62 protein-coding genes and 7 pseudogenes (1 of these 69 running past the window's edge) are annotated in these 55,325 nt (G+C 67.1%); 31 read left to right on the top strand and 38 right to left on the bottom strand.

What is annotated here, in order from left to right; genetic code table 11:
* Together E1294_RS14460 and E1294_RS14455 are read right to left on the bottom strand one after the other, a co-directional pair.
* Positions 1–120 carry the 5' portion of a hypothetical protein gene (locus E1294_RS14460; RefSeq protein WP_132508709.1) on the bottom strand. The gene continues 258 nt to the left of window position 1, outside the view, so 120 of the gene's 378 nt are visible here — the first part of the coding sequence; it begins with the start codon at positions 118–120; its stop codon lies off the left edge, out of view.
* Between the two features lie 129 nt (positions 121–249).
* Complete coding sequence (locus E1294_RS14455; RefSeq protein WP_132508707.1) at positions 250–606, bottom strand: tyrosine-type recombinase/integrase; 357 nt, start codon at positions 604–606, stop codon at positions 250–252.
* A gap of 237 nt (positions 607–843) precedes the next feature.
* Between E1294_RS14455 and E1294_RS14450 the strand changes: the two genes are divergently transcribed.
* Entirely contained in the window at positions 844–1,221 is a 378-nt protein-coding gene (locus E1294_RS14450; protein ID WP_132508705.1) for a transposase, read from the top strand.
* A gap of 81 nt (positions 1,222–1,302) precedes the next feature.
* On the opposite strand, the gene E1294_RS14445 is transcribed toward E1294_RS14450, so the two are convergent.
* Both E1294_RS14445 and E1294_RS54525 read right to left on the bottom strand, forming a co-directional pair.
* Positions 1,303–1,710, bottom strand: coding sequence for a hypothetical protein (locus E1294_RS14445; RefSeq protein ID WP_132508703.1), 408 nt, complete (start codon positions 1,708–1,710; stop codon positions 1,303–1,305).
* A 100-nt stretch (positions 1,711–1,810) separates the two neighbouring features.
* A complete protein-coding gene (locus E1294_RS54525; protein WP_220447195.1) occupies positions 1,811–1,984 on the bottom strand; it encodes a hypothetical protein in 174 nt (57 codons plus the stop codon).
* A gap of 266 nt (positions 1,985–2,250) precedes the next feature.
* Here E1294_RS54525 and E1294_RS14435 point away from each other — a divergent pair, with 266 nt between their 5' ends.
* On the top strand, positions 2,251–4,173 hold the full coding sequence (locus E1294_RS14435; protein WP_132508701.1) for a Xaa-Pro dipeptidyl-peptidase: 1,923 nt from the start codon (positions 2,251–2,253) through the stop codon (positions 4,171–4,173).
* A 380-nt stretch (positions 4,174–4,553) separates the two neighbouring features.
* On the opposite strand, the gene E1294_RS14430 is transcribed toward E1294_RS14435, so the two are convergent.
* The 3 genes from E1294_RS14430 to E1294_RS14415 all read right to left on the bottom strand — a co-directional run bounded on the left by E1294_RS14430 (position 4,554) and on the right by E1294_RS14415 (position 7,050).
* On the bottom strand, positions 4,554–5,573 hold the full coding sequence (locus tag E1294_RS14430; protein WP_132508699.1) for a site-specific integrase: 1,020 nt from the start codon (positions 5,571–5,573) through the stop codon (positions 4,554–4,556).
* A 534-nt stretch (positions 5,574–6,107) separates the two neighbouring features.
* Complete coding sequence (locus E1294_RS54520) at positions 6,108–6,386, bottom strand: hypothetical protein (protein WP_220447733.1); 279 nt, start codon at positions 6,384–6,386, stop codon at positions 6,108–6,110.
* Positions 6,387–6,465: 79 nt separating this feature from the next.
* A complete protein-coding gene (locus E1294_RS14415) occupies positions 6,466–7,050 on the bottom strand; it encodes a TetR/AcrR family transcriptional regulator (RefSeq protein ID WP_132508697.1) in 585 nt (194 codons plus the stop codon).
* A gap of 172 nt (positions 7,051–7,222) precedes the next feature.
* Here E1294_RS14415 and E1294_RS14410 point away from each other — a divergent pair, with 172 nt between their 5' ends.
* Entirely contained in the window at positions 7,223–8,011 is a 789-nt protein-coding gene (locus E1294_RS14410) for an SDR family NAD(P)-dependent oxidoreductase (RefSeq protein WP_132508731.1), read from the top strand.
* 899 nt (positions 8,012–8,910) lie between these two features.
* Here the strand turns inward: E1294_RS14410 and E1294_RS14405 are convergent.
* Positions 8,911–9,096 (bottom strand): winged helix-turn-helix transcriptional regulator, encoded by a 186-nt coding sequence (locus E1294_RS14405; protein WP_132508729.1) that lies wholly within the window; start codon positions 9,094–9,096, stop codon positions 8,911–8,913.
* Between E1294_RS14405 and E1294_RS54515 the strand changes: the two genes are divergently transcribed.
* Positions 9,090–9,470, top strand: a complete 381-nt coding sequence (locus E1294_RS54515) for a helix-turn-helix domain-containing protein (RefSeq protein ID WP_220447731.1) — start codon at positions 9,090–9,092, stop codon at positions 9,468–9,470. The genes E1294_RS14405 and E1294_RS54515 overlap by 7 nt on opposite strands.
* 237 nt (positions 9,471–9,707) lie before the next feature.
* Here the strand turns inward: E1294_RS54515 and E1294_RS14395 are convergent, their stop codons facing one another.
* Complete coding sequence (locus tag E1294_RS14395) at positions 9,708–9,974, bottom strand: hypothetical protein (RefSeq protein WP_132508695.1); 267 nt, start codon at positions 9,972–9,974, stop codon at positions 9,708–9,710.
* 549 nt (positions 9,975–10,523) lie between these two features.
* Here E1294_RS14395 and E1294_RS14390 point away from each other — a divergent pair.
* Complete coding sequence (locus E1294_RS14390; RefSeq protein WP_132508693.1) at positions 10,524–10,955, top strand: hypothetical protein; 432 nt, start codon at positions 10,524–10,526, stop codon at positions 10,953–10,955.
* A 130-nt stretch (positions 10,956–11,085) separates the two neighbouring features.
* Here the strand turns inward: E1294_RS14390 and E1294_RS58015 are convergent.
* Positions 11,086–11,266: pseudogene (locus E1294_RS58015) on the bottom strand (IS701 family transposase); the annotation flags it as partial.
* A gap of 571 nt (positions 11,267–11,837) precedes the next feature.
* Entirely contained in the window at positions 11,838–12,161 is a 324-nt protein-coding gene (locus E1294_RS14385; protein ID WP_132508691.1) for a sigma-70 family RNA polymerase sigma factor, read from the bottom strand.
* 564 nt (positions 12,162–12,725) lie between these two features.
* Here E1294_RS14385 and E1294_RS54100 point away from each other — a divergent pair.
* From E1294_RS54100 to E1294_RS14370, 3 genes are all read left to right on the top strand, one after another.
* Positions 12,726–13,493, top strand: coding sequence for a hypothetical protein (locus tag E1294_RS54100; RefSeq protein WP_181958497.1), 768 nt, complete (start codon positions 12,726–12,728; stop codon positions 13,491–13,493).
* 68 nt (positions 13,494–13,561) lie between these two features.
* On the top strand, positions 13,562–14,896 hold the full coding sequence (locus tag E1294_RS14375) for an MFS transporter (RefSeq protein ID WP_132508689.1): 1,335 nt from the start codon (positions 13,562–13,564) through the stop codon (positions 14,894–14,896).
* A 17-nt stretch (positions 14,897–14,913) separates the two neighbouring features.
* Entirely contained in the window at positions 14,914–15,951 is a 1,038-nt protein-coding gene (locus E1294_RS14370; RefSeq protein ID WP_132508687.1) for a lipocalin-like domain-containing protein, read from the top strand.
* A gap of 529 nt (positions 15,952–16,480) precedes the next feature.
* On the opposite strand, the gene E1294_RS14360 is transcribed toward E1294_RS14370, so the two are convergent.
* The 5 genes and pseudogenes from E1294_RS14360 to E1294_RS14340 all read right to left on the bottom strand — a co-directional run.
* Complete coding sequence (locus tag E1294_RS14360; RefSeq protein ID WP_132508685.1) at positions 16,481–17,299, bottom strand: class I SAM-dependent methyltransferase; 819 nt, start codon at positions 17,297–17,299, stop codon at positions 16,481–16,483.
* Positions 17,300–17,313: 14 nt separating this feature from the next.
* The gene (locus E1294_RS14355; protein ID WP_132508683.1) at positions 17,314–18,921 is read right to left on the bottom strand and encodes an ABC transporter permease; all 1,608 of its coding nucleotides are present in this window, start codon (positions 18,919–18,921) and stop codon (positions 17,314–17,316) included.
* The gene (locus E1294_RS14350) at positions 18,918–19,850 is read right to left on the bottom strand and encodes an ABC transporter ATP-binding protein (RefSeq protein ID WP_132508681.1); all 933 of its coding nucleotides are present in this window, start codon (positions 19,848–19,850) and stop codon (positions 18,918–18,920) included. Before E1294_RS14350 ends, E1294_RS14355 begins: the two co-directional genes overlap by 4 nt.
* Before the next feature lie 33 nt (positions 19,851–19,883).
* Positions 19,884–20,534: a TetR/AcrR family transcriptional regulator gene (locus E1294_RS14345; RefSeq protein ID WP_132508679.1), complete on the bottom strand. Its 651-nt coding sequence runs from the start codon at positions 20,532–20,534 to the stop codon at positions 19,884–19,886.
* 25 nt (positions 20,535–20,559) lie between these two features.
* Positions 20,560–21,203, bottom strand: a pseudogene (locus E1294_RS14340) (transposase family protein); the annotation flags it as partial.
* Between the two features lie 465 nt (positions 21,204–21,668).
* Here E1294_RS14340 and E1294_RS14335 point away from each other — a divergent pair.
* The 9 genes and pseudogenes from E1294_RS14335 (at position 21,669) to E1294_RS14290 (ending at position 27,092) form a co-directional block, all read left to right on the top strand.
* Positions 21,669–21,860, top strand: a complete 192-nt coding sequence (locus tag E1294_RS14335; protein ID WP_132508675.1) for a hypothetical protein — start codon at positions 21,669–21,671, stop codon at positions 21,858–21,860.
* Between the two features lie 191 nt (positions 21,861–22,051).
* Positions 22,052–22,285: a hypothetical protein gene (locus E1294_RS14330; protein WP_132508673.1), complete on the top strand. Its 234-nt coding sequence runs from the start codon at positions 22,052–22,054 to the stop codon at positions 22,283–22,285.
* Between the two features lie 1,283 nt (positions 22,286–23,568).
* The gene (locus tag E1294_RS14320; RefSeq protein WP_246083012.1) at positions 23,569–24,132 is read left to right on the top strand and encodes an aminopeptidase; all 564 of its coding nucleotides are present in this window, start codon (positions 23,569–23,571) and stop codon (positions 24,130–24,132) included.
* 56 nt (positions 24,133–24,188) lie between these two features.
* A pseudogene (locus E1294_RS14315) lies at positions 24,189–24,314 on the top strand (IS5/IS1182 family transposase); the annotation flags it as partial.
* Positions 24,300–24,435: pseudogene (locus E1294_RS58010) on the top strand (IS5/IS1182 family transposase); the annotation flags it as partial. The pseudogenes E1294_RS14315 and E1294_RS58010, both read left to right, overlap by 15 nt.
* Positions 24,436–24,524: 89 nt before the next feature.
* Positions 24,525–24,764, top strand: a complete 240-nt coding sequence (locus E1294_RS14310; RefSeq protein WP_132508669.1) for a hypothetical protein — start codon at positions 24,525–24,527, stop codon at positions 24,762–24,764.
* A 5-nt stretch (positions 24,765–24,769) separates the two neighbouring features.
* Positions 24,770–25,756 (top strand): serine hydrolase domain-containing protein, encoded by a 987-nt coding sequence (locus E1294_RS14305; protein ID WP_220447730.1) that lies wholly within the window; start codon positions 24,770–24,772, stop codon positions 25,754–25,756.
* Between the two features lie 359 nt (positions 25,757–26,115).
* Positions 26,116–26,640, top strand: coding sequence for a GNAT family N-acetyltransferase (locus E1294_RS14300; protein WP_220447729.1), 525 nt, complete (start codon positions 26,116–26,118; stop codon positions 26,638–26,640).
* Positions 26,641–26,897: 257 nt separating this feature from the next.
* Complete coding sequence (locus E1294_RS14290) at positions 26,898–27,092, top strand: hypothetical protein (protein WP_132508665.1); 195 nt, start codon at positions 26,898–26,900, stop codon at positions 27,090–27,092.
* A gap of 370 nt (positions 27,093–27,462) precedes the next feature.
* On the opposite strand, the gene E1294_RS14280 is transcribed toward E1294_RS14290, so the two are convergent.
* The gene (locus tag E1294_RS14280) at positions 27,463–28,080 is read right to left on the bottom strand and encodes a CocE/NonD family hydrolase (RefSeq protein WP_165977273.1); all 618 of its coding nucleotides are present in this window, start codon (positions 28,078–28,080) and stop codon (positions 27,463–27,465) included.
* A 68-nt stretch (positions 28,081–28,148) separates the two neighbouring features.
* Complete coding sequence (locus tag E1294_RS14275) at positions 28,149–28,631, bottom strand: DUF6653 family protein (protein ID WP_132508661.1); 483 nt, start codon at positions 28,629–28,631, stop codon at positions 28,149–28,151.
* Positions 28,632–28,810: 179 nt separating this feature from the next.
* Between E1294_RS14275 and E1294_RS14270 the strand changes: the two genes are divergently transcribed.
* Positions 28,811–29,389 carry a TetR/AcrR family transcriptional regulator gene (locus tag E1294_RS14270; protein WP_165977272.1) on the top strand — a complete coding sequence of 193 codons (579 nt, stop codon included), beginning with the start codon at positions 28,811–28,813 and terminating at the stop codon, positions 29,387–29,389.
* A gap of 64 nt (positions 29,390–29,453) precedes the next feature.
* On the opposite strand, the pseudogene E1294_RS58005 reads toward E1294_RS14270, so the two are convergent.
* Positions 29,454–29,615, bottom strand: a pseudogene (locus E1294_RS58005) (DUF427 domain-containing protein); the annotation flags it as partial.
* A 221-nt stretch (positions 29,616–29,836) separates the two neighbouring features.
* On the opposite strand from E1294_RS58005, the gene E1294_RS14260 reads away from it, so the two are divergent.
* Both E1294_RS14260 and E1294_RS54505 read left to right on the top strand, forming a co-directional pair.
* Positions 29,837–30,634 (top strand): recombinase family protein, encoded by a 798-nt coding sequence (locus tag E1294_RS14260; RefSeq protein ID WP_220447726.1) that lies wholly within the window; start codon positions 29,837–29,839, stop codon positions 30,632–30,634.
* Positions 30,635–30,679: 45 nt separating this feature from the next.
* Positions 30,680–30,940, top strand: coding sequence for a transposase (locus tag E1294_RS54505; protein ID WP_220447725.1), 261 nt, complete (start codon positions 30,680–30,682; stop codon positions 30,938–30,940).
* A 655-nt stretch (positions 30,941–31,595) separates the two neighbouring features.
* Here E1294_RS54505 and E1294_RS14250 read toward each other — a convergent pair.
* The 4 genes from E1294_RS14250 to E1294_RS14240 form a co-directional block, all read right to left on the bottom strand.
* The gene (locus tag E1294_RS14250) at positions 31,596–31,850 is read right to left on the bottom strand and encodes a hypothetical protein (RefSeq protein WP_132508657.1); all 255 of its coding nucleotides are present in this window, start codon (positions 31,848–31,850) and stop codon (positions 31,596–31,598) included.
* 70 nt (positions 31,851–31,920) lie between these two features.
* Positions 31,921–32,067 (bottom strand): hypothetical protein, encoded by a 147-nt coding sequence (locus tag E1294_RS52665; protein WP_165977271.1) that lies wholly within the window; start codon positions 32,065–32,067, stop codon positions 31,921–31,923.
* A 508-nt stretch (positions 32,068–32,575) separates the two neighbouring features.
* Positions 32,576–33,004, bottom strand: a complete 429-nt coding sequence (locus E1294_RS14245) for a hypothetical protein (RefSeq protein ID WP_132508655.1) — start codon at positions 33,002–33,004, stop codon at positions 32,576–32,578.
* 1,383 nt (positions 33,005–34,387) lie between these two features.
* Complete coding sequence (locus E1294_RS14240) at positions 34,388–35,770, bottom strand: adenylyl-sulfate kinase (RefSeq protein WP_132508653.1); 1,383 nt, start codon at positions 35,768–35,770, stop codon at positions 34,388–34,390.
* An 836-nt stretch (positions 35,771–36,606) separates the two neighbouring features.
* Between E1294_RS14240 and E1294_RS14235 the strand changes: the two genes are divergently transcribed.
* Positions 36,607–36,981 (top strand): MarR family transcriptional regulator, encoded by a 375-nt coding sequence (locus E1294_RS14235; protein ID WP_132508651.1) that lies wholly within the window; start codon positions 36,607–36,609, stop codon positions 36,979–36,981.
* A 10-nt stretch (positions 36,982–36,991) separates the two neighbouring features.
* Here the strand turns inward: E1294_RS14235 and E1294_RS14230 are convergent, their stop codons facing one another.
* From E1294_RS14230 to E1294_RS14225, 3 genes and pseudogenes are all read right to left on the bottom strand, one after another.
* A complete protein-coding gene (locus E1294_RS14230) occupies positions 36,992–37,255 on the bottom strand; it encodes an STAS domain-containing protein (protein ID WP_165977270.1) in 264 nt (87 codons plus the stop codon).
* A gap of 153 nt (positions 37,256–37,408) precedes the next feature.
* Positions 37,409–37,555: a hypothetical protein gene (locus tag E1294_RS52660; protein WP_165977267.1), complete on the bottom strand. Its 147-nt coding sequence runs from the start codon at positions 37,553–37,555 to the stop codon at positions 37,409–37,411.
* 590 nt (positions 37,556–38,145) lie between these two features.
* Positions 38,146–38,406: pseudogene (locus E1294_RS14225) on the bottom strand (winged helix-turn-helix transcriptional regulator); the annotation flags it as partial.
* Between the two features lie 70 nt (positions 38,407–38,476).
* On the opposite strand from E1294_RS14225, the gene E1294_RS14220 reads away from it, so the two are divergent.
* Together E1294_RS14220 and E1294_RS14215 are read left to right on the top strand one after the other, a co-directional pair.
* A complete protein-coding gene (locus tag E1294_RS14220; RefSeq protein WP_132508647.1) occupies positions 38,477–38,887 on the top strand; it encodes a RidA family protein in 411 nt (136 codons plus the stop codon).
* Between the two features lie 84 nt (positions 38,888–38,971).
* Entirely contained in the window at positions 38,972–39,943 is a 972-nt protein-coding gene (locus E1294_RS14215; protein ID WP_132508645.1) for an IS3 family transposase, read from the top strand.
* A 97-nt stretch (positions 39,944–40,040) separates the two neighbouring features.
* Here the strand turns inward: E1294_RS14215 and E1294_RS14210 are convergent, their stop codons facing one another.
* From E1294_RS14210 to sigJ, 3 genes are all read right to left on the bottom strand, one after another.
* Positions 40,041–40,781 (bottom strand): hypothetical protein, encoded by a 741-nt coding sequence (locus E1294_RS14210; RefSeq protein ID WP_132508642.1) that lies wholly within the window; start codon positions 40,779–40,781, stop codon positions 40,041–40,043.
* Positions 40,782–40,791: 10 nt separating this feature from the next.
* Complete coding sequence (locus E1294_RS14205) at positions 40,792–41,427, bottom strand: hypothetical protein (protein ID WP_132508640.1); 636 nt, start codon at positions 41,425–41,427, stop codon at positions 40,792–40,794.
* Between the two features lie 1,146 nt (positions 41,428–42,573).
* Positions 42,574–43,512 carry an RNA polymerase sigma factor SigJ gene (gene sigJ, locus E1294_RS14200; protein WP_132508638.1) on the bottom strand — a complete coding sequence of 313 codons (939 nt, stop codon included), beginning with the start codon at positions 43,510–43,512 and terminating at the stop codon, positions 42,574–42,576.
* 151 nt (positions 43,513–43,663) lie between these two features.
* Between sigJ and E1294_RS57735 the strand changes: the two are divergent.
* Positions 43,664–43,891: pseudogene (locus E1294_RS57735) on the top strand (VOC family protein); the annotation flags it as partial.
* 54 nt (positions 43,892–43,945) lie between these two features.
* Here E1294_RS57735 and E1294_RS14190 read toward each other — a convergent pair.
* Positions 43,946–44,362, bottom strand: coding sequence for a MarR family winged helix-turn-helix transcriptional regulator (locus E1294_RS14190; protein ID WP_220447724.1), 417 nt, complete (start codon positions 44,360–44,362; stop codon positions 43,946–43,948).
* Positions 44,363–44,630: 268 nt separating this feature from the next.
* On the opposite strand from E1294_RS14190, the gene E1294_RS14185 reads away from it, so the two are divergent.
* Positions 44,631–45,182 carry an alpha/beta hydrolase gene (locus tag E1294_RS14185; RefSeq protein WP_165977268.1) on the top strand — a complete coding sequence of 184 codons (552 nt, stop codon included), beginning with the start codon at positions 44,631–44,633 and terminating at the stop codon, positions 45,180–45,182.
* Positions 45,183–45,331: 149 nt separating this feature from the next.
* Positions 45,332–46,354, top strand: a complete 1,023-nt coding sequence (locus E1294_RS14180; protein WP_132508634.1) for a quinone oxidoreductase family protein — start codon at positions 45,332–45,334, stop codon at positions 46,352–46,354.
* Between the two features lie 400 nt (positions 46,355–46,754).
* Here E1294_RS14180 and E1294_RS14175 read toward each other — a convergent pair whose 3' ends face one another.
* On the bottom strand, positions 46,755–47,459 hold the full coding sequence (locus E1294_RS14175; protein ID WP_132508632.1) for a response regulator: 705 nt from the start codon (positions 47,457–47,459) through the stop codon (positions 46,755–46,757).
* Positions 47,456–48,655, bottom strand: coding sequence for a sensor histidine kinase (locus E1294_RS14170; RefSeq protein WP_132508630.1), 1,200 nt, complete (start codon positions 48,653–48,655; stop codon positions 47,456–47,458). The genes E1294_RS14175 and E1294_RS14170 overlap by 4 nt, the downstream gene beginning before the upstream one ends.
* Positions 48,656–49,015: 360 nt before the next feature.
* Between E1294_RS14170 and E1294_RS54500 the strand changes: the two genes are divergently transcribed.
* Positions 49,016–49,666, top strand: coding sequence for a hypothetical protein (locus E1294_RS54500; RefSeq protein ID WP_220447723.1), 651 nt, complete (start codon positions 49,016–49,018; stop codon positions 49,664–49,666).
* A gap of 245 nt (positions 49,667–49,911) precedes the next feature.
* Here the strand turns inward: E1294_RS54500 and E1294_RS14160 are convergent, their stop codons facing one another.
* The 4 genes from E1294_RS14160 to E1294_RS14145 all read right to left on the bottom strand — a co-directional run bounded on the left by E1294_RS14160 (position 49,912) and on the right by E1294_RS14145 (position 51,662).
* The gene (locus E1294_RS14160; RefSeq protein WP_246083011.1) at positions 49,912–50,187 is read right to left on the bottom strand and encodes an SDR family NAD(P)-dependent oxidoreductase; all 276 of its coding nucleotides are present in this window, start codon (positions 50,185–50,187) and stop codon (positions 49,912–49,914) included.
* 71 nt (positions 50,188–50,258) lie between these two features.
* Positions 50,259–50,687: a hypothetical protein gene (locus E1294_RS14155; RefSeq protein WP_132508628.1), complete on the bottom strand. Its 429-nt coding sequence runs from the start codon at positions 50,685–50,687 to the stop codon at positions 50,259–50,261.
* Positions 50,688–50,794: 107 nt separating this feature from the next.
* Complete coding sequence (locus tag E1294_RS14150) at positions 50,795–51,256, bottom strand: SRPBCC family protein (protein WP_132508626.1); 462 nt, start codon at positions 51,254–51,256, stop codon at positions 50,795–50,797.
* Positions 51,257–51,269: 13 nt separating this feature from the next.
* Positions 51,270–51,662 (bottom strand): VOC family protein, encoded by a 393-nt coding sequence (locus tag E1294_RS14145; RefSeq protein ID WP_132508624.1) that lies wholly within the window; start codon positions 51,660–51,662, stop codon positions 51,270–51,272.
* A 263-nt stretch (positions 51,663–51,925) separates the two neighbouring features.
* Here E1294_RS14145 and E1294_RS14140 point away from each other — a divergent pair, with 263 nt between their 5' ends.
* The 4 genes from E1294_RS14140 (at position 51,926) to E1294_RS14125 (ending at position 54,400) form a co-directional block, all read left to right on the top strand.
* On the top strand, positions 51,926–52,531 hold the full coding sequence (locus E1294_RS14140) for a TetR/AcrR family transcriptional regulator (protein ID WP_132508622.1): 606 nt from the start codon (positions 51,926–51,928) through the stop codon (positions 52,529–52,531).
* A 250-nt stretch (positions 52,532–52,781) separates the two neighbouring features.
* Positions 52,782–53,189 (top strand): hypothetical protein, encoded by a 408-nt coding sequence (locus E1294_RS14135; RefSeq protein WP_132508620.1) that lies wholly within the window; start codon positions 52,782–52,784, stop codon positions 53,187–53,189.
* Between the two features lie 204 nt (positions 53,190–53,393).
* Positions 53,394–53,783 (top strand): hypothetical protein, encoded by a 390-nt coding sequence (locus E1294_RS14130; protein WP_132508618.1) that lies wholly within the window; start codon positions 53,394–53,396, stop codon positions 53,781–53,783.
* 14 nt (positions 53,784–53,797) lie between these two features.
* Positions 53,798–54,400: a DUF7134 domain-containing protein gene (locus E1294_RS14125; RefSeq protein ID WP_132508616.1), complete on the top strand. Its 603-nt coding sequence runs from the start codon at positions 53,798–53,800 to the stop codon at positions 54,398–54,400.
* A gap of 69 nt (positions 54,401–54,469) precedes the next feature.
* Here E1294_RS14125 and E1294_RS14120 read toward each other — a convergent pair whose 3' ends face one another.
* Together E1294_RS14120 and E1294_RS14115 are read right to left on the bottom strand one after the other, a co-directional pair.
* Entirely contained in the window at positions 54,470–54,895 is a 426-nt protein-coding gene (locus E1294_RS14120; RefSeq protein ID WP_132508614.1) for a hypothetical protein, read from the bottom strand.
* Between the two features lie 164 nt (positions 54,896–55,059).
* A partial coding sequence (locus E1294_RS14115; RefSeq protein ID WP_132508612.1) for a cytochrome P450 occupies positions 55,060–55,325 on the bottom strand: 266 nt, incomplete at its 5' end.

Raw genomic sequence — 55,325 nt, 5'->3', positions numbered from 1 at the left:
CAGGCGCCATTGAGCGAACCTTCCTTCGGTCCACACCACTGGCTTGGGCCGTACGGCAGGCGGTAGCTCAACAGCGGCGGCGGGGTTGAAGTCCAGCAGCCGGTCCTGCTTGATCGCCACGTTAAGGGCGTGGCGCAATGTAGCGCGGATGCGATGCATCGTCGATGGCCCGACCGGACGCCGGTAGCGAACCCTGGCCTGGCGGGCCGGGTCACCGCTGCCCCGCTCGGTGGCGATGACCTCGTTGAACTACTCGATCGCGTCGAACATGCCCGCGATGTCGGAGACCCGCAGCCGATCTAGCCGGATGTCTCCGAGGTACGGGTTGAGGTAGAGGCGGACATGCGACTCGTAGGCGCGCCGGGTGGTGTCATCCAGGCCCCGCTTGCGCTTCATGAACTCCTGCAGCCATTCGACCACCGTGACCTGCCGGTTGAGGTCCTGATGCGTACGAACCTTACGCCGCACCTCTTCCATGTCGGGCAGCCTCTTGGTGTCCTTGAGCACCGACAGCATCAGTTCGGTGATCTGCCGTCGCACTCGCGCGTCATCATCGAGAGCCAGCAGGCCGCGGGCATGGTCGAGTTCGGCTTCGGCGTCCTCCATGGAGGCGAAGCCGCTTCTCCGGAGTGGACCACGCCGACGCCCGTCAGCGTGGGCGGGCAGCTCCAGCTGATAGGCCCACTTGCCGTGGGTGCTGCTCCAGCGCGCGCCATTGCCGCCGACCCGGCGCAGCTTCGGACATTTCTTGCCGAGCTTCTTGCCGCTCTGGGGACCTCCCCCCGCTTGGTGGACACGCTGATACTGGATCTTGCTTGATCCAGAGGAAGCGAGACACCGCCGATGGCGTTGAAGGACTACTCGGACGAGTTCAGGGCCGATGCCGTGGCCTTGTACGAGTCCACCGAGGGGGCGACCTACAAGGGCATCGCCGCCGACCTGGGCGTGAGCCGGGGCAGCCTGCGCGAGTGGGTGCTGCGGGCGCGCGAGAAGAACGGCGTCGCGCCGACGGCGGCCCGGGCCGCCGCTCGGTCTGCCGCGCCTGGCCCGTTGCCGGCCGAGGGCGATGACGCGGCCGCCGAGCGGATCCGGGAGCTGGAGGAGCGGGTCCGCCAGCTGGAGGCCAGCGAGCGGAAACTGGCTGCCCTGGAGAGCACCGCGCCCGGCATCCACATGGTGATCATCGACCTGAAGGGACCGGCACGGGCGACGTCAGCCTGATGGTCAGCACGTTCGCCGACCTCAGCGCTGCGGTGACGGCCGACGGCGCCGCGCACGGCCGTCGCCGTCCGGGGAGTGGGGCTAACTCGCGGGCTTGGCGCAGGCGGCCACGATGTAGCCCTTCTTGCCGTTGTAGCTGACGTACTCCCATCGGTTCCAGGTCCGGCCGCACATGGTGTACTTGCTGCCGGTCACCCCGTAGTCGCAGTTGTACACCTTGCCCTTGGGAATCCCGCCCACGGGGTTGCTGATCAAAACCGTGGACTCGTAGATCGTCAGGTTTTTCGGCGCCTTGCCGCGGCCGCCGAACCGGCAGTAAAAGCGAGCGGAGGTTGACGCGGTGGAGGTTGACGCGGTGGAGGTTGACGCGGTGGAGGTTGACGCGGTGGCCGCCTGCGACGAGGCCCCGGCGGGCCCGGCTGTCGTGCTCACACCGGCCGCCGCCACCACCGCCACGGCCATGGCGCCCAGCGTCTTCCGTACTCGCATGACAAAGCTCTCCACGACCAGATAGGGGACATGACTCCTTGGCTGTCCAAGCATGCCGAATCAACATCCGCCATGTCGTTAACTGACAGTCCACAGATGCTCAGCGATGCCTGCACTGCGGCGCGCGAGTCGACGCCCCGGCCGGGACCTCCAGCCGTCTGGCGATCGCCGCAGGCAGCTTCCGCACCCGCTCGGCCACCCGGACCTCGTTGGTGATGGCGCCGGCGACCAGGTCGGCGACCATGACGCGGCCGTAGACGCGCACCTCGTCCACCTCGCCCGGTCGTAACTCGGCCGTTGCTCCCGCCGCCTGGCCGCGGCCGAGCGTACCCGGTACGGGCCGGCCCCCGACCTGCCGCCGCCCTGGCCTTCGTCCATCGGCCAGTGACCGTTCGGTCCCGCTCCCGGGTTGACGTTGAAGACCTGGAGGGTGTTTGCTCCCCCGGGACGTGATCAACAGCCCCGGTTGCCGATCTTGCCGCCTCGCGAACTACTTGCCTGACTCCCTGACTTACCACTCAACTGCCTCGGAGGTCATGTATGTCATCATTACGCACAGCTTTGATCGCCGCCGCGCTCACCCTCGCGATCCCGATCCCGGCCCAGGCGACAGCCGGTCCGGCGATCACCATCGAGAACGGCCGTACGCAGCCGGTCTTCTCCTATGCGGACGCCGTCCGCGAGCACGTGTACGTCGAGTCGCCGGTCGACAGCGATCTCGACGGCAACCTTGACAAGGTGCGGGTGGACATCATCCGGCCGAAGGAGTCCGGGCCGGGGCTCAAGGTGCCGGTGGTCATCGACGAGAGCCCGTACTACGACAACTCGGGTCGCGGGAACGAGTCGGAGCACAAGGCCTACGACGCCGCCGGAAATGTCACGAAATTTCCGCTCTTCTATGACAACTTCTATGTGCCTCGCGGCTACGCCGTCCTGAACGTCGACATGCTCGGCACCACCCGGTCGGAGGGTTGCCCGGACATCGGCGGCAAAGCTGACGTGCTGGGCGGCAAGGCGGTCATCGACTGGCTGAACGGTCGTGCCAGGGCGTTCAGGGCCGACGGCAGCGCGGTCGTGGCGGACTGGACGACGGGCAAAGCCGCCATGATCGGCAAATCGTACGACGGCACCCTGGCCAACGCGGTCGCGGCAACCGGGGTGGAGGGTCTGGAGACGATCGTGCCCATCTCGGCGATCAGCTCCTGGTACAAGTACCAGCGTTCCAATGGCGTCGTCTACAACTACGACTACGCCGCCGGGCTGGCCAACCACGTCGACACCGACCCCGAGGCCAAGTGCCAGCAGGTACGCGACAGGATGGACGCCGAGGACGCCGACGACACCGGCGATTACAACGACTTCTGGTCCGAGCGCGACTACATCGGCGGCCTGCTCGGAGACGTCTCCAAGGTCAGGGCCAGCGTCTTCGTCGTGCACACGGTCAACGACCTCAACGTCAAGCCCGACAACTTCTCGACCTGGTGGAAGGCTCTGGCCGACAGGAGCGTGCCGCGCAAGATCTGGGTGGGCCAGACCGGACACGTGGACCCGTTCGACTTCGAGGGCCGCAGAGGGCTGTGGGTGGACACGCTGCACCGCTGGTTCGACCACTGGCTGCACGGCGTGCGCAACGGGATCACCGGCGAGCCCCGCGCCGATGTCGAGGTCAGCCCGAAGCAGTGGATCACCCAGTCTGACTGGCCGGCGCCGTCCGCGCTCAAGACGTCGCTCTACCCCGCCGCCGACGGCTCGCTCGGCTCCAAGCCCGCCGCGGCGAACAGTGCCGCGTCCTTCAAGGACGTCGCCATGAGCGAGACCGACATGGTGGCCGACGTGGGCACGGCGAACCCGGGGCGGGTGGCGTTCACCACCGGCGAGCTGTCGCAGGACCTGCGCCTGTCCGGCACTCCCACGGCCGACCTGCGGGTCAAGCTGGACAAGCCCACCTCCAACCTGACCGCGCTGCTGGTGGACTTCGGCGAGGACTCCCGCGTCGACTGGCGTACCAACGAGGGCATCACCGATCTCGCAGAGGAGGACTGTCACGGGGAGAGCACCGCAGCCGACGACGCCTGCTACCGCAAGGTCGTCACGAACGTGACCACCCGCCCGCTGGAGATCGTCGCCCGAGGCTGGATCGACGTGCAGAACCGCGACTCGCTCAGCCAGGCCACGCCGCTGCCGCCGGGCACCTACGGCACGGTCACGTGGCTGACGCTGCCGCAGGACTACACCTTCAAAAAGGGACACAGGATCGGCCTCGTGCTGGCCGGCACCGACTCCACCTACAGCGATGAGACCGGCACCGGCGCGAACGTCACCGTCGACCTGTCCAGGAGCAGCGTGAGCGTGCCTCTCATGCTGGGCACACCGCTGGTGGACGTCCCGAAGGACACGACGAAGTTCCGCGGTCCCGGGAAGCTCGACCTGCCCAAGCCGGACACCACGTTCCGGTTCTTCTAGATCGTCAGCGGAAAGGGGCAACCCTGCACCTGCCGGATCCTGGCCGCCGCCCTTCGCACGCGTGCGGCCAGGCCGGCACCGCCCTCTGCTTCCTGGCCGACCGCTCCCTTTCTCGCGGCTCGCGGCCATCCCCTTAGAGGGCGGAGCGTTACAAGCAAGTACATTGAGGCATGGCTTGACACAAACGCTGGTGACTTTTGATCCGTAGGTTCCGGGTTCGAGCCCCGGGCGCCCTACCACCCTTCACCCTTCTGACCGGGGCTTTTACTTTCTCCCCATCGCCGGAGGGGTTCCTCGAACCCTCATGGGAGACCGAGGGGAGACCGGCAGTTTCGGACGCCATCGCCCGCGGCACGATCGCCGCGCTCGCCTCGGCAGCCTCATGCGCCAGCTCCGGCAGCGGCGCCGTCCTCGTGCGTGAAGATCCGCCCGGTATCGGTCCACGCCGGACCCCACTCCAGACGTTCGGCGTTCTGCCGGACACGATGCTCTATCAGGACAGATACCGTACCGGTGTCGAGCGCGATCACACCGTCGCTCGCCTCCGTCTTCGGCTCACCCTCCTCGAACTCCCACCCGACCTGCACCAGCTGCTTGGCCACGGCCAGCGTGCGTTCCTCGACGTCGAAGTCCATCCACCGGGCACCGCATCCCTCACCACGGCGCAGCCCCCGAAAAGCGATGAGGTGGAACAAGGCGTACAACCGCTGCCGCACGGCGACGTCGAGGAAGGTGCCGAGCTGGATCGGCGTCCACACCATCACGGGCGAGGGCCGTAGCTCGAGGCTCTCCCAGACTCGTACGGCGCTGACCTTCCTGCCGCCCTTTTCCGCCCGTACGGCCTCCAGGCGTTCAGCGAATTTGGCGTTGAACGTCTCCACCCGCAGCTTGGTCGACACCAGAGCCCTTGGCCCCTTCACCTTGTCCAGCTTGACGACACCGGCATTGTTGACGCCGATGATCTCCTGCCGTACGGCATCGCTCAGCACGGTGCTCAGCGTGGCCCGAATCCGCTGCTTCGTGGCCGGCCCGGTGATCCTCTTGCCTCGCACCGAGGCCCGCACCGCCGGGTCTTCCGACGCCCGCGCCTCCAAGATCGTCTCGTTCTTCTCATCGATGCGGGTGAACACCTTCTGCAGGACTGACACCCACAACCGGTCCATGCGGACGTGGGCGAAAACCTCTTTCAGGTGCTCCTTGTAGTGCGAGCGATAGCTCCTGAGCGTCGTCTTGCGGATGTCTCCGGTCCGCTCGTGCTCGGCCATGCAGCTTTCGAAGAAGTCACCGAACAGCATGGAGCCAAGGCGTTGGCCGTCGTTGTGCCTGCGGCGCAACTCGTCGTGATCAGGCAGCGGCGCCTGCTTCCGGTGCGCCGCCTCGACCATGTCCAGGATCTCCATCCGAGCCTCGTGACCTTCCGGCCCGGACTCGGGGATGTCGAGCAGGCGCCCCGCCTTGTCGTAGAAGCGATCAGTTCGGCTTCGCTCTTGAACCCGCTCAGGCGCAGGTAGACACACTTCCCGTCGGGTCCGGCGGGCAGTTCTTCCTTGCCTGCCCAGGTGCCGTGGTTGGGGTTCCAGGAGCCGTCCTTGCGCCGCAGCTTGGGGCACTTCTGGCTCAGCTCCTTGTTGTTCTCATCCCGACATCTACAGCGTTTGAACCCATTGCCTCTTATCAGTACTCACCTCACACCGGTTTCGCGATACACGCCGCCCATCCTCTTGGCGTCGCGGTAGTCCTCCACGGTTACCCCGAGCTGGGCAGCCAGCTCTTCTACGGGTTTCTTGGGCTCGTTTCCTTGCCAGCGCAGCGCCCCCGTACAGGGCAGGCAGGTCGGCCTCGGAGCCGGAGGCGGTGAACACGACCTCGTGCGGCCGGGCCGAACAGGGCGGCCACCTGACCTCGGGCATGCTCCCGTGCCGCGCGGGGTCCGTTTACCGTAGGAGTGGCGGCTGGAGGGGTTGCCGAACAGGTCGCTCAGGTGCGCCCGCCATCGCCTCGCTCACTCGGGGGTCGACGGGGGTGGTGGCGTTGTAGTCGAGGTAGACCGGCCAGCCCCGAGGGCGGGACCGGGTGCCACGTCCGGCCGGGCATGCCGGTGCTACTGCCTCGACGGGCAGGTCGGCCAGCCACCACTCCAGCATGCCGTCGCTGAGCCGGATCGCCCGGCGGCCACGGTCGGTCAGCAGCCGCATCGCGTCGTAGGCGAGCACTCGCCGCAGCAGTACACGACGATCTCGACCTCGGCCGGCAGTTCGCTGATGAACCGTCGGCCAAAGCGGCCTGGACAGGTCAGACCACGCCCGCGGCGGCGTGGGTGCCATGCGTCATCATGAACGTGACGTGCTTCGCCATCGTCTCAGGTGGGATCGCGAAGTCGACGGCCACCCACCAGGACAGCACCGAGACCAGCGCACCTGCTCCGAACGCTGAGATCATCTGGTCGGGGACGGTGCCCGCGACCTCCCGGGTTAACTTCGCCAAGCGTGACAGGCTCCGCTCGGCGAGCAGTCGTTCAAGTATGGGCTTGAACGGTAGCGCCGCCTCGCCGTGGAACGCGAGCCGGTAGAACGTCGGCTCGCTGGCGACGTGGGCGAACAGAGCGGCGATGTGCTCGGGTGGTATTCCGTGCGCGGCCTGCTGGGCCGTCTCGTCGGGGTCGTCCTCCAGCGTGGCCGAGAGGGTCTCGAGCATTTCTTCGGCTCCACGACGGGCGAGGTCCTGCTTGTCGCGGTAGTGCTTGTAGAACGTGGTGCGGTTGACCATGGCGCGCCGGCAGATCTCATCCACCGTCAACTCATTGAACGGTTTGTTCGCCAGCAAAGCGAGAAGCGCCCCCCAGAGCAGCTTGCGAGTCCGCCGAACTCTGAGATCCATGACGTCCCTTCAACAAGTTGTTCAACAGTTCAGATCAGTTGGATGGATAAACAACAATATAGCCAATCTTGTCGCCAATCTCTATTTGATACAACGAGAAGAGGCCGATTAGCATGGGAATACGACGAAACATGTCGCCATCTCTAACATCGGGAGGGTATCCGTGGGAACCATGACCGGCCGGGTGGCCATCGTCACCGGGGGCGCGTCGGGGATCGGCGCGGCGGCGGTCCAGGGCTTCGTCCGACGTGGCGCGGCGGTGATCATCGCCGATCTCGACCCTGTCGGAGGCGAGGATCTCGCCTCCACTCTGCGATACGACGGCCACACGGCCGTGTTCATCGAAACCGACGTCTCGCGTGCCGACCATGTTGAGCGCATGATCGGGAAGGCCGTGAGCACTTTCGGGCGGCTCGACTATGCGGTCAACAACGCAGCCACGGGAGACCAAGGCTTCATCGCAGACGCCGACGTGGAGTCCTGGGAACGAGTCGTCGCAGTGAATCTGATCGGGACATTCCTCTGCATGAAGCGTGAGCTGCACTGGATGGCGAAGGCAGGCAACGGTGCCATCGTGAATGTCGCGTCCCTCGGTGGCCTGAAAGCATCGCCGACACGCTCCGCCTACGGCGCCTCCAAGGCGGCCATCATCCACCTGACGACCACGGCCGCGAACGAGTACGGCCAGGCTGGAATCCGCGTCAACGCTGTGTGTCCCGGGTGGACCAAGACGCCGGCCCTCTCTCTCAGTGCACGGTCCGGCGGGATCGGCGAAAAGCGAGCCGGCCTGCTGGACGCTCTCGTACCGCTCGGCCGGTATGCCTCTGCTGATGAGCAGGCAGAGGCCATCGTCTGGCTCTGCTCGGAGGCCGCATCGTTCGTCACCGGCCAGGCCATAGCCGTCGACGGAGGAGCGAGCGTGCAGCTCATGAGCGCGCCGGCGTTGCCGGGGCGGCACTGATCCCGGCTGTTCACACCCGTTGATCGGGAAACTGGTGTACGCCGCTTACGATCGTGTCCTTCGCACAGGCAGAGCGCTGGTCGGTATGCCGAGGGCCAGAGCGAGGTGGAACGCGGCTTCGTATCCGTGGATCTCGGTGTGCACGCCCCCGGCTACTTGGCCCACGGCGGTTGCGGCTGGCCGCCTGTGCAGAGGAGGATCATGGTTCAGCCTCTCGTCGCCGCTCTCCGATGCCCGTGGCACGGCTGGATGTGAACCGCGCGGGGTTTGATGGAGACCACGCCAACCACAAGACCTTCCACGGTCGCAGACCGGTCAACGGGAAGATCGGGCTGCCCGTGCCCATGGCGGTGAAACCGCCTGGTAAAGGCTACGCAGCACGGCGCGCAGGTCGTTGTAGTCCTGGCGAGATAGGTTGTGTGCGAGAGCTTGTGCTGCCTGTGCGGTGCAAAGCGCTCCACCCACGAGCGGCCGGAAAAGTCTACGACGATGCGCGGATGTTTCTTCAGCAGGCTGGAGACCTCCTGCACACCCCACGGAACGAAGGTGATATTAAGTGCCGCCAGGCGTTCGGTCGCTCACGGATCCAGGACAGGCGCCAGACCGTGGTTGTACGGCATCGCCTCGCATCCGATCCCCCGTGCCGTAGCGAACTGTTCAGGTCCACAGCCCGCTGCGGCACACCGGGCCTGGCTTGACCCTTCGCGGTGATCTGTCCTTGCCGGTCGGCACAGCTTCCTGGCCTTCGATATCGAGATTCGTACCTAAACCACCGCACGGAACTACGGAGAACGAGACCGGCCCAACTGCTCTCCCATAGGCGCACGATCGCCGGGGTTGGATCAAGGTTGCCTCGTTCGTCCGCCATTCGGGTGCTGGCCAGTCAGTTCACAGCCAGTTCAGGGATGGGGCATCCCAGATGCATCGGGATTGTCCACCATCTCACGCCTCTCACGCGTGATCCGTTCGCGCCCCCACTCGCCCAGCGGTTTGAGAGCGGTATTGAGGGTTTGCCCGAACTCGGTGAGTGAGTACTCCACCCGCGGTGGCACCTCGGCGTAGACCCTGCGGTTGACGAGTGTCAGCGGAGTCGTCGAGGGTGGCGGTCCGGGCGAGGATCGTGCTGGCGTGTGCGAGGTCGGGAATCAGTACTGCGCAGGTGGCACGGGATCTGGGCCTTGCGGAGAGCACGGTGCGCAAGTGGCGTGCGGCTTTTGCCCGGGGTGGGCTGGAGGCGCTGGCCGACGACGTGCGCACGGGGCGGCCCAAGGAGGAGCTGACGGTGTCGGAGGACCAGCGGGCGGTGCTCCAGCGGTGGGCGCGGGCCAAGTCCGCGCAGGTCATGGCGCTGCGTGCGAAGATCGTGCTGGGGTGTGCGGACGGCAAGGACAACAAGCAGATCGCTGCCGAGTTGCGGGTACATCCGGACACGGTGTCCAAATGGCGCCATCGGTTCTGAAACTACGACTGGATGGGTTGATCGACGAGCCCCGTCCGGGCCGCCCGCCGTCGATCAGCCTGGACCAGATGGAGCGGTCTGCCCTACCGCACGGCGGGTTCGGCGAGCGGTCTGGAGAAACGGATCTGGCGTAATCCCGACACCGCGCTCCAGGCCGACTCAGCTCTTCAGGCTGGTCAGAAGCTACGGACCCACAAGATGGGTCCGGGTAGATGGAGGCTGGCTGACCTTGGACTTTCAGGGTGAAACGATTTCATCGGGGTGGCGTGGCTGCCAGTCCGTAATGCCGAGGCGCCGGACGATCTCTTGGATTGGCTGTATCTCCTCATCGAAGAACGTTCCGTCGCCGTAGCTGTAATGCTCGGCTGCCAGAGCGTCGGCGATGCGGCGCAATGTCGCAGCGGCGATGTCGTCGCCCGCTATCGGAGTGCTGGATTCCGCTCGGTGAGTGGGTATCGCGGTGAGGGGCTCGCCCGCGAGCACGGACGGAAGCGATTCATTCATCTCGCGAGCGATTCCGACGGTCCATCCCGGCCATGCCGCGTCCAGCCAGGACAGCAGCCAGGCACGTCCTTTCGAGGAGTCCTTTCGGGCCCATCATCTCCCCCGCACGAGGAGACGGGCCGAAGCAACGGGTCAGCGTTGAGTGCCTTACTGGCGAACGACCACAGGAAGACTCCCAGCACCAGGATCCTCTGATCCGCGTCGGCGGCGAACCATCCCTCGATCATGATCTCGTCCTGGGGCCCCGGGTCAGGGCCATCGAGGTAGCGTCGAGCGTGCGTTGGCCCTTGCCCCACAAACGCCGGGACGCCCTCGGCGCCGCCGTGTCGCGAATGCCAGTAGGTCATACGGCCCTCTTCGATCCAGATGGCCTGCAAGATGCTGCTCACAGTAAGTAATGATGCTGCTCCTGCCCTGGCGGGAGACCGAGCGCCGTCAACAGTGGACTCTGTGGCAAAAGCCGTGGTCTCTGTGCTATTTACAGCGCTGAAACGGGGCCTGAAGACTTTGATCTCGTCTTCAGATTCCCTCGAGTCAGACAGGAATCCCGTGCGTGCCAAGCTCCGCCGTGTCACCGTCATCGGCCTCGCCGCCCTCACTTTCGCCGGGTTCGGCGGTTTCACCCCACCCGCCGCCCAGGCAGCCGCCAGGAAGACGATCACGTTCCACTGCGGCGCGGGCGGGTTCGTGGGGCAGATCAAGGTCAACTATCAGGGAACCTGGAACGGCCGGTCCGTCGTGACCTTCATGTGGTACCGGATCACCCCGGCCAACGAGCGGCGCAAGCACAACATCAAGGTCGTGGACTACGGCAAGCGAGGGTCCACCGGCCCGGTCGTGGATATCGACAACGGGCTGTCGTACGGCAATGATTGGAACCCTCTGCGCTACAGCGCTTACGAGCGGACGCGCGGCAAGGTCCGAATCGAGTTCGTTTTCGACCGTAAGGGTCCCGACCCCAGGTGCAAGCAGACGGTCTAGTACTACAGCCTGATTTCGTGATGTTTGAGCCAACGTCTCCAGTAGTGGCTTGCTCGAACGCGGGTTTGGTGGGCGCGGCGGCGTTGGGGTCAGGCCAGTGCAAAGGTCAGCGGTCGGGTGATGGTGGCGGTCAGGTGTGCCAGAAGACGGCGGATTTCTGCTGGTGAGGCAGACCACGCCGCTCGGGCTATTGGGGCGTGCGCGGCGGTGACGGCCAGGTAAGCGTGGAGCATGGCCAGGGTGATGTGGCCGTGTCAGGCGTCGTAGCGTCGGACCTGGTAGTGGTCCAGGCCAGTCTTGTTCTTGGCGCTCAAACTTCGACCTTAGGAAGCACCACCATGCCCGCCGATCGATCCGGCATCATCAGAGCACGTCTCGCTGGAGCGAAAGCCGCACGACCTGCGACTCCACCACGGCCACGACTGGCCGATCAACTGAGCGGAGGTTTCCGGTCTGCGCGGAGGTCGCTATGAAGGCATGGTCACGCTGGCAGGACTGGTTGATCCTGGCCGCCAGCCTCTACGCATTCTCTCGCCGCTCTGGAGCGAGGGCGAGAGAGGAGCCACCGGCACTCTACTCACCTTTGGGATCCTCATCGTCGGCACCTCCGTCGTCGCTCTCGCGAGACCGGCCATGGTGTGGGCGGAATGGGTAAATACCGTGTGGGGCGCCTTGATGCTCACCGCCCCGTGGGCGTGACGAGACCACCCCAACCTGGCGAGGCACCTACTAGAACATAAGGAGCAATCTACTCAAATTAAATGCCCTATTGGATGAACGCGCCGGACAGCTACGAACGGTCGTCTGCGTCTGGGATCCAGCGCGCCCGGATCTGTCAGGCGGTGTCCAGCGCGGCCCCGTCCTGCCACCTGGCCGTGCGTGTCAAAGGGCCTCGGACTGGTCGCGCACACCGGCGCCGCGGCGGCCCCGCCTGCCGGAGCGGCTATGGCCGCGGGCGATCGCGCTGATGCGCTCGGGGGTTACTCCCACCTGGCCGGCGATGTGGGTGTAACTCACCCCATCGCGCTCATGCAGCATGCGTACCGTCGTCTGCCGCTGCTCGCGCAGCCACCGCTGCAGCTCGGGGACGGCGGCGAGCGCCTCGGTCAGCCTCTTGACCCGCTCCACGCTGGCGGGCCCGTCGGCAAGATCCGCCAGGCATCGGAAAGGCTCGGGCAGTTCAGTTGGTTCAGGTACGGCGTTCATACCCTCGAAAATAGCGGGTACCCATCAAAAAATCTGCGCCTACCCACGCAAATTGATGGGTACCCATCAATGCGATGGTGAGCAGGTTGACAACTCAACAGAGGAGATCGAGATGACCGCCACCACCGAGCGCGTCGCCCAGGTCCAGATCTATCGCGGCTTCGAGACGATCGTCATCAACCTCGACACCTGCCAATACGGATACGAGGTCACCGCGACGCCTTCTACCGCACCTCCCACGGCGCGAACGTCGGCGATATCCACCGGCGGGTGTTCGTCGACAACGACAAGGGTCCCGGCCTCGACCAGGCCCGCGCCTACGCTAACGGCTACTACAGCCGGATGCGCGCCAAGAGGTGGGACAGGGTCCGGCCCCGCACGAAGTGACCAGCGAAGGGCCCGGCAGCAATGCCGGGCCTTCCCGCTTGGCGGTCGACACCTCGAGAGAGGCACACGGCATGATCTTGATCGAGCTTGAGCAGCACCGGCTGAGCCCGTGTCATGTTCCACCGCCCGTCTTGGGCCCGGCAATCGACCCGACTTGTCAGGGATTATATTGAATCTATGGCGCGTAAAAACTTCTCGCGGATCGCCGGTGTGGCCGGTCTTGGATTCGCGGTCCTGATCCTGTCCCTCAACGCCTTCCTGGCACCGGCGGGTCTACCCCTTCCCGGTGCTGAGATCGACGAGGTCATCGCCTTCTTCTCCACGCAGAAAGGGCTCATCGGCAGCACGTCGGCGCTGGCGCCCCTCACCTGGGTCACGGCGACCGTCTTCGGCGCGGGCGCTCTCATCGCCCTGTGGCGATCCGGCCGCGGACATGCCACGGCGTGGGCGCTGGTCGGGCTGGCCGGCATCCTCATGCAGAACCTCACGTTCACCGGCGTCATGGCCACCCGGCTCGCCCTCGCGTCGACCCCGGCGGGACACGACCAGGCCGTCTCCGGGCTCTGGGCACTGAACGAGGCGCTGTTCATCTTCAACGGCACCTTCCTGGCGCTCGCCCTGGTCGGCCTGTCCGCCGGAGGCCGGGTCGCCGAGGCGATTCCTGGCTGGCATGCCTGGATGGGGTACCTCGCCGCCGCGCTCCAGTTCGGCTCGGCCACTCTCAGTCCGCTGCTCATCGACGATCCCCAGAGTGTCGGCCTCCTCGGGCTTGCCGGCTGGCTGCTCTGGGCCGCCTGGATCGCCGTCTACGGCATCGTGCTGATCCGGCTGCCATCCGTCACTCAGCGCGGCGAGCCGCAGGGTTCGCCGACGGATCCCGGCGACAACCCGGCTGGCGGCGTGGCCGCGCACGCGTCCGCTCCGGCTCGTCGGCGGTCACGCTGAGCGCGGCCGGTGGGATGCCGTGGACGAGCACCTGGCGATGATGTCCGACTTCGCAACGGAGCACTGAGATGAGCAGAGCCGTACTCGCCACCGTCTGCCTGGCCTTCTTCATGACGATGCTGGACACCACCATCGTCAACATCGCGATCCCCGACTTGCAAGCCGGCCTCGGTGCCTCACTGGACCAGGCGTTGTGGGTGCTCAACGGCTACACGCTGGCCTTCGCCGGACTGCTGCTGACCTTCGGCCGGCTTGGCGACCGCTTCGGGCACCGTTCCGTGTTTCTCGCCGGCCTGGCGGTCTTCACCATCGCCTCGGGGCTGTGCGGGCTGGCGCAGGACCCCGCGCAGCTCATTGCGGTACGCGTGCTGCAGGGCGCCGGGGCGGCGCTGCTGATGCCACAGACGCTGTCGATCATCATGGCCGTCTTCCCGCCCGACCGGCGCGGCGCGGCCTTCGGCGTGTGGAGCGGCGTCGCCGGACTGGCCACCATCGCCGGCCCCGCTGTGGGCGGCGTGCTCGTCGACACCCTGACCTGGCGGTCGGTGTTCCTCATCAACCTGCCGCTCGGCGTGCTCGCGTTCGTGGCTGCCCGTATCGTCGTCCCACCGGGCGGCTCCCCCGGCCAGGGGCGGGCAGCGCTCGATCCGATCGGCGTGCTGCTGTCGGCGGGGCTGTCTGTGCTGGTGTTCGCACTCCTTGGAGGCGAGCCCTACCTGGCCGTTCTCGGCGGGCTCCTCCTCCTCGCCTTCCTGGCCCATCAGCGCTCGGCGCAGGACCGTACGCCCCTGTTGCCCTTCCGGCTCTTCCACGACCGCAACTTCGCGCTGATGAACGCCGTGCTGATGGCAGCCCTCTTCGCCACGGTCGGCCTGTTGATCGCCTACACCCTCTACCTGCAAGCGGTGCTCGAACTCTCACCGACGCAGGCGGGGCTGATGCTGGCACCGCCGTCGTTGGCTACCCTGATCATCTCGCCGCTCGCCGGCAGGCTCGCCGACCGGGTGAGCCCGCGGCTGATCTTCGGGCTCGGGCTGTCCCTCTTCGCCGCGGGGTTCGTGCTGCTGGCGCTGTTCAGCGACGGACGTACGAACGCCCTCGCGCTGCTCCCCGGGATGATCCTGTGCGGAGTGGGCGCGGGCGCGGTGTTCGCGCCCGCCAACACGCTGGCCATGCGGGAGGTCCCGCCGGAGCTCACCGGCGCGGCGTCCGGAGTGGTGAGCACCCTGCGCCAGGTCGGCACCGTGCTCGGCACGACCGTCGTCGGCGCGATCCTGCAAACCGAGACGAACCTGGTCCAAGTCCTGCCGGCCGCACTGTACACGGTGGTCGCCGTGCTTCTCGCCACGGCCGTGGCCGCCTGGTGGACCAGACGGCCGACGGTTCAGCACACCCCGATCTGAAAGGAACGGCAAGGAACATGCGCAGGAAACGCCTCACGGTCGCCCTCTGCCTGATCGCCATCGGGCTGGCCGGCCCGGTGACCCCGGCGTCGGCGACGCCCACGGCAAAGGTCTCCCAACCGGACCGGGGATTTCCGAAATTCGTCCAACTACCGGCGGACCAGGCGAACCACCCGTCGTCTCCCATCGAGTGGTGGTACGTCGTCGGGCACGTACAGGCAGGCGATCGACGCTTCGGCTATGAGGTCACCATCAACCGGTCGAGCGCCGGACCGGAGGTACACGCGGCCATCACCGACGAGAAGAACGGGGAGCACTACTCCACGGTTGAACGGTTCCCGGCGGAGAAGGTGAGCTTCTCGGCCTCCAAGCTCGACGTTCGTACGCCCAAGGCATCACTGACCGGCCCGATGGAGGCGATGACCCTCCAGGCGGCCCTCCCCGACGGCCGTATCGAACTCGTTCTGCGACACTCGGGACCGGCTCTGTACCCGGGCGGAACCGGGCTGATCCCCTTCGCCGACGGCCAGAGTCACTACTACTCACTGCCCCGCTTGAAGACCAGCGGACACCTCACCATCAAGGGAGACACCCACGCCGTTCGCGGCGAGTCATGGCTCGACCGGCAATGGGGCGACTGGGAATGGTCCAAGATCAAGCGCTGGACCTGGATGGCCGTGCGCCTCGGCAACGGTGACCGCCTCAACGTCTGGGACCTGGTCGGCACCGTCGACGAGAAGGCGTACGCCACGATCCTGCACCGCGACGGGCGCCAGACGATCGCGCCCATGGTCCCCCTCGTCAAGAACGCCGGCAGACACTGGCGCAGTCCCCTTACCGGGCAGAGCTATCCCACCCGATGGAAGGTGAAGATCCCGGGTCTGCGGGCCGATCTCACCGTACGGTCCCTCGTCACCGACCAGGAACTGGACATCCGCTACCCCGGCCAGCCCTCCGGGATGTACGAAGCGGACTCGGCCGTCACCGGCAGCTACGCCGGGCGGCCGGTGAGCGGACAGGCGTACGTCGAGCTGTACGGCGATTGGGCCCGCTAACGATGATCATTAACCACCCAGTCCGAAACTCGGCCGCCAACCGAAGTCCACGGATATCACGTTTCTGACGCACCAAGGAGCTCCTCATGACCGACACGCTGCCCACCGCCCGCGACACCTTGTTCGATCCACCCCGTGAGATCCTTGACGATCCGCGCCCGCTGCGCCGGCCGTCATCGACGTTTCTACGTCCGTGCCGGGCTCCCGCTGCCCACCTCCGGCCAGCCTCGTGCATAACGACTGGGACCCCTTCGCAGGGGATCGAAGCGTGGTGGGCGTCCTCCTCGGCTGCCCCGCCGGGCCCTGCCGGCTTTCTGGTCGGCGCGCTCGGGAATGGTGGCGGCGATGCCGCGCCGACGCAACAGGAGGCCTTGCCCGCGATGACGCGATATGGCGTGCAGCGTAGTCGGCCGTTCGCCTGAGGGGGCCCGCGGATGCGGGCAAGCACCTCCGGCAGGACGGTGCAGTCGTTAACTTGGCGCCCGGCGATGGACCTGCCCGACCCGGCGTGAGTCGCCGGCCGGAATCGTCAGAAACGGTAGTGCGCGACCGTGGTGCCCAGCCTGGAGAAGGCCGCGCTGAGCGCCGACAGGCGGGTCCACAGGCGCAGAGCCGTCGGGAACTGGTCGACCTCGGGCTCCCGGGTGAGCAGGATGTGCCGGATCAGGGTCAGCCGCGGGTTCCACCGTACGGGGTCGAGGCGGTCGAATCCGGGGGACTTGAACAAAGGGACCAGGAATTGGGTGCCGGAGTATCGCTTCGCGGCCCAGACGGTGAATCTGGTGTATACGTTGAACGCTACCTCCCCGCTGGGAAAGTGGCTGGTGAGACGGTCCAGCAGCGTGATCATCTCTTTCTGGGAGAGGAAGGGCAACACGCCGTCGGCGACGATCACGGCGGGGCGGTCGGCGGGGAGCGCCTCCAGCCAGCCGGGCTCGGTCAGGTCTGCGCCGATCGTGTGCGTGTGCGGCCGATCGGGGATGACCCGGTGCCGGGCGTCCACGACTTCGGGGAAGTCGACGTCGTACCAGTCAGCCGTCGGGGGCGGGTCGATGCGGAGGGCCCGGGTGTCGAGGCCGGCCCCCAGGTCGATGCCGATCGCGTGGGGATGGCGGGCGATGAACTGCTGCGCGATCTCGTCCAGTTTCTTGGCGCGGTGGGCGACGTCGATGGCCGAGGCCGCGCTCCAGCGGAGTTTGCGGTGGTCGTAGCCGGTCTTGCGGACGATCTCGTAGGCCCTCCGGTCGCCGAGTATGGGGCGTGGCAGGCGGCTGTCGAGCGCCCGGCCGCACAGCGTCACCCACAGGGTTTCCTGCAGCGGGGTCAGGGTGGGAAGGATCACTCCCATGATGTCCTCCAGGCTCAGGTGGTGGGCATGTCGCGTCGGGTGAATCCGGCCAGGCCGGCCGCGATGAGGGCCGCCGCGACGACGGTCATGACGATCAGTGGCGTGGCCGTCATGACCCCGCCGGGAAGTTTCGGTACGTGCTCGAAGACCGACAGGTCGATGACCCACTGGTCGAGCTGCAACTCCAGGCCGACCCAGCCGAACAACATGCTCACCATGGCCACCACGAACGTGCCGGCGACCAGCCTGGGCAGCAGCCCGTACAGGGCGAACGCGACCCCGGTGAACACCCACACCACAGGGAGCTGCACGAGAGCGGCGGCCAGGAGGCGGGACAGCTCACGGGCGACGTCGCCGGTGTTGAGGCCGTGCGCCAGACCGGCGGCCGTCCCGAAGGCGATCAACCCGAGCGCCGGGCCGAGCAGTATGAACGCGACGTGGCTGCCCGCCCAGCGCAGCCGGCGCACCGGGGTGGCCAGCAAGGGCTCAGCCCGCCCGTCGCGCTCTTCGTTCCTGAGCAGCAGCGCGGCCTGGATGGCGAAGCCGGCGCTGACCAGGCCGAGCATGGTCATCATGGGGGCGAGGAACTGGTCGACGAGCGTGCCGGGACCGCCGAGCCGGGCCAGCGTCTCTCGGGCCGCGGCGCTGTTGTTCATCAGCGTCCCAAGGCTCGCCGACATGGCGCCGCCCACGAGCCCGACCAGGGCGAGTCCGGCGAGCCTGCTGATCAGAGGCCCGCGGTGCAGCCGCCAGGCCAGCGCCAGCGGGCTGCTCAGGCAGGGTCCGGCGGCGGCCGGGCCCAGGCGGGCCTGGAGCATGCCGACGCCGAGGTCGCGCCGCTCCGACAGCGCCACGGCCAGCATGATCAGCGCCAGCATGGCGCCGGCCGCGAGCGCGAGCACCCACCAGCGTTCGCCGCTGTAGGGCCGCAGCGCCTCCGCCCAGCCGAGCGGCGTCAGCCAGGACACCCAGGCGGGCCCGTCACCGGACTGCGCGGCGACGTCGCCGACGCCGCGCAGGAGGATCGCGGCGCCAAGCGTGCTGATGCCGATGGCGCGCGCTCCGCCCGCGCCGGTCGTGAGCTGCGCCGTCACCGCGCCGATCGAGGCGAACGCGCAGGCGGCCACCGTGAACTCGAGTCCGAGCGCCAGGGAGCCGGCGGCGGGCAGACCCTGGCCGATCAGCGCCAGCGCCGTGCCCACGCCCAGGACGAGGGCGGCCCCGCAGGTGACGATCAGGGCGGCGGCCAGGTCGGCGTGCCGGGACACCGCGGTGGCCCCGACCAGTTCGCGCCGTCCGGCCTCCTCTTCCGTACGCGTGTGCCGGATGACCGTGAGCAACGCGAACAACGCGACCATGAACGTGACGAACCCCGACCGCCAGGCGACGAGCTCGCCGAGGCTGGATCCGTTCAGCACGCCGTAGGCGATGGTGAAGGCCCTGGTGTGGACGCTGGTCTCGTAGTAGTGCTGGCGGGCCTCGGCCGTGGGGTACGCGCCGGTGAACGCGCTGACGAACACCACCGGAATCATGCAGACGAAGGCCACCCACAGCGGCAGCAGCACACGATCGCGCCGCAGCACCAGGCGGATCAGCTTTCCCGTGCCGGCGAACGCGTTCATCGTCCTGCCTCCGCTTGCCGGGCCTTGACGTTCACGGTCGCGCGGTCGTAGTGCCGCAGGAACAGCTCCTCCAGCGTCGGAGGCCGACTGACCAGGCTGCGCACGCCGGCCTGGGTGAGGTGGCGAAGTGCGAGGTCCAGCGCGGCGGCGTCGACGCTGAAGCGTACCCGGCCGCCGTCGGCGCGCAGGCCGTGCACGCCCGGCAGCCCGGCCAGCCCCTCCAGTGGGGCGGCCAGCTCGGCGTCGATGGAGGTGCGGGTGAGGTGCCGCAGCTCGGCCATGGTGCCGGTCTCGACGGTACGGCCGTCGCGGATGATCGTGACGCGGTCGCAGAGCGCCTCGACCTCGGAGAGGATGTGGCTGGACAGCAGCACCGTACGGCCACCCGCGCGCCGCACCTCCTGGATCGTCTGCCGGAAGACCTCCTCCATCAGCGGGTCCAGGCCGGAGGTGGGCTCGTCGAGGATGAGCAGTTCGGCGTCGGAGGCCAGCGCGGCGACCAGGGCCACCTTCTGCCGGTTGCCTTTGGAGTAGGTGCGGCCCTTCTTGCGAGGGTCGAGGTCGAAGCGTTCGATCAGCTCGTCCCGGCGCCGCCGGTTCAGGTCACCGCGTAGCCGACCCAGTAGGTCGATGGCCTCGCCGCCGGACAGGTTGGGCCACAGGGTGACGTCGCCGGGCACGTAGGCCAGGCGGCGGTGCAGCTCAGCGGTCTGTGTCCAGGGGTCGCCGCCGAGCAGCCGGGCGGTGCCCGCGTCAGGGCGCATCAGGCCCAGCAGGATCCGGATCGTGGTGCTCTTGCCGGCGCCGTTGGGCCCGAGGAAGCCGTGCACCTCGCCAGTCCGTACGACAAGGTCGAGGCCGTTCAGTGCCCGTGCCGGGCCGAACGACTTGACCAATCCGGCCATCGAGATGGCATCTGTCTCAGTCATTATGGGTGTCCTTGTGTGGTGATGAGGAGCGGGCTAGAGATCGTCTCCCCGCTGGGCCTCCCAGGCGGCCTGGGCGGCTTTGAGCATGGTGTCGTCGGCGTACAAGCCGTGGGTGTAGATCTCGAGCATGGGCAGCCCGATGCGCCGCAGCACGTCGGGGCCCATCCGCTCGAAGCCGAGCGCGCGGGTCAGGGGTGGCGCTATGGTCAGCATTGCCAGGCTCACCAGCACGGTGAGCACGGCCAGCGCCCGCACGTCGGAGGACTGGCGCATCGAGCCGCCAGCGATCCCGTCCCGGAAGAGCTGCTCGGTCTCCTCTACCAGCGTGTTGACGAACGTGGTGGCCGCGGAGGAGTCCTCCTCGATCGCGCGCACCATGTACTGCACATGGAGGCGGTACTCCTCCGCGTCCGACAGATATTCCTGGGACAGATCCCGCACGCCGACCAGGTCAGCCGCGGTCCGCGCCCTCCTCACCAGGATCCGCAGGACGTGCTCGTCGCAGACGCTCCGCAGGTTGTCCTTGCTGCCGAAGTGCCGGATGACCAAGGCGGCGCTCACCCCCGCGGTGGCCGCGATGGCGCGCAGGTTCGTCTTCTGGAAGCCGTCGCGGGCGAAGTGCGCGATGGCGGCGTTACGGATCTTGGCCTGGGCGGTCAGATCCGCCGAAGGTGATGAACACACGTTTACTATAGTAAACGTGTGTTCATCACCGTGGCAACCCGCGGTGGTTCTGAAGGACGGCGATAGCCTTGCAGAGGTGGCCGGCTTTGGAGGGGCTGCAGCGTAGCTTCCGAGGATTTCCAGCTCTTCAGCTGGACGTTGGCTCGTTCGCCGTGTCCGCGGAGCTTGGCGTGGGCGCGGTTGGCCTGCTTGTGGGACTCGGGTTTTGTTCTTGCCCTTGTACGGGGTCCGGACCGGGCCTTCGGTTCCCTGATACGCCTTGTGGGCGGCGCTCAGATCGTGAGCTTTGCCCGGCAGCGCTCCGGAGGTCCACAGGATGGCCCCCGTCCGGTGTGGCGATAACCTGGATGTTCATGCCGTGCACGCGATGCTTGCCGGAGAAGTACGGCCGGTCGGCGGCGATGCAGTCGATGTGGATCAGCGTGCCGTCCTGGACCAGGTAGTGCAGCTGGTCTCGCTTCGCCTTGCGCAGTGTCTGACCGACCTTGGGCGAGCGAGCCGACAGCAGCGCGACCGTCTCCTCCGCATACCGACACGCGGTCGCCGTCGACACCCCGAACCCGGCCCCGAGTTCGGCGAACGTCTCGACCTTGCGCAGGTAGACCAGCACCAGCAGCGCCTGCTGCCGGGGTTGAGCCGACGCCAGAGCGACCTCATGGACTTACGGTGCCGCGCAGCCTCCCGCCGCGGTTTCGATGTCACCTTAAGCACTTCGACACGTCCACAAGGGTTCGGTTTTACTCGCCTTCACGATCCATACCTGACGCACTCATGGCGCGCCTTTTCCGCAACGCTCACCACCCCCGGCTCTTAACCGACGCAGCTTGTGTGTCGTGGACGCCGCGTTCCTTGGCCACATGCAACACCGGCCGCGGGCCGTCCAGCGGACGGCTTCGTCCTTGAACTCCTGGCTGAATCGTCGGTTACGCCCCGCCACAGCCTTCCCTTCCGGTTCTCCCTCAACCTTAGTTGGGGATGGGTCCGGAAGATCCGGGGCGCCTCAGCCAGACGCCCAGCATTGGGCAAGCCGATCGGCGCGGGTGCGCCTGTGCGAGGCGCTGGACCGGCCGTTTCAGGCATGGCTGTCCAGTGACCGACTGGCGGCTGCACGACCGTCGCGGGTACTCTGACGGTATGACCGCCGAGCACGAGACCCCCGATGGCACGGTCAACGTCGAGCAGGAGCGCATCCGGTATCCCGAGGAAAAGCGTCAGGCGAACCTCGCCAGACTGCTCGAGGTCCTCGGCGCGCCGCCACCGGCCGAAGCACTCGAGTTGGCCGCCCGCAGCGAAGCGGAGCTTGCCACCCGCCCCCACGCCGCCTGACCCGGAGGTCGGGGAGTGCAAGGTCGCGTGCTGGGCACCAGCGCGCTGATCGCCTGGGGCAAGCGCTCAAGCGTGTACGTCGACGCCACCGTCTGGATGCGCGTGGACACCGCGACTACATCGTTCCCGTCATTACGACGTCAGCTGCGCTCACCGCGGCACTCGCCCAGCTTCCCGGCTCGGCGGTGCCGGTGATCGACGTGCTGCTCGGCATGGAAGGCACCACCTTCGTGGATAGCCTCACCCTCGGCAGCGCACCTGGCGTGGCCGAGGTCCTGCGCGAGGCCGGGCCGTACGCTCCCGAGCAAGTGACAGCCGCCACGGTTGTGCAGGCGGCGCGCCGGCGTTCGCTGCCGGTGGTCACGAGTAATCCAATCCCTTTGCGGGCGCTGTGGCCCGACGTTCCGATCGACCTGATCCTCTAGCCGACCGAACTCAGTGCCAGCGGGCTCTCACCGGCGCACGCCAGTCCGCTGGCCTTGTCTCTGCCCTCCGCATAAGCTCGGCTGTCGTCGCGCCCGAACCGTTCCCGGCCTGGCCGCGGTACAACCCCCGACGAAGCCGCCTGCCCTGCCCGAGCAATGACCATCGCCCTGTGAACCCGGGGGATCCGTCGACGGCCCACGATGGGCGCCACCGTCCGCAGCGGCCGAACCGGATCAGGCACAATTCAGAGCCCGGAGACACCGGCCAGCCCAAGACGGCGTGTTCTCCTGCCCGTCGGACATGACGCGCCCGGCTCCGGCACGTTGGCTTGTACTCGGGTGTTTGCGCTGGCCGGCCGCTCGGCGGGTCGTCCGAGCCTGAGCCGCACCGGCAAGATGCGGAAGATCGGCTGGCTGATCACACGATCAAGGCGAGCAGCCTCATTGGAGGTCATGCCCGGATGCCCCACTCCCTGAAGACCGATGCGCTCTCACCGCCAGCCAACGAAAGGCCCTTTGATGGTCGACCCATTCGATGGCCGATACGGCCAAGTCATCATAGCCGGCTGGATCAGCGAAACCCCGGACACGGGCAAAGACGGCGCCTTCTTGCTGATCATCACCCCGGACCGCCGAGCCCCGGCCACGATGCCCCTCGTAGCGAAAGCGCTCGGCTTCACCCCTGGCCCCGGCTCCTTCACTCCGCAGACGACCACCTCGATCAGGGTCCAGGTCGAGACCCGAGGCAGCGAGGTGTGGGCAACGCTGTACGTGCCCGAGGACCGTTCTCCCGTCCCGTCAGTGAGGAGTGGGCTGCCCTCGCCCTTGAACATCAGCGCGTGGTCCTCACTGTCGGCTACGCCCCGTCCCGCAGCGATGAGGACGGCTCCGCCTATGTGGACCTGGTCCTGCCCAGTCAGAGTTTCCCCTTCGGCATCATTTCCGCCGGGCAGTCGCGAGCCGCATCACCGGACCGGCCCTCGGATGCACGGGTCGGCGGCGCAGCGAAGGCTGTCCCCAGTGTCCCGAATGACACGACCAAGCCACACTCACTCTCTTCAGGTACGCCTCGTGCCAGAAACTTCGATACCAGCCCGCCGCTGCACGTGTACGAAGTTGGCGCCCTGTTCGACCCCAACCGGACCCGGTGGCCGGAAGGGCCGTTCCTTCATCTCGGGCGCGAAGGCACCACGCTGACCTTGTTCTCCGCCCGGCCCCCGGCCAGGCAGCGGTCCAGGAGCTCACGACGGCGCGACTGCACCCGCCTCTCCATGATCGCGTTCATGCGCGGGATGCAAACGCCCGCCGCCCGCCTGGAGGACGTCAAGGGCCGCCCGTTCCAGGCCAACCTGCCGACCGAGGAGGTGTTCACCACCCCCGACTACCGGCGCGTCGACGGCACGGTCCGCGCCACCCGGCCGCTGTCCCTCGACGGCCCCGTCATCCGCGACCTGGAGCTGACCTTCGCCGATGGCGTCGTGACCGGTGTCAGGGCGAGCGCCGGAGCTGACGTCGTTCGCGCGCACCAGGCCACCGACGCGAGAGCGGCCCGGCTGGGCGAGCTCGCGCTGGTCGACCATTCCTCGCGGGTGGGCGAAAGCGGCATCACCTACCTGGAGACCCTTCTTGACGAGAACGCCACCTGCCACCTGGCCTGGGGCGCCGGGCTGCCTCCGGGCGCGCCCGCCCACCTGCGTACGGACGATCCCGCACGGCTGGACGCGGCGGGCGTGAACACCTCGCGCGTGCACGTCGACTTCATGGTCGGCGGCCCGGACGTCACGGTCACCGGGCTGGGGCCCGGCGGGAAGGTGGTGCTCCTGCGCAACGACGCCTGGGAGTTCTGACGCCCTGCCCGCAGTCGGGAGTATCAACTTAACTAGACACTCCCCCTTCGCGGCTTGTGCCTCATGAGTTGTGGGAGTTGTTCCAGCGGGTGGTGCCGCCGGCGCCGACGCGGCCGCAAGGTGGCGGGCGGCGGCGGGTCGACGATCGGGTGATCCTGGCGGCGATCGTCGTCGAGAGAACGGTCTCCTGGCTGGCCGGTTACCGCCGCCTACACCGACGCTACGAACGCCGGGCCCGACCACGTCGCGTCCTTCGTCACCATCACCGCAGCCCTCATCTGCTATCGCCGACTCACCATATGAGTCACCGTCTAAGAGCACCGGGCTGTCTGTTCAGCATGGAGAGTCAACCTAAGTTGACTTACCAGTGGCCGTCAATATAGGTTGACCGCATGGCTGTTGAAGAGCTGACCGGCCTGGTGGTCGCAACGGCGGACAAGGACCCGTTGGTGGGGCTGGGGGCCGTGGCACAGATCCGCGCGGAGGAGACGGAGCGGAGCGAGGAGGTACTGGTCCGCCGGGCGCGCAACAACGGGGCGACCTGGGTGCAGATCGCCACCGCCCTGGGCGTGTCCAAGCAGGCGGTGCACCGCAAGTACCGGGGTCGCCGAGTGTTCGGGGACCGGTCGTGACGGCGGTGCACGGCGACGCGGGGCTCGCCACCAGGATAGAGGAGCTGCTGGGCGCCCGGCATCCGGTGGCGGCCGCCGCCCTGATCACCACTGCCGGGGTCACGGTGGCCAGTCGGGGCGCCGGCCTGGACTCCGACTTCGAGATCGGGTCGGTCTCCAAGGCAGTCACCGGCCTGCTGTACGCCGATGCGCTGGATCGCGGAGAACTCAAGCCCGAGACGACTTTGGGCGAACTGCTGCCGCTCGGCGATGTCCCGGCCGCACGGGTGACGCTGGCCTCGCTCAGCCAGCACCGGTCGGGGCTGCCCAGACTACCCAAGACGGCGCAACCGCTGCGGCGGACGCTGGCCCTGTGGCGGCACGGCACCAACCCCTACGGCGAAGACCTGCAACAACTGCTAGTCCAGGCCCGCACTGTGCGGGTGGGCAGGCCACGGGCCCGCTATTCCAACTTCGGGTTCGAACTACTCGGCCACGCGATCGCCAGCGCGGCTGGAACCTCTTACGCCGATCTGGTGCAGCAGCGCATCGCCAGCCCGCTGCAACTGAACCGCCTCTACCTGCCCGCAACAGCCGACCAGCTCGGCCCGGACGCGCTCACCGGCACCAGTCGGCGAGGCAGGCCACGGCAACCATGGACCGGCGAAGCGGTAGGGCCAGCCGGTGGCATCCGCGCCACCATCGGTGACATGGCCCGCCTGATGGCCGCGCTGCTGGACGGATCCGCACCCGGGATCAGCGCCCTCGACCCGATCGCCCCGTTCGGCAAGGGCGCACGCATCGGCGCGGGCTGGATCACCATCACGGTCAAAGGGCACCTGATCACCTGGCACAACGGCGGGACCGGTGGCTTCCGCTCCTGGGCTGGACTCGACCGCGACACCGCAACCGGCGCCGTGGTCTTGTCCGCCACCTCCGCATCAGTCGACCGCCACGGATTCCTGCTGCTGACAGAGAGGGCCGAGACGACTCGCACCGCAAGCAACAGCTGATGCCCTTCACCCGCCCTCGTGGCGGTCCGGGACAGGCTGAAGCGCGACTGCCTCTGGGATCCGGGTAGTGCCAGATGGACGCACTCGTGACACAGAAGACGAGCCATCTGTCACACTCGCCGCCGACACACAGACGTCCGCCCGGTTCGGCCTCCGCCGCGCCTGCTCGGTCTCATGGGCCCGAGGCATGTCTCGCCGATCATGTGGCATTCGCGCGGCTGCCTCCGATGCGCGAGACGGTCGGCCCCTGGCCAGACTCGACCGACGGGCCCCCGCGAGCGAAACGAGGATTTGCCTCTAAGATCAAGGCCAATGACGCGATCATGAGCGGGGGGGAAGAGACCACAGGGAGGTGCGTCGTGAGCGCGCTTGAAGTACGACTGCGGCCGGTGACCGAGGACGATCTCGCCATGTTCCGGCGTTTCGCTACGGAACCAGGGCTCATCGGCCTGGACTGGACAGGGTTCCGCGACGCACAGGCGCCCGCGCGGCGCTTCGCCACGGATGGATACCTGGGCGCTGAAAACAGCAGGGTCATCGTCGAGGTCGACGGCACTGCGGCAGGCTTTATGAGCTGGTCAGCGCAAGGATCCGAAGTTTCGCGATACTGGGAGATAGGAATCGTCCTGCTCCCCGACTGGCGCGGGCGCGGTGTCGGCTGGCGCGCGCAGGCGATGCTGTGCGACTACCTGTTCACACATACCCCGGCCCAGCGGATTCAGGCGACCACCCACCCGGAGAACATCGCAGAACAGAAATCGCTTGAGAAGGCCGGCTTCACACTGGAGGGCGTCATGCGTGCAGTGGAGTTCCGCGCCGGTCAGTGGCGCGATGGCTTGCTATACAGCAGGCTGCGGGACGATCCACCTCCGGCGGTAAGTTGAGTGGCCTTGACGGGCGCCATCCTGCACACCGTCTCAAGGCAGGGGTAAGTGGCCTCGGCCTACGAAGAAGCGGCGCGCCTCCAACTCGGTCTTGACCAGCGCCCGCACGTCGCCAGATCCACACGGTCCGGCCCGCTCACCGGCATCTACGACCCGAACGGCATGGGCGCGATATTTTTCGCGGTGGTCGCTGTCGCCGCCCAACTCGACCGCAACTACATCCGCGACAAGACCCTGGAGGGCCAGATGACGGCCGCTTGCTGGCCGAAGGCTGGCAGCCCGAGAAGGGCAAGGACATCACCGCCGAAGACATCGCGCAGCTGTCGCCCTACCTGACCGCGCACATCAGCCGGTTCGGCCTGTATGCCACCGACGTCTTGCGCCTGCGCCCCGACGACTTCGACCCCGACCTACCCCAGATCGACTTCACCACCTTGGCGCCCGCGGCGTAGACGCTCGGCGCTCGGGCGTAAAGGCTCTCGTCAGCCGCTGGCGCGCTGTGCTCTCGATGAGCACCGCCGGGAAGCGCCCCCGGTGCCGCCCGTCGCACGCTCGGCCAGGTCTCTCCGTGGGGGCGATGGACTTCGGGGTCGATCACCGCGTGGTCGTGCCCGGTGTAGCGGACGGCCAGGTTGTCGACGATGCGTGCCAGAAGTTGGTCCAGGCGCGGCAGTCGCGCACGAGTTCCAGCAGGGGCGGGGCGTGGCCGTCGCGGGATCATCTGCAGGCAGGCCATACCGCGGGCGTGCCGACACCAGCGTGCGTACTCGCCGCGACTGGCGAAGGGCCAGAGCGGATCGCTGGTGGGATCGACACCCCGAGTCAGGTGGTCGCCATGACCGGCAGGACGATGGCCGATGGGCGTGCGGGATCGTGGTGAACTTCCTGGTCGGCGATGCGCATCGCGCTGGCGGTGGCGATCGGCTCGCCGGTGCCCAGGTTGCGGTCCCATCGGGGGAAGGCACCGCTGGCGACCTGCATTCGGATGCGGTGGCCCTGCTTGAAGCGGTGCGCGGTGGGCCACAACTCGATGGTGATCAGCGTGTCGACCGGCTGGTCGCCGGTGACGCGGCGCAGTGCCTCGGACACGTGGGTGACCTTCCCGAAGGGGGCGACGTCACACAACCGCACATAGAAGTCGGTGTACGTCAGGCTCGAGGTGACGCTCAGCTCGGCGACCGGGATGCCGATGACGTCGAGGTCGGCCACCAGCGGGGTGCCGGTGTAGGTCAAGACATCATCGCGGCCGGCCAGCACCTGCTCGCCGGACTTTCGGGTGCTGCCCATCAGCTGGGGCATGCCCAGCACGGCCGGCGTCGGGTCCGCGGGATCGTAGCGGTAGCGGTCAGGTGCGGACTCTGTCGGCGTGGTTGTGGCCAGGCCGCCGCAGCAGATGCCTTTCTCCCTCCGGAGGCGGGCGCGTTCGCGGCATCGGGGCACCAGTACGTCGGGATGGCGGGCGTAGGCGTTGCGCCAGCGTCAGTGCCATTTCGACAGCAGCGGATCGCTTACTGCACAGCGCCCAGCCGTTTTTGCTCCTCATACAGTTGAGCGAAGCGATCGATCCGCCATAGCTGGCCCATCGTCAGCAGCGTGGCGCCGAAGACGGTCGGCCAGAGCTCAAGCGCGGTCAGCCCGTAGGCGATCAGTGACAATGTGATCGGCCCCCCGACCACCAACATCAGGCGCTGGATCCGGCGGTGATCGGCGGAGACCGGCCACTTGTCCTTGAACCACATCTTCTCGCCGTAGATGCCTTTGGAGGACCAGGCGGCGGGCGTGTGCACAGGCCGGAAGACGAACGGGTTCAGCCACAGCCACACCAGCACTGCGGCGATCGGGGCCAGGCACCACCAGCCGAGCCACACCCTGCTCCAGATCGCCGCGAACATCAGCGGGATCGCCGCGAAGCGGGTCCACACACTCCAGGGATTGGCGTGCCGCTTCCAGGTCTCGTCACTCATCTGGAAGTCCTTCGTCCCTTTTGTCATGACGCCTATGCAACTCCAACCAAAGCTATGACCAGAATGGATATTCAGTTATAGCTTACGTCGCCCGCCCCCGCCCGGGCAATACCGGCCGCGATGCCGCCACTTGTAGTCTTGGGACCAGGTATCCGATGCGGGCTTGGGTGGTTGTCGTGGCTGTTGCGTTCACCGAGGAGGAGCGGGTGCGCATCACCGCCGACCTGCTGGACACCGCCGAGCGGCTGTACGCCTCGCAGGGGCTGAAGAAGACCTCATTGGAGGAGTTGACGGCGCCGGCCGGGATCTCGAAGGCGAGCTTCTACGCCTTCTTCGACTCCAAGGAGACTCTCTACAAGGAGGTCATGATCCGCCGGGCACCGCTCATCGCACGGCGGCACGGCGAGGTGTTCCGGCGTCCCGTCAGTGCAGAATCGCTGGCGGAGGTGATGGGCACCTGGACGGTGGTTTTGACCACCGACCCGTTCTACCGGCGCTTGTTCACCCACCCCGAGGAACTGCGGGCGGTCGTCAGAAGGATCGGCGCCGAGGAGGTCGCCCGCGTCACGCCGTACGTGATCGACCCCCTGCTGGACTACATCGCCAAGGGCCAGGCCGACGGCGTCATCGACAGCAGCGTCCGCCCCGAAATCATCTTGGGGGTGATCCGGACGATCGGACTGATCGTCATGAACCGGCACCTGTACGGCGACACCTATGACGATGTTCTCGAAACGACGATAAAAACCCTGGCTCGCGGCTTGACCGCATCGGACGAACTCTGACCACAGCCGGAAGGCCAGCTGTGGGCCCGGGCCGCCGACCAGCATATTCAGGCTGGACTAGCCTCTAGGGACCCTGACTCACGCGAAAGGCGGGCCGGACGCCCCGCCAGAATGCCACGTGATTTTTGATCTTCCGAGCCAGCAAGATCGGCCGCCGGTAGACGAACGCCGCGCCCGGGTTCGCCTCACCGTCCACCACCACGTCGTAGTAGCCCGGCCACCCCCTTCCACAGGCACAGGCTGCGCGTGCGGCTCTCCACCAGAAACCCGCTCTTGAGCGACCCCCTGGGCGGCGCCGACGCCGACACGGCTGCGCGAGGCCGCCTGGATCGCCCGCTGCGTCGGCCGCGGCCCCGAGTGGCTACCGCACCTGGCCTCCGTCGGCCCGCCGGGCCCGGCCACTTTGGTCCTTAGCGAGAAATCTCGTTGAGATATGTCCACGACCCTGTGATCACCCCGCTGCGGAGCATAAACGATCGTTTCGCCCCCACTGCGAACGGTGATCATCCCGGCGGGATGCCGGCCCCGATTTCGGTAGCAAAACTATGGAGCAAAACCGCAGTGGAGCAGAAGACCGGCCATTACCTTATTGCTACACTGCGGTTCAGTCATCCCCGCGCAGAGGCCCCGGTGAACCAGATCGTCATCGACAACGACGGCCCCGGCGCCCGCGAAGATCTCATCGGCCTGGCCCGCGCCTCCACCGACGCCCAAGAACTCGCCCGGCAGATCGACGCACTCACCGCCGCCGGATGCGCCAAGATCTTCCTCGACAAGGCCTCCGGCAAGAAGGGCACCGCCCGGGCCGGCCTGCTCGCCGCACTCGGGCACATGCGCCGCGGCGACACCCTCGTCGTCCTCGACCTGACCCGCCTCGGCCGCGACACCCGTGAATTGCTCGCCATCGTCGAAGACGACCTGCACGCCAAAGGCCGCCACTTCCGCACCCTCGACGGCATCGTGCTCGACACCAGCGACGACATGTTCGGCGAGCTCATCTTCACCGTGTTCGCCGCCATCGCCAAGTTCCAGCGCCAGCAGATCGTCAAAGGCACCCGCGAAGGCCTCGACGCCGCACGCGCCCGCGGCCGCGTCGGCGGCCGCCCCCGCTCCCTCACCCCCGAGCAGATCGACAACGCACGCATCCTCCTGGCCGCCGGCGAAGCCCAGACATCCGTCGCCAAGGAACTCGGCGTCTCCCGATGGACCCTGCGCCGCGCCCTGGACAACAGCCCAGGCCAGTAACACACATCCCCAACTAAGGTTGAGGGAGAACCGGAAGGAAAGGCTGTGGCGGGGCGTAACCGACGATTCAGCCAGGAGTTCAAGGACGAAGCCGTCCGCATGGTGCTGGACGGCCCGCGGCCGGTGTCGCATGTGGCCAAGGAGCTCGGCATCCACGACACCACGCTCGGAAACTGGGTAAACACCTATCGGCGAACCCGGGACGACGACGTGGCACCGGCGCAGGATGCGGGCGAGAAGAAAAGCGAGCGGGACTTGCGCTGGAGCGAGGCAATCGCAAGCTCCGCGAAGAGAACGCGTTCTTGAGAAAAGCCGCGGCCTTCTTCGTCCGAGAACAGCGGTGAGCCAAGTACGAGCTCATTGATGCGGAGAAGGCCCATTGTGCCATTGTGGACACGTGCTCGTGGCGCTGGCAGAATCGTTCTTTGGAGCGTAGAAGAACGAGTGGCTCAACGGGATGGTTTTCACCAGCCGGGCTAAAGCACGGCGCGAGGTTGTCAAACATATCGAAGGCTTCTGTAATCGGCGCAGGCTTCATTCCGCAAATGGGTACCGGACTCCACTTGAGGTCCACAACGAGTACCTGAGCCGGCAGCTCGCATCGTGAAGTGATCGTCAGGAAGCTGTCCGGAGGAGGCGGGGCACCTAGTTCCCGAGGAGTGGGTCGCCCGATGGTGGCACGAGGCCGAAACCGACGAACGGAACGTGGCATGGCCTCTGATAGAGCTGGACATGCGACGAGAGCTGCCCTCGCTGGTGCACCATGTTCTCGACACCGTCACGGCCGCGCAATCGCCCGCCGATGCGCCAGGGTAGGGCGGCCCATGGAGAGTCTCTGAAAGCCGCGGTGCTCAGCCCGGCGGACTGATGCGCGCGAGGCGGAACGTCCGGGACTGTGAACGCAAGCGTTCTCCGAACCAGCTGCTGATCTTCCTCGTGGACGCTTTGAGCAGTGATGCCCTCAGGCCAGGAGTCCCAGGGTTTCGGGCGCTTCCCAGGCGGTCAGCTGCCGCTCAGGGTAGGTTTCCTGCTGCGAGAACTGGTCGATCAGGTCGGCGAGGGCTTGCCGGTCCTGCTCGGACAACTCCTGCAGGAGGACGGCCACCGGCTCGATCACCTGCATCGTGGCCGCGGGCGTGATGGCGTCGCCGTCGCTGAGGTCCAGCCTGACGACCTCGGTGAGGGCCTTGGCGAGGGTGTGTTCGAGCGGGGTCATGATGGGCTCCTTGGCTGGTCGTTGAGGGGCGTCTGCAGGGCGGTTGCCGTGACACCGGGAGCTGCCCTGGTCAGCCGGCCGTCGGCCCGGTGAACCGGGCTTCCAGCTCGGCGATCATCTGAGCCAGCAGGCTGGTGTTCTCGTGCCGGACCACTTGCGGGCCGACCGTGTCGATGCCGGCGACCTTGGTGATGTACTCGTCGGCGGCTTTGTCCAATGGTGGCGAACTCCTTGCAGGCGATGGAGTGGGGGTTGGCTGCCTCGAAGGTGGTGGCGCGGTGCATGTCCTTGACCGACGTCATCGCCGCGCGTGCGGCGGACATGGCGTCGCGGGCGCTGAACTCATCGCCGTGCCCGGAGCGCATGTAGCGGATGGTCCAGACCCGGCGCCGGTTAGCGTCCCGCCGGGTGGGTCGGCCGATGGCTGGAACCGTTCCAGGCGGTCGTCCCGGTTGGCCGCGATCACCACGACGCGGACGGCCCGCCGTAGCCGGTGACCATCAGGCATCTGGACACCGCTACGAGGGCGAGGTGGCGCCGTTCAACCCGCGTGACTGGCTGGAGGTCCATCCTGCCCCGGCGCTGTGATCTTCCTCTTTCGCGGTCGAATTTGTGGAACCCCCGCCTGAGCTGCGCTTAAGGGTCGTCCCGAAAACGGTCGATATTGGGAATCGACTGGCATGACCGCCTGCACGGAGGCCGCAACGCTGCTCAACAGGCAGACCTCACCGCGTTCTCCAGAAGGCCGCGGTCTCGCTGGTGGACTTGACCATGACAGGCTTGTCCTGCGGGGCGGGCCACACCTGTATCAGGTACTCCTCGATCGGGTCGCCATTGTCGCGCGGGTCGCCGTCGTCGCGGTTGCACCCGTGGACACGCAGCCGGTAATCACCGGGGCCGGGCAGTTCCAGCTGCTTGGCCGGGTTCTCGCTGCCGTACGTCGACGCGAAGTCCATGAACGCAGATCGCCAGGCAACGGACACCTCGGCGACGTCCTGCCAGCCGTCGGCGGTCAATGGTGGGGCGTCGTCCCACAGCTCGGCGGTGACGACGATGTAGCCGATTTCCTGGCCGCACAGGATGCGCGCGCCATCGCCATCGGGGTCGGCCTCGACCAGGCCCGTCGCGGTCATGTCCCACTCGAATTCCGTCACCAGGTCTTCGCCGGTCAGGTCAACGGTGGACGCATCCACATGCACTTGAGCGGAAGCGCGGCGTATCAGAGTCGGCACAGGACTAGATCCGTTCGTTATGAGAGAGGAGGGGTCACCCCTCATGATCGGGTGGCCCCGCTCGTGCGCGACCGGTTCACATCCGTTCCGACCTTGGGCCACTTGATCGCTGCAGCGACCGAGTGCGCCCGATCGTACGCAGCCCGGCGGCGCCCGAACCTATCGGACAGCAAGCGATCATGCCAGGTGGGTACGACAAACCATCCCTACCGGAGACAGCCACCGATCAACGTCTGAACAGGCCCTCGGTCAGGCGCAGGTCGCCAGGAGCTCCGCGAGGCGTTCAGCCGGGGTGTCCCCGTCGCGAAGGGCCCATTGCTATCGCAGATAGTGAGTCATTATCTGCGATAGAGTCGATCACGCCGCCGCCGATGGGACGGCTCAGGTTGAGATGCGCTGCTTTGGTAGCGCGGAGGTCCAAGATCATAGCTTTGCCGGGATAGCCGGGTTCGCTGACCGCCTTCAGACTGCGGGGCAGCTACCTGCGGGAGGCCCGTTGAGCGAGGCGCCGCATGCTCTGGATCCTGCGGCCTGAGTCCATTACCGATCAGTAACGGTACGGTCCCTCTGATTTTGCTCGACCCCTGGATGAGGGAGGTCAGAGAGCTGTCACTGAGCCGGTAGTAATCATGCCGCCTCCAGCCATCCTTACTTAACGCAAGAGTACTTATACGGTTAGTAATCATGGCTGGAGGATCCGGTGCCGTTCCCCCATCCCGCGCTATCCGGGGGGGCAGCCGGAATACGGGAGAAAAACACCGCGGCCGGGGGTTCCTGCTGGTTAGTGGCGTCGGCGGGGTTCGTCCGGGGGTCTCGCGGTGCCGTTCGGCATCGCCCGGCACCGACGGGGCCGCCCACCGCTTTTTCGTCGTGACCAGGTGAGCCAGGAGGAGACCGCGGCCCGGTTGCGGTTCCACGTCGCCGGCGCGCGCTCACCCCACAACCGGGTGAGCGCAGCTCCGACCTCGTCGTCGGCGACGTCAGTCAACAGCCGGCTCGCACCCAGAACCGCGACGGTCCGGTCGATCGCCGAAGCGTAGGCGCGATGCGTGTTCGGATTGCCGACCTGTTCGTCGACAGAAACTGCTCGGCGGCCGCGGCGAGGTCGACGCCGTCGCCGCGCAGCGGCGAGACCTTCCGGCCCGCGGCCGCCATCACACCGACGTCCGGAAGCTGTTATCACGTACATGCTGCGTCATTATGCGGGAGTGCGCCCGGCTACCGTGATCGGTATGGGGCTCTCCTCAGCCGTCAGACTGGGGGTTCGCTGTCCGTGGCGGCTGACCCTGCTCGAGAGGACTGCGTTCAGGGGAAGAGTTTCGGCCAGTTGTCGCCGCGAGCCCGTACGTCTGCGGCTACCTCTTGCACCGACCGACCGTCGGTGTCGACGCGCAGATCACCTGCCGAGGCGCTGTCGAGCGTCTTGGCCTCGTGCGCCGCTCGTTCGGCGATACGGTGCAGGGCGTCCGAGCCCAGCCCGCGCAGCTCATCACCCGGTATGGTCGGCCCGCCTCCCTGGCCACGTTGCGCGACGCGCTCGGCCAGCGTTGCCGGCTCCGCATGCAGTCGACACACGGTCAGCGCCACGTCGGGCAGCAATTCGGCGTAGCCACGGAGAGTGTCGTCGGAGTCTGCTTCCCCGGAGATGACCAGGCACTGGGCGCCGGCCGCGCGATACTCTGCCCAGATGGCCGCGAGGTTGCGGGCCTTAAGGCGATGGCTGAGCACGTCGTCTTCCGCGGTGGGACGCAGCGCCCCGATCTGCTTCACATCGACGTAGGCAGCTCGCACGCCGGTCCGGTAGATCTGCATGAAGATCTCGTAGCCGACCGTCGACTTCCCAACCGCCGTAGCGCCGGACAGCCACAGCACGGGCACCGGCGCGGACGCGGGTGCGGCATCGGCCTGGGAGGTCGGGTGGTTCTGCCGGTCAACGACGCTGTGGAGCGTCGCGGGGGGCAGGGGGCCCGGCCATCCTCCAACCCGCTTACAGACCAGCCGGGCTGCCTCGGACACCCCTAAGCCGCCGGTGTCCACGCACACGTCGGCGTAGTTGCTGCGTTCCAGGGCTTCCGCTTCAATGACCGCCTCCTGTACCAGATCGGGACGCCATCCCCGCGCGAGAAAGCGTTCCTTGAGCTCAGCGCTATCGACGCGCAGTCGGCACACCGTGAACGCGGCCTCGGGAAGAAGGGCGGTGTACTCACGAACCTCCTCGGGAGTGTCTACGAAACCCGCAAGGACCAGACATTGCACCCCTTCCTGCCGGAAGTGTGGCGAAATCGCAGCCAGATTCCGCGCGCGGAGGCGATGCGTCAGGCCTTCTGGCATGGGGTGGCACAGGCTGATCTGGTCAGCGTCGACAAACGCCGTCTTGACGCCGGCACGACTTAGCTGCGCGAACACCTCCCAGCCAACCGTGGACTTCCCGACACCCGTAGGCCCCGAAAGCCAGAGCAGAGGCAGAGAAACGTTGGTCATCCGCGCGACACTAGCGGGCTCCCGGTGCAGCGAGCGACTGCATTGGGACTTCAGCCACACCGCCAGCGCCAGCAGATGATGCTCGTCCTGAGTACGGCCCCGCGCCCACTCCACCTCTGCATCAGTCGGGGTGAACACCTCGGCCAGCTCGCGCGCCGACACCACCCGCCCAAACCGCGGATACGCGGTCCGATCGATCGAGGTCACGCACAACCCCCGAGATCGTCACCAACACGATGACGACCACCTTGACGATCAACCTTCAGCCCGCGGTGTCTTTCTCCCGTATTCCGGCTGCCACCACCATGAACGCCAGTTCACTGGTGTCGATCGGAAAGCGCATCTCTGCCTCCCTTTCGGGTGCCCCGATGACACCCATCCTGAAAGGCTGCATTCGAACGCGCATTCGAATAGCTCAAGGCAATACCGCTACGGCATACCGGCGCACATCAACCATCGGCGGTGCTAAGGGGCCACACCCCAACCCGCGCCGCTTTGCCGACACTTTACTCACGGCGAGAGCACAGATACTCTATGTGCTTCGGGTGGGCCGAGCGCGGAGGGGGTCTTGGCCCACCACACAGCCCGCCTGGCGTGACCAGAGCCAGGCGGGGCCCCTTCCTAGCCGCCACACCGCACGCCGCGCGCCAGCAAGCGATCAAGGTTCGGTGCACCTCCGCCCGCGCCACAGCGCCAGCCTGTAAGCCCGCGTCCCCTAAGCACGCATGATGAGTTCTGCGGCTTTCGCGAGACACGAACACCGCATCGGCGGAGCTGCTCAACACTGCTCAACACCGCCGAAGCCCCGGCGCTTGCCCCCGGGGTGCAGTACCGCCGGGAGCGGCCGTTCAGGGGAGGGCGGCCGTTCCCGGTCCAACGGCTACTCTCCGATACCCGGATCCCGCCCATACCGCCACCTCCCCGACCGCACGATCCGCAGCTCTCTATACCGGAAAACTTCTTCCGCCATACAGTGGGTTGCGACAGGGGGTAACGACACCCCGGCCAGGCGCTTGACCACCGGCCCGGGAAGGAGCGGCGGCATGGGCGACACCGCCGACCAGCGCTCGTGGACGTTCTTCACCAACCACACGCGTGTCCTGGTCATGGTCGCGCTCGATCCGCAGATCCGGATCCGGGACCTCGCCGACACCATCGGCATCACCGAGCGAGCCGCCCAAGGCATCCTCACCGACCTCCACGAGGCAGGCTATGTGCGGCGGATGCGACGGGGCCGCCGCAACCACTACGCGATCACGCCGGACACCCACCTCCGCCATCCCCGCGAGAGCACCATCACCGTGCAGACACTCCTCAACCTGTTCGCTGAGCACAGCCCGCACGACGACACCGCCCAGGGGCCCGCAGTCCCCACACCCCGCACGTCCGCTCACACCCCGCGCTCCCGCACGGTGTGAGGAGTTGCCCCTACGCCATGGTCAAGACGCTGTCCAGCTCCAGAAGATCCAGGACACGGCGGGCCCTGCCGTTCAGATGCGCCAGCTCCATGCTGCCGCCCGCGTCCGTGATCCGGCGCTGAGCCTCCAGCAGGGCTTCCATCCCATGCGTGTCGCAGAAGGTCAGCCCCTCCGCGTCCACCCGCACCATGCGCGGCTCCCCGGCCAGCGCATCGCTGACAGCGGTCAGCAGGAGGGGAGCGGTACAGAGGTCCAGCTCACCCTGGAGAGCCACGATGACTTCTGGGGGTGCTGTGTCACCCGGGTAGAAAGAGTCATCTCGATCACCCAAAGGCAGTCGATCCGTACACTTTGCCCCTCTACGCTATAAACCGACCTGCGACGATACCAACACGATCGCGCTCCTGACCGCCCCCGGGATGCCTCGTCAGGGGTCAAGGCTCGTGGCCTTGCTGCTGTCGAGCATCTGCGGGACGAGTTCCTGCATCCGAGGCGCGGCGAGGTGGTCGCGGGTCTCCCAGCGTTCGTAGGTGACGAACGAGCCGGGCCGGCGCCGGAAGCCGGCCTGATCCAAACGACACCCCTAGGGGCTCTCGTTTGGATCGTCGAGCGGACCAGAGGAGGATGCCCGCGACGTGGAGTCCTGCCAGGTAGATCGTGGCTGTCTTCTCGTAACGGGTTGCGATAGCCCAGGCAGGCTCGGTCAGAAGCGAGCGCCATGACAGACCGCAGCACGATGTCGATCGAGGTGTGGAGCCGTCGCGTTCGGCACCGGCCGCGGCGTGGACCGCGAAGCCCTCAATGAGGACCGTCACGAACCGCGCCGGCGCTCGGGTGTCCGCCCTCGTCGGGAGATCACCGTCCTGAACCGCTCGCGTCAGCCGCCGTTCGAGTGCGCACTCCGTAGCGGCCCGGCCGACAGGAGGGCCTCGGAGACGCCGGCGTTTCTGCGGCGAGCAGGCCAGGCAACCCCGAACGGAGAGGCAGCCGGGGGGGGTGGTCGATGACGCCGAGATCGTCGCGCAGCCGCGTCCGTAGCCCGGCAGTGAGCCCTCTCACCCAACCCAACGACGCAAGGAACATCAACTCGCGAACCGCCCTCTCATCATGGACCTCACTCACCCTGGCATGCAACCCTGGCCGGTACCGGTCAGGGGAGAAGCCTCAGAGGCTTGTCTCTTCCCGCGTATCGAAAGCCCCGCGTGCGCGTTCGATGGCGGGCATGTGCTCTGAGGCCCACGCCAGCAACACGTCAATGGGCTGCCGCAGGGTCTTGCCGAGCGGTGTGATCCGGTACCTGACCGCCACCGGACGCGTGGAGACCACCTCGCGTTCGATCACCCCGTTGCGCTCAAGTCGGCGAAGAGTAGCGGTCAGCGACTTCTGCGTGACCGCGGGAATGGCCCGGCGGAGCTCGTTGAAGCGGCGTCTCGTTGAAGTGTCTTTCTTGCACTAGATATCTTACGGATACCTACTTTGAGAAGGAGAAACGGCCATGACCGTCCAGCACTTCACGCCGGAAGGCATGATGCAGCCCACCCCCTACCACCACGTGGCCGTCGGCAAGGGCACGACTCAGGTACATGTCAGCGGGCAGGTCGCCCGCCAGGCCGACGGAACCCCGGTGGCCCCCGGCGATCTTGCCGGACAGGTCGCCCAGGCACTGCGGAACACTGCCCTCGGCCTGGCGGGCGCGGGCGCCTCGTTCGCGGACGTGCTGCGCCTGACGTTCTACGTGACCCAGTGGAGCCCGGACAAGATCGGCGACTTCATGGCTGGAGTAGAGGCTGTCGCCGAAGAGATCGGCCTCCCGCTTCCCATGCCGCCGGCCAGCCTCATCGGTGTCGACTACCTCTTCGAGCCGGATGTGCTCGTCGAGGTCGAGGCAACCGCACTGCTCGACTGATGCGGTACACATGGGCCGGGTCGCGTCCAATGTGCGGTGTAAAGATGAACGAGCGGGTGGGCCGGACCCGGATCCGCCACTGCGATGGCCAGCACCAGGGCATGCGCATCTACTATTGGAGGACGAACTGTGTCGACCATTGTGATCGTGAGGGCCGGGCCGCAACTCGGGTTCGCCATCGGTGCGAAGTTTGCCGAGAAGGGCGGCTTCAACGTGGCGCTCGTGGCGCGAGGTGAATCGCAACTCGTGGCCATGGTCGACAGGTTCCAGAGCGCAGGGTGTCGGCTGCCGCTTTCGCGGCCGATGTCACTGATCGCCCGAATCTCAAAAAGGCGCTGGCGGCCGCGGAGGAGCACTTCGGAGCCATCGACGTCCTGGAGTACTCACCTGCCCCGACGCTGTCGGACCTGGCGGATCGGCCGCTCGTCTCCGCGGTCGATCTCACCGTCGAGGCGCTCGCTGACCCGGCAGGGCAAGCGGCCGGACGCGCCGGATCTGGTGCGCCGGAAGTTCACCGCGGTCGCCCCGGACGTGCTGTGGGTCGGCGACGTCACGATGATCAGCACCGATGAGGGGCCGCTGTACTTGGCCTCGGTCGAGGACCTGTTCTCTCGCCGGCTGCTCGGCTACGCCATGACCGAGCACCACGATGCGGCGCTGACGGTCGCCTCGCTGCAGATGGCGGTCGCCGCTCGAGGCGGCGACGTGGACGGGGTGATCTTCCATTCGGATCGCGGGTCGGAGTACACCGCCGCCCGCTACCAGGCCGAATGCCGCAAGCATGGGGTGGTGCAGTCGATGGGCCGGGTGGGGTGTGCGCTCGACAACGGAGCCACCGAGTCGCTCAACAGCACGCTGAAGGTCGAGTTCGTGTACCGGCACCACTTCCGCACCCGGGCGGAGGCTCGGCTGAAGATCGCGACCTGGATCGTGGACTTCTACAACGTCAAGCGCAGGCACAGCGCCAACGATGGGCTGCCGCCTGTCACATTCGAGCGTCAAATGATCGAGAAGAGGCAGGCATCATCGGCCCTGCTGAGGGCCGCTGTGGCATAGGACCGTCTCCACGGTTTGAGGGGATTGACAGGCCGAAAAATCCTCTCTGATGAGGAGGCCGGACGCGTTACCGGCCTCCTCTCGCAATCCTCGCCGATCAGCGGGGGCGACCGAATTGCTGTCGCTCGCCGGGCTGCGCGGCCTTCAGCCCCGCGGCGAGGTCGGCAGCAGGCCTGCCCCTCATCTCCTCCTCGAGGGACGGGCCGTCCGGCTCTGCGACCGCCGAATCGTGCCCGTCCGACGTGGCGGTCGTCAGCCGCCCTTCGGACTCGCCGTTGCCGATCACTCCGTCGTCGTACGGCAGCAGGGACTTCTCCCCGAGGCCGCGCCACTGCCCAGGGACGACCTCCCCGTCGTCGGTGTACCCGGGCACCCAGGCGATGGCCAGGATGTAGGTGTGCCCGACCTCTATGCGAGGCTGGCCTTCCATCGCTAGCAGACGCCTGCCGTCCTCACCGAACGTCCAGCCGGCGGCGGGCCAGACGAAGCGCGGCTCCGGCACCGGCTTGGCCGCACCCTGGCGGGACCAGAGCGTCTCCTTGACCGCAAGGGTGACCTCGCGCGGCAGGTAGCCCTGCCCGGCCGCGCGCTCATCCTCGCTGGCGGGCAGTTCCCGCTCCGCCTCAGCGGTGACGACGACCACGTGGTCGGCATAGGTCACCCAGTCCGAGGCGGTGTGGCTCGGCAGCCGGTCCGACCCATGCGCCAGGACGACGCCGCCTGTGCCGCCACCGTCGCCCCGGCTCTGGACACCGTTCATCGTGAACGCCGACGTCAGGACACCGCCGGCCAGGACCGCCCCTGCCACAGCGGCCGCCCATGCTTTGCTGCGCTTCACCGTCGCCCCCTCAGTAGGCCGCATTGATGTGGTCGGCGTTGACGCTGCCGAGTACGGCGTCGGACGGTACGGGCGTCTTCATGCACCCGAGCTGGTGGTGCGTGTTGCTCACCTGAGGATCGGCATTGCGGCCGTGCAGCAGGCCGACTGCGTGCCCTGCCTCGTGGCAGATCATCCCCTTGCTGTAGGAGCCCGGCTGGATGCGCACCATGTGCTGGTCGCAGGTGTGGAGCTCCAGGGGATCGTCGCACCACGACATGCCTTCGTAGCTGCCCGGCACGTCACCCTCGGCGAAGATAAGGTCCGTTTCGTTGTCGCCGGTCCAGACCGGGTTGGAGACGAAGTGAACCTCCAGAGCCGTGGGGCCGTACTGTTCCTTCAGCACCGTCGCGACGCGAGTCTTCTCCGCAGACTCGAGACTGTTCTCCCGGAAGACTGTCCAGTAGGCATTGTCGCTCCGGCACACGTTTCCCGACCCGTACTTGTCGCCCTTCGTGCAGACGCGGTCGTAATTGGGATTAGGCACCATGTTGTAAAAAACGGCGGCCCAGGCAGTGCCGGTGATAAGTGCCAGCGCCGTTGCGATGGCGATAACGACCTGCCACCGTCGGCCTCGAGTCGAGCCCTTGATATCAGGTAGTCGCACGATTATCTCCTCGACTCCCGATCCGATTCTGGTTTTTGGGTGACAATGGTCGGAACTGTTCTTCGGCTGCGTGGAGGCATGGTTCATCTCCATTGTGTTGCGACGTCAACCGCCTAGGTTCACAGTCGGGATTTTGATGCACGGCAGACAAAGCGATAGCATTTCTTGTGCAACAGCGACCGGTCGGAGATGGCGTTGCTCACGCCTGGGGCGAGGTGCTTGAATGAGCGGAAAGCGAGCCCGCCGGGTCGACTGACGCTGATCAGGCGCAGCTACTCGTCTTACGGATTCGATACGAACTGATCGTGTTGTCGCCGATCTTGTTGTTCCATCAGTATGGATCATCAGGCGGGTGTCTCTCGTCATTTGCATTGGCAGGATGCTGCGCCGGCAACATCATGCGAGACCACCTGGCCCTTTAGCCGTAAACGCTGTTGGCGCTATGGTTAGCTGTTCTTGAGGAACGGGGGTAAATGTCCTTGACCTTTCCAGACGGAGACCACACAGATCCAGCACGTGCCACGAGGTGATCTCGGCGCGATGCATCATGGGCAGCAGCGTGGTGCCACCGCCGAGCACCACCGCGTCGTCCGCGTGCTCGGCGAGGAGAGCACTGGCCTCGCCCGGCGTGTTGGGCGGTGACAGCGCAGCTCGGTGCGGATCATGCCGGTGATCTCAGGTACGTCGGTGACCCTGGGCACCGAGTAGTGCTTGAACGTCTTCGCCAGCGGCCTGCCGTTCGCGTCGTAGGGGCCCCTCCCGGCTTTCCACCCACTTGATCAGTAGGCAGACCAGCGCCTCCTCGGCGTAACCGGCGAACCTGCGCCCGAACCCACCGGGCACCTGGGTGCCGTCGGCTGGAACTATGCCGTTCCTCCGTCCAATATGTGATGTCGGCTGGCACCGACCTAAATCTCTAGATCAGTCCGGTCAGTTGTCGGTCATGGAGTTACTGATCCGCGTCCCCGAACGATGCCGGCCTCAGCGATACATCTCCGGCTCCCCTTTCTTGCCTGTGCTTTCAAACAGCGGGACAGAGCCGCGCCGATCCTCCGGTTGCCCCGTATCGTTTGGTCTTGGTGCGGGCAGAGGTACCGGTGGGCCAGAGGCGGCGGGTTACTCCGGATTCCGTTCGAGCGGGTTGGTCTAGTGCTGTGTCGCCACTGTCCACGGCCGGAGCTTTTCGGGGTTGCGTACCGCCCAGATGTGCATGATCTTCTCGCCTGCGACGTCGAAGGCCATCACCGTCACGATGCGGCCGTCCTGCTGAACCGCCAGACCAGGCTGACCGTTGACCGTACGCTCCAGGAGCGTCAGGTTGGCTAGCCTGTCGGCAATGTCGACCACATAGCGCACGATCTGCTCGCCGCCCTCGATTGGGCTGATCCTGGAGCTGACGAGGCCGCCGCTGTCCGGAATCACCGTGGCGTCGGGGTCGAGGAGGCCGAGGAGGGCGTCGATGTCCGTGGCTTGCCAGGCCTGCTTGAATTCCCGGACAACATCGGCACGCTGGGCCGCCGGAGCAGCGGGAGGCTGTGAGGCGCGGATGCGGCGGCGGGCTGAGGAGGCGAGTTGGCGGCAGGCCGCCGGGGTCCGGCCGACGATCTCGGCCACTTCGGCGAAGGAGTGGCAAAAGACGTCGTGCAGAATGAACGTGACGCGCTCGGCGGGGGTCATTGATTCGAGTACGACGAGGAAGGCCATGTTGACCGACTCGTCGAGGGTGACGCGGTCAGCCGGGTCTTCGTCGGCGGGTTGCGTGCTGATCCACTCCCTACGATCGGGTAGCGGCTCGGGGATCCATTCGCCCACGTAGCTCTCGCGCCGGGCCCGTGCCGAGCCGAGCAGGTCGAAGCAGATGCGGCCGGCGACCTTGGTCAGCCAGCCACCGGGAGACTCGATGGCGTTCTGCTGCTGCGGGGATAGGGCGTACCAGCGGGCATAGGTCTCTTGCACCGCATCCTCGGCGTCGGCAAGAGAGCCGAGCAGCCGGTAGGCGAGATTGATCAACTGACGGCGCTCGCTCATGATCGCGCTCAGGCCCGGATCGAGCCGGCCGTCTCTTGGCCTGGACGGTGTGGTCATGATGTCGGCGGCTCCCTTGGTTGGATCTGCCCTCATTGGTTACGACGAGACAGCGCCCCGGATTGTGAGGTCGGCGCGTCGCCTCACATTTCCAGCGGTTGTGTCGTCGGACTATTGAGACACCCTTCAGCACGCCGGAAGGCTTGTCGAACGGTTGGTAGGGCTTGGAGCCACGCGCGTGGACGGGGGCCAGCGGGGCGACGAAGGATTTGTCGTGCTGGCCGACCCCGAGGGCAACGAATTCTGCCTGCTCTACCGGCGAGACGGCGGGCAGCGGTGGTCCTGCCCGGTCGGCGGGCACTCCCCCCGAAGCACATGGTCGACGTGGATCGAGCGGACGATCCGCCTCCATGTGCCGACGTCGACTCGATCGCCGTGACATCGAGGCCTCCTGACCCAGAAGCGATCCCCGTCGGCCGCCCCACCGGGAGGGTCAGGACTGGTCGCGGACGCGGTGCAGTGCGACGGTGGCGGCGGCGAATTGGGAGTCGTTCAGGAGCGTGCGGCCCCAGTCGAGCAGGGGCTGGCGCGCTTGCTGAATGCGGGTGGCCATCTCGCGGCCGTAGGGGGTCAGGGTGAGCTCGATGTTGCGGCGGTCGTGTGGAGACGGCTGGCGGTGAATGAGGCCGGCTGCTTGGAGACGGTCGGCGAGCCGGCTGGGGTTGCCGGTTTCGGCGATGAGACGGGTACCGAGTTCGCCGAGGGTGAGGGGTTGGTCGTCGGCGAGGATGAGGATCGCTTCGGCCTGGACGACCGTGATGCCCAGTGGTCTCAGGGCTTCGCTGAAGCGGCGGTTGATCTCTCGGTGTGCGGCCTTGACGGCGAGTACGAATTCGAGCACCTGGTCCACAAGATGGCAGCCTACTTGAATCGATGACATGACATGAGTATTGTACGTCATATCATTAGATGTCATGACATAGATATTGGAGGGTGGCATGCTCGGCCCCGTTCTGTCACGAACATCGACATTCCACTTCGAAGCGGTCCGGGCACTGTGGTCCAGCCCGTTCAATATGCGCACCGCGGAGTTCCACCTCGCGTCCGGCGACCCTCGCCGCGTGGACTGCGCAAGCCGCTCTCGGACGTGGTTTGACGCCGGACTGGCCGCTCTCGGCGTGGAGGCCACACGCTCGCGCGTTCCCTACGAGGACGCCGAGATGGAGACGATCTTCCTGCGGTCACCGCGCCCGGACGCCAGGGACGTGCTGGTGGTGCACGGGGGTTTCGACTCGACGCCGGAGGAGCTCTACTTCGTCATCGGCGCCGGCGCGCTGGAGCGGGGCTTTCACGTGCTGCTGTACGAGGGGCCGGGGCAGGGGAACTTGCTGCGGGAGTTCGGGATGCCGTTCACGCCGGATTGGGAACGGCCGGCCGCGACGGCGATCGACTCGCTGGGCCGGCACTGCGATCCCGGCGCGATCATCGGTGTCGGGCTGAGCTTCGGCGGCCACCTGCTGGCCCGGGCGGTCTCAAAGGAAAGGCGCTATGACGCCATCGTGCTGTTCGACTACTTTCCGGGCATGTTGCGGGCGTTCACCCACAAGATGCCCCGCCTGCTGCGCGGGCGGATCACCGCCATGCCTGCTTGGCTACAGCTGCTGATCAGGCTGAACGCGCGTTACGACGCCGAGTTGCGCTGGGCAACGCGCTGTGGACGTTCGGTGTGAGCACGCTTCCCGCCCTGATCGCGCAGCTCATCAAGGAGCTGACCAGTGAGTAGCCCTGTGTCAAGCCGCCGCTGGTTGATCTTGTTCGAGCAGGGCTTGGAGGGCTCTGTGCTCGGCCTCTCGACTACCGACACGAGGATGGTGCACCAGTGAGCGAACCGATCAAGCACGGCCGGATCGTGGTGCGGCATTTCGGCGACGCGGCGGCACTGAGGCGGGCCGACACAGCCGCGCCCGCCCCCGGGCCGGGCCAGGCCCGGATCAGGGTGCTGGCCGCGGGAGTCGGCCGCACCGATGTGATGGCGCGCGAGGGCGAATACCTCTTCCAGCGGAGACGGCCCTTCACCCCGGGGTACGAACTCGTGGGCGAGGTGATCGACCACCACGCGGACGCGGTGCCGCCCTGGCTGGTGCCCGGCGCCCGGGTCGCCGCCTGCCTGCCCAGAATGGGCGGCTACACGGAATGCGCGAACCTGCCCGTTCACCTGCTGGCCCCCATACCTGACGGCCTCGACACCCTGGCGGCGGCCGCCCTCCCGTTGGACTACCTGACCGCACTGAGCCTCCTCGACCGCCACGGCCGGGCCCGTCCGGGCGACACCGTGCTCGTCCACGGCGCGACCGGCGGCGTGGGCGACGCACTGTGCCAGCTCGGCACCCACCGGCGCCTGGCCATGTACGGCACCGCCTCCGAACGCAGCCTGCACCGGCTGCGCGGATACGACATCGTCCCCATCGACTATCGCCAGGAGGACGTCGCCAGGGTGGTACGCGCCCGGCACCCCGAGGGCGTCCGGATCGTCTACGACCACCTCGGCGGCCCCTCCCTGCGTGCCGGCCACCGCCTCCTGGCGCCCGGCGGCACGCTGGTCAGCTACGCCTTCGCGGCCCGGCCAGGACACGTGCTGGCCGACACCGTCCGCGGCGCGCTGCACAATCGCCTGCTGAACCTGCTGCCCGGCAAACGCACCGCCATCTGCTCGTTGCCCCGGGAGATCACCGCGGACCCGTCCCGGCACCGGAAACTGCTCACGCACCTTTTCGAGCTCGCGCTCAAGCAGGACATCCGGCCACGGATCGGGGCCTGCTTCCCGCTCGCCCAGGCCGCCGAGGCACACCGCGCCCTGGAACGGCGCCAGGTCGCGGGCAAGATCATCCTCACCATGTCATGATCTGGCCTGCTCCCCGGCCGTTGTGGGCGGATCGGGCGATCATTTCCGCCCTCGCGCGGCTCCTGCCCCGACGCCGCCGATGCCACCTGCTCATCACACCGCGGACGCGCTCCTGCGTTCGCACGCCGACCTGGTGAAGCGACGCTGGACCTCCCCCAAGCACGGGCCGGGACGGCCACCGATCCCACCCACCATTCGCGCCCTGGTGCTGCACCTGGCCGCCGAAAATCCGGGCTGGGGATACCGCATCGCTGGGCAGATCGCCGGCTCATCATGAACGAACGCCACCTGCGCAAGGTCCATGCCGAGTACGTGAGACCCACACGCGACGATGCAGCAAGTGAGGTCGGTACGGATAACCGTGCAGAGGTAGGCCGCCGCTTGAAGAAGGGCCGGCTGGTTACCGGCGGCCATCCGGGATGGTGATGAGCCCGCCTTCGTAGGCGGCGATGACGAGCTGGGCCCGATCGCGGGCGTGCAGTTTGGCCAGGAGGCGGCCGATGTGGGTCTTGACCGTGCCGACGGTGAGGTGAAGGTGCTCGGCGATCTCGGAGTTGGACAGTCCCTTGCCGATGAGGGTGAGCACCTCCCGCTCGCGTTGCGTGATGTCGTTGAGGTCTCGCACGACCGGGCCGGGATGAGCGCCCCGCAGGAATTCGGCGACGAGCCGACGGGTCACGGAAGGGGCGAGTAGCGCTTCGCCGGAGGCGACGATGTGGATGGCGGCCAAGAGCTCGGTCGCAGTTGCACTCTTGAGGAGGAAGCCGCTCGCACCTGCCCGTAGCGACGCGTACACGTATTCGTCGAGATCGAACGTGGTGAGGATCAGCACGCGGACGCCGGCGCTGTCCGGGGCAGCGCAGATCTTCCGTGTCGCCTCGATGCCGTCCATATCGGGCATCCGCACGTCCATGAGGACGACGTCGGGTTGACTCCGGCGGGCCAGCAGCACGGCCTCGGCGCCGGTGCCCGCCTCGCCCACGATGGCCAGCCCTGGCGTGGTGTCGATGAGGACTTTGAGGCTGTCACGTACCAGCACCTGATCCTCGGCGAGCACGACACGGATGGGCAGGGAGGAGTGACGCGAATCGGTGTCGATGGTCATGCCTTGGTGCCCCTCCGGTCGTAAGGCAGTCGAGCCGACACGCGAAAGCCTCCTTCAGGTCGGCGGCCAGCGTGGAACGTGCCTTCGTACATCTTGGCCCGTTCGCGCATGCCGATCAGGCCGTGCCCGCCGTGGCTCGCTCGCGGCGGGCGGCCATGGCGGGGACCGTCGTCGACGACCTCGATCACGGCTTCCCGCCCGTCGATGTCCACGGTGACCGAGCAGCGGGTGGGCGCGGCATGAGTGATGACATTCGTCAGAGCCTGTTGCACGATTCGGTACACCGACATCGCGACCGCGGGAGGTATCGCGGCCCCTTCACGGACGGTCAGGTTCACCTCGACTCCGGCCGAGCGGGCGTGGGCGGCCAACTCGGGCAAGTCCGCCATGCCGGGAACGGGCAGATGGGCCTGCTGGGGATCGCCGTCGGAGCGCAGGAGGTCGAGCACTCGGTGGATCTCGGTGAGCGTGCTCCGGCTGGTCTGCTCGATGACGGCCAGCGCGGCGCGTACCTCCTGCGGGCGGGCCTCGGCGACATGGTTGGCCACGGTGGCCTTGACGGCGATCAGGCTCATGCTGTGGCCGATGACATCATGCAGTTCCCGGGCGATGCGCCGGCGCTCGTCGGCCACCGCGGCCTCGGCGAGGTGACGGAGGAGGCGAGCGGTCGTGTCCCGCTTCCAGCGGACAGCCGTCCCGATGGCCCACCCGGCGGCCAGCAGGACACAGATCGTGCCGATCTCGATCGGCCAAGCGGGCGGCAACTCGCTGGGCGCTGCCGCGGGTGCAAGGCCCGGGAACACCCGCTCGTAGAAGATCAGGACCGCGGTGACCGCGGCGAACGCGCTCGCCGTCAAGCCCGCCACCGACCATCCGACCGAGGTGGTGGAGGCCACCAGGTACAGCACCAGCACGGTCGGCACGAACGACACCCAGATCGCGCCCGCCGCGACGGCGCCGGCCACGGTCGCCAGCACGCCCGCGGCGCACGCCAGAGCCAGCATGGCCCGCGGCCGGCGCCGCCGAACGGCGACCGGAATGCTCATGACCGCAGCTACCAGCCAGGCCGACCAAGCGGGCCACCACGACGACGGACCTGGTGGATCCACGATGGCGTATCTGATGATCAGCGCCACGATGACCGCCACCACCGCGTCGGTGACGGCCCGCCCGCCGAGCCGCCGGGCCCACTCCATAACCGCGACGTTATCGCTTCACCGGAGCATCCGGCATCTGCCCACGGTCGGACAACCGCATCCGACTGGGGTCATACGACCAGCTCGTGCAGGCCAACCAAGATGCGACCCGAGTCAGACGCGCCCCCACCGCACCGCCCATCACCATGCTGGTGCACCCGGCATACCCAGAGACGCACCCGACACGGACAAGATGGGCAGGAACCTATGAATATTGATCTTCGCGGGCGAATCACACGATGGCGACGGGCCGACGCGGACCGGCGCGCCGCCAACGCCACGGCCACCCTGGAACGGCAACACCCGTTTCCCGGGCGATGGGTGAGCGCCATCTCGCTGATCGGCGGCCCCACACTGATCATGACTGGAACTCTCCTGCGCTCCCAGTTCCACTTCTTCGTCCCTCACCAACTCGCCGCCTACACCCGGCAGCCCGCCCTCATCACCGCCGCCTACACCTGCTTCGCCGCCGGGTTCGTCCTGCTGTGGCCAGCGGTCATGACGCTGGCGCAAAGGATCGCCGCCACCAGCCCGCTATGGGGACTGTGGGGCGGCTGCCTGGTGATCGTCGGCCTGTTCACCCGGACCTTCCAGTTCGGCACTGATCACCTGGCCTTCCACCTGACCGACAGCCTTGGCCTGCAGACAATGCTCAACGGCATCGACGACTACTACATGGCATGGCGGGACACGATCTGGCATCCGTTCAGGGCCATATCCGGACCGGCCTTCTTCGGCTGGGTCGTGCTGGCCATCGGCGCCTACCGCTCCGGCGCGCTGGGGCTGGGCCGCTCGGTCGCACTCGGCCTGATGTCGGCGCTCGCGCTCGGAACGCTCAAAGGCACCGAACCACAGTCCTTCATCGCCGTGGGCGGCCTCTGCGTCGCCTTCATCCCCCTGGGCATCTCCCTGCTGCGCAGTGGCCCCCCGCCGACCAGACGCGCCATGGTCTGGGTCGTCGCCCTCATCATCGTGCACATCCTCATGACGGCCTACGGCCCAAGGGGATGACGCTCCGGACCAGTGGTACGTCGGCAAGCCCCTGAACCCACCTCACCGGCACCGGCATCTGCACAAACTACCTGTACACGGCTCTGCACCTTCATCTGTACGCCGACACCAAGTCCCATCGCCCAAACCGATGACGACCAGTTCGCCCACCGTGCCGGTGTCGCGTCCGTGCGCGCCGATGAATGCGGACGCCTGCTGGGCCAGCTCCGCCGCTCTGGCCCCGCTCCGCGGCTGCGAGGACGCCGTCAGGCGCCGCTTCCAGGCTGTTGGTCGTGACGCCGGTGGCCACCGGACCGGGGAGGAGCACGCTCGCCCCGATCGGGGCGCCTTTCGTCGCGCAGGCCGTGGTGGAGTGTCTCGGTCAGCGCGATGACGGCCGCCTTGGAGGCGGTGTAGCCGTAGGAGGCGCTGCGGCCGGGGAAGACCCCCAGGCCGGCCACCGAGGCGGTGTTGACGATGTGGCTGGGCTCTCCGCGGCTCAACATCCTGGGCAGGAAGGTCTGCACGCCGTTGCCTCGCACGTGGGCCCGTGGACTGCAGGCGGGGTGCCCCGGCACCTCCTGTGGAGAACACGCCGCCTGCCAGTTGAGGTTCAGCCGCAGTGCACGTTGTTGAGCTCGGTGGTCGTCCAGGCCGGTACCGTTCCGGCCACGTCAATGCACTGGCCGGGCGCCGACACGTACACCGGGCCGGCGTAGTACTCGTATTCATTGGCATCGGTGTGCTCGCCGCTGCCGTCAGCTTTCGATATCGTGACCCGTTTCCAGCTCTTGGTGCCGTAGTAAGGCCCATAGCCGTAGGCCAAGGCGCAATTCTTTCCGGTGCTGGAGCTGTAGTGCACCTCCAGGGTGCCGGTGCGCTTGTCATACGAAGGGATGGCGTAGACGCCGACGCGGGAGTAGCCGCTGCCACAAGGGCCTGCCGCGCTGCGGCTGGCCGCTCCTGCTGGAGTCGGGGCCACGCCTGTTACCGTGGCCGCGGCGAGTACGAGAACGCCCAATCCATGCTTCATGACTTTCATTCCTCGGCTCCGTCCGATATCCGAATGTGATCACATCGGTTGTTGATGGGCAGGTCGTTCTTGCCGCATCGGCGGCAGCATTTCCTTCCGAAAGGTCGGTACGAGTGTCAGGAGACGCGGCGTTCCAGGTGCTCCTTGGCCTGCCGGACCTCGTCCCGCACGTCGTCGATCAGCCAGCGGCGCAGGAGGGGCTCCGCGATCCAGCGGATCCAGGGCCGGAAATGGAACCGCAACGTCCTCACCAGCAAGGTCCCGCCCTGATGAGGGGTGCAGACGAAGCTGGCGTCGAAGTCCGATGCCAGCCGCGTCAGGCGGTTGGCCGGTGGTGGTGCCAGGACGACGTCCACCCGGTGTCCGGGAGTGAGCCGCATCCGGGACACCGCGGGCGGGGCAGGCAGGCCGGCCAGTCGTGGGCGGAAGCCGAATTCGCAGACGTTCTCCGAGCGGCGAACCCACGTCACCGGCCGGATCTTACGGTCCACTTCGGCGTACTTCTCCGGGTCCATGACGAAGGAGAGCAGATCATCGGGGCTGCAGTCGATGGTTTCCGTGACTTGCGCGGTCAGCATGGCTTCTCGCCGGTCAGTGGGCGGGCGCGTCGCCGTAGGGGACGGTCATGAGTTCCAGGTTGTGGCCGTCAGGATCGGTGACGTACACGCCGCGACCGCCGAAGTCGTGGTTGATCTCGTTCGGTTGCTGGTGGAAGGGATCGGCGTAGTAGGCGAGCCCCGCCTCGCGGATGCGCGCGAAGGCAGCGTCGAAGTGCTCTTCGCTGATCAGGAACGCGTAGTGCTGCGGCTGGATCTCGCTCTGTCCCACGTCCACGTAGTCCAGCGTGATCCCGTTGGACAGCCTGAGCGGCAGGAACGGCCCCCAGGGAGCACCGAGGGGCAGGTCCAGAAGGTTCGCCAGGAACGTGGCCGAGGCAGCCTTGTCACGGGCGTACACGATGGTGTGGTTCAACTCGACGTTCATGCTCGTCCTCTCACTGCAGGGGTCGTTCTGAGGCCAGGGCTCGCGCCGCGACTAGTACATCGCCAATAATAAACCATCTGTCGGTTTATTAATAGTTTTCACCACCTGATAGCGATGGCGTGCCTTGGACGATGGCGTGGTTCTACTCGACGCCCATGCTCGCCCTCTCAGGGCAAGGGTCGTTCTGAGGCCAGGACTCGAGCCGCGGTAGACTTTAGTACATCGATCCATTGCTTGGAACGCCGTTCCAATCGGAGGGGTGCATGTCACGGGACCTGCCAGGTGTCGTCCGGCTGCGCGACCGCAGCGAGGAGCTGACGCTGCGCACGATTCTGACCGCGGCGCGCGTGCTGTTCGCCGAGCACGGCTACGCCCGCACCCCCATCCGCCTCATCGCCAGACAGGCCGGGATCTCACCGCAGACCATCTACGCGCACTTCGGCTCCAAGGCGGGTGTGCTCAACGGCCTGGTCGACCTGCTGGACGACGAGGCCGGCCTGCCCGACCTGGTGGCCGAACTCGACGCGCTGCGCGACCCCACCGAACTGCTCGGCCTGCTCGCCAAGGCGGCCCGCCAGATGCGGGAACGATGCGGCGACATCCTCACGATCCTGAACTCCGGCGCAGCCGTCGATCCCGACATCGCCGCCACCCAGGCAGAGGGAGCGCGGCGCAACCGGCTCGGCGTCGAGATGGTCGTCGAACGCCTCCACGGCACCGGCCACCACGTCCACCCCCGTGCCGCCGACATCGCCGTCGCCCTGACGAGCGAGGGAGTCCACGACAGCCTGGTCATCGACGCCGGCTGGTCCCATGACGAGTACGAGTCCTGGCTCAGGCAAGCCCTCGCCACCGCCCTGCTGCCCTGACGGCCGGTGCGGCCGAGCTGGGATCTCGATCACGGTGGGCGGGGTGGACCAACGGGGGTCACCTACGACGGGAGCATGGCGACCCTGTATGTCAACGGCACCCAGGTCGACCAATACCCGATCAGGCGGAGACCTGGTCGACGACGGCCGTGACCTCCGCATCGGCGGCATCGGCTTCTGGGGCGAATTCTCATCGCGAAGCTGAGGGTGATCCGACAATGAGGGAACCACCCCGCAGCTCACTGTCTGGGTGTCGGATTCGCAGGGCCGTCCGTCAAAGGTCGACGTAGAAGTGGCCAGTCGGCCGACCAAGTCGAAAGCGAGGTCGCCGCACGACAGATGGGCGACGAGCAAGGAACTGGCCTGGTCGGGCACAACGACAGGGAAGGCCGATGTCTCCCGTCACACGCTGCAGATTCCGGCGGGCAAGCTCCAGAAGCGCCGGCAAGTGCGTTGGCGGGCGCGAACGACCGTCGTTGGCGAGCCCGGCGTCTGGTCGGCGTGGCAGACATTCACGATCGGCGCTCCAGGGCGGGATCGCAAGTCACCGACGCGGACCGCCACCCCGACCTCTTCGGAATCGGCTTCAACCACCATCGAGACGACCAACAAGCTCGTCACCGCATGGGGCGGCTCGATAGCAACAGCTCAACGGTGACGGCCCTCCGCTCCTTTCGCACGACCAGCCCCAAGTAGCATCGCCAAGCTCGCCGACGGGGTGGCGTGAGGTCACCGATGGGTCGCGGGAGCGAGGGACTCGCTCTTGAGAGCGAGATCGGGGATCGCCTGGCCAGGCGATCACAACGGGCCAGCGAAACCGCAGGATGAGGGGCAGTCAACCGACCCCGAGGAGAGCCTGGCGATGAACCCCCGCACCGCCTACATCACCGCCCCGCTGCTCGTGCTGGCCTACGGAGCGATCGTGATCGACATCGTGATCGGGTTCATGGCGGCCGACCACGACGCCATGGGGCCGCTGTTCGAGCAGGTGCAGGCCGTGCCGGGGGCGCAGCTCGTCATCCACGACGCGGGGCCGTTCCTGTTCTACGTGGCCCAGCTCGCACTCGTCGTCCACCTGGCCGCCCACAAGCAGGTCAAGATCTGGACACCTGCCCTGGTGGCCGTCGATCTCGCGCTGCCGCTCGTCAACAAGGACCTCATGTCCGTCGGAGCGCTCTTCCTGCTGGTGTCGTTCTGGCCGCTGGCCAGGAGGAGCATCCCCGCCGCCCGGCGCACGTCGGTCCATGCGTGAGGAAGGGAGGCATCGTGTCCGAGCCAACGCTCATCACCGTGGCGCGCCGCAGGCTCCGTGCGCTTCCCCACCTCCGGGTGGACGCCGCGCTCGCCACGCTGATCGCGATCGTGCAGCTCTGGCCGCTGATCTCGCGTGAGAGCCCGCAAGGGGGGCCGTGGCACTGGTGGGGGTACGCGGTCGCGGTCGCCGCCTCGGTCCCCGTGGTGTGGCGGCGACGCGCGCCGATCGTGGTGCTGCTCGCCAGCCTGGGCGTGAGCACGCTCTACGATCTCGCCGGCAACGTCGCCGACCAGCCCATCTGGTACGGCGCACTCGTCGCGCTCTACACCGTCGCCGCCTACAGCCCGCCCGGTCCCAGAATCATCGCGTTCGGGGTGACCACGGCCGGCGGCCTGCTGACGGTCGGCTCCTGGGAGACCGCGCTGCGCGGCACGGTGCTGCTGGTCGCCGCGTACGCCATCGGCAGGGCGGCGGCCACTTCCCGGGCCCACGCGGCCGCCCTGGAGGAGCGCGCGGCCAGGATGGAGAAGGAGCGCCAGATGGCGGCCGAGCTCGCCGCGCAACGCGAACGTGACAGGATCGCCGGCAGGTGGCGGGGACCGGCCTGCGGCTGACCTATGACGTGCGGGGCGAGCCACGCCAGCCGCGCGCCACCTCGTTGACCAGCAGGCCGGGCTCTGAGTTCAGTCGGCGGTGCGGGCCGGGCGGGTCCACCATACCTGTGCCGCCAGGACGGTGCCCGCGCCGAACAGCGCGACGCCAAGGGGCACGTGGATGGCGACGTCGCCGCTGGCGCCGACCACGAACTGGACACCGGTCAACGGGACCATCGACGCGCTGACGACCAGGTATCGCACTGATTCGTGGCCCACCCGCCACACCAGGAACGCGGCGATGACCTGGAGGACCAGGGCGACGGAGACGGCGCCGCCCGCAGCATCGTGCAACTGGCGACCGCCCTCGTTTGACAAGAGTTGTCCAGCGGTGAACGCCTGCATCAGCAGGGTGGCGGCCAGGAACAGCGTTGTCGCCCTCATCAGGCCGAAGAACCGGGGAAGCGGGGCGTGCTCCGCGTGAGCCGGAAAGGGCGGCTTGACCGACGATGACATGGGATCACTCCTTGGTGGTCGCTTTGCTGGGTGGGGTGAAGGGATTGCCGGCTGCGATGACTCACCCCGGATCCTGAGAAGTGCCGGGCCGGACCCCGCCCGGACGGGGTTCAATGACGATCTGCTCCTGGTCGGGGGTGGTGTCAGCGCTCAGCGCTGTCCGTTCACCAGGTCACCGGCAGCGCGTTCAGGCCGAACACGACGCTGAAGACCCGGAAGTCCACCTGCTCGTGCGGGTCGGCCAGGGCGAGGCCGGGGAACCGCTGGAGCAGGAGGGGGAAGGCGATGCGCATCTCCATTCGTGCCAGCGGCGCCCCGAGACAGTGGTGCACGCCGTGGCCGAAGGCGACATGACCGGCGGCTCCCCGGCTGATGTCGAGGGTCTCGGGATCCTCGGCGAAGGCAGGGTCGCGGTTGGCGGCGGGAAACG

The organism is Nonomuraea diastatica (genome assembly GCF_004349015.1).
In the GTDB taxonomy this organism is placed as follows: domain Bacteria; phylum Actinomycetota; class Actinomycetes; order Streptosporangiales; family Streptosporangiaceae; genus Nonomuraea; species Nonomuraea diastatica.
The sequence above is the reverse complement of the archived record's forward strand: the minus strand, read 5'-3'. Positions and strand labels throughout refer to the sequence as shown.

Coding starts and splice junctions, on each gene's coding strand:
- E1294_RS54500 (WP_220447723.1), top strand. CDS start 49,016: ATGACTGGAACTCTCCTGCGCTCCCAGTTCCACTTCTTCGTCCCTCAC.
- E1294_RS14275 (WP_132508661.1), bottom strand. CDS start 28,631: ATGACAAAAGGGACGAAGGACTTCCAGATGAGTGACGAGACCTGGAAG.
- E1294_RS14445 (WP_132508703.1), bottom strand. CDS start 1,710: ATGCGAGTACGGAAGACGCTGGGCGCCATGGCCGTGGCGGTGGTGGCG.
- E1294_RS14385 (WP_132508691.1), bottom strand. CDS start 12,161: ATGAACGCCGTACCTGAACCAACTGAACTGCCCGAGCCTTTCCGATGC.
- E1294_RS14335 (WP_132508675.1), top strand. CDS start 21,669: ATGACCGCCGAGCACGAGACCCCCGATGGCACGGTCAACGTCGAGCAG.
- E1294_RS14155 (WP_132508628.1), bottom strand. CDS start 50,687: ATGAAAGTCATGAAGCATGGATTGGGCGTTCTCGTACTCGCCGCGGCC.
- E1294_RS14450 (WP_132508705.1), top strand. CDS start 844: ATGGCGTTGAAGGACTACTCGGACGAGTTCAGGGCCGATGCCGTGGCC.
- E1294_RS14175 (WP_132508632.1), bottom strand. CDS start 47,459: ATGACCATCGACACCGATTCGCGTCACTCCTCCCTGCCCATCCGTGTC.
- E1294_RS14410 (WP_132508731.1), top strand. CDS start 7,223: ATGACCGGCCGGGTGGCCATCGTCACCGGGGGCGCGTCGGGGATCGGC.
- E1294_RS54100 (WP_181958497.1), top strand. CDS start 12,726: ATGGCGCGTAAAAACTTCTCGCGGATCGCCGGTGTGGCCGGTCTTGGA.
- E1294_RS14395 (WP_132508695.1), bottom strand. CDS start 9,974: ATGAATGAATCGCTTCCGTCCGTGCTCGCGGGCGAGCCCCTCACCGCG.
- E1294_RS14435 (WP_132508701.1), top strand. CDS start 2,251: ATGTCATCATTACGCACAGCTTTGATCGCCGCCGCGCTCACCCTCGCG.
- E1294_RS14220 (WP_132508647.1), top strand. CDS start 38,477: ATGACCGTCCAGCACTTCACGCCGGAAGGCATGATGCAGCCCACCCCC.
- E1294_RS14415 (WP_132508697.1), bottom strand. CDS start 7,050: ATGGATCTCAGAGTTCGGCGGACTCGCAAGCTGCTCTGGGGGGCGCTT.
- E1294_RS14145 (WP_132508624.1), bottom strand. CDS start 51,662: ATGAACGTCGAGTTGAACCACACCATCGTGTACGCCCGTGACAAGGCT.
- E1294_RS14350 (WP_132508681.1), bottom strand. CDS start 19,850: ATGACTGAGACAGATGCCATCTCGATGGCCGGATTGGTCAAGTCGTTC.
- E1294_RS14310 (WP_132508669.1), top strand. CDS start 24,525: ATGGCTGTTGAAGAGCTGACCGGCCTGGTGGTCGCAACGGCGGACAAG.
- E1294_RS14120 (WP_132508614.1), bottom strand. CDS start 54,895: ATGTCATCGTCGGTCAAGCCGCCCTTTCCGGCTCACGCGGAGCACGCC.
- E1294_RS14170 (WP_132508630.1), bottom strand. CDS start 48,655: ATGGAGTGGGCCCGGCGGCTCGGCGGGCGGGCCGTCACCGACGCGGTG.
- E1294_RS14215 (WP_132508645.1), top strand. CDS start 38,972: ATGGCCAGCACCAGGGCATGCGCATCTACTATTGGAGGACGAACTGTG.
- E1294_RS14370 (WP_132508687.1), top strand. CDS start 14,914: ATGCGCAGGAAACGCCTCACGGTCGCCCTCTGCCTGATCGCCATCGGG.
- E1294_RS14130 (WP_132508618.1), top strand. CDS start 53,394: ATGAACCCCCGCACCGCCTACATCACCGCCCCGCTGCTCGTGCTGGCC.
- E1294_RS14235 (WP_132508651.1), top strand. CDS start 36,607: ATGGGCGACACCGCCGACCAGCGCTCGTGGACGTTCTTCACCAACCAC.
- E1294_RS14455 (WP_132508707.1), bottom strand. CDS start 606: ATGGAGGACGCCGAAGCCGAACTCGACCATGCCCGCGGCCTGCTGGCT.
- E1294_RS14150 (WP_132508626.1), bottom strand. CDS start 51,256: ATGCTGACCGCGCAAGTCACGGAAACCATCGACTGCAGCCCCGATGAT.
- E1294_RS14430 (WP_132508699.1), bottom strand. CDS start 5,573: ATGGAGATCCTGGACATGGTCGAGGCGGCGCACCGGAAGCAGGCGCCG.
- sigJ (WP_132508638.1), bottom strand. CDS start 43,512: ATGACCACACCGTCCAGGCCAAGAGACGGCCGGCTCGATCCGGGCCTG.
- E1294_RS14375 (WP_132508689.1), top strand. CDS start 13,562: ATGAGCAGAGCCGTACTCGCCACCGTCTGCCTGGCCTTCTTCATGACG.
- E1294_RS14140 (WP_132508622.1), top strand. CDS start 51,926: ATGTCACGGGACCTGCCAGGTGTCGTCCGGCTGCGCGACCGCAGCGAG.
- E1294_RS14360 (WP_132508685.1), bottom strand. CDS start 17,299: ATGGGAGTGATCCTTCCCACCCTGACCCCGCTGCAGGAAACCCTGTGG.
- E1294_RS14355 (WP_132508683.1), bottom strand. CDS start 18,921: ATGAACGCGTTCGCCGGCACGGGAAAGCTGATCCGCCTGGTGCTGCGG.
- E1294_RS14250 (WP_132508657.1), bottom strand. CDS start 31,850: ATGACCCCGCTCGAACACACCCTCGCCAAGGCCCTCACCGAGGTCGTC.
- E1294_RS14320 (WP_246083012.1), top strand. CDS start 23,569: ATGCGCGGGATGCAAACGCCCGCCGCCCGCCTGGAGGACGTCAAGGGC.